The organism is Kitasatospora sp. NPDC088779, assembly GCF_040685395.1.
Lineage (GTDB): Bacteria > Actinomycetota > Actinomycetes > Streptomycetales > Streptomycetaceae > Kitasatospora.
In genome coordinates, this window is sequence record NZ_JBFBHW010000028.1 from 57,672 (window position 1) to 110,535 (window position 52,864).

Genomic DNA, 52,864 nt, shown 5'->3' on the forward strand with positions numbered 1-52,864 from the left:
AGAGAAGTCCCGCACCTCCCGGCCCGTGCTCAGCACCCGGCCGACGATCTCGTGCCCCGGTGTGCAGGCGGGCCGGTGCGGCGGAAGGTCGCCCTCGGCCAGGTGCAGATCGGTGCGGCACACTCCACAGGCCCCGACCTCGATCAACAACTCCTGGGGTCCGGGCGGTTCCAGCATCCGCTCCACCCGGCGCAGCGGGGACGAGCACATCGGGCCGGGGCGCTCCACCACCCAGGCCGTGGTGCGCTGCCCTGCACTTTCGGCTGCTGTCATGGCCATTCCTCCGACAGGGGTCTTCCGCGGTCGGCGCCGCCTGCTCACACCTCGGTCGAGGCCGACCGCGTTGAGCGCGGTGCGAACGCGTGCCGCCCCGAGCGGTCCGGAGCGGGAGCCGATCGCGGGACGTCACAGGAGGGGTCGGCCGGTCGGGAGCGGAGCGCCGTCCGCCACTGACCGTGGTCACCCGCCTGTCCGTGCGCCTTCCGTCGGGGCGCCCGCGGCGGCCAGGAGCTCGGTGGCGGTGCGGGTGTTGGCCGGTTCGCATGCCGCCGTCATCAGCCACTCGGCGGTCGGGGCCTCGGTCTCGGGGGGAATCACCAGGAGGTCCAGTCGCCGGGGCACGAAGGAACACACCACCACCTCCTCCGCGTCCTGTTCCTGTTCGAACCAGCCGACGTGGATGACATGGCCGGTGACCGGGACGCGCCGGGGGATGACCGGCCAGTGCGCCGGGTTCACGGTGACGCGGAGGATCTCTCCCCACGACGGGGCCAGCGTCGCCGCCAGCGGGGGGAGTTCACGAAGGAGGTCGCGGGAACGGGGCCACCAGGCCCCGCCCAGCCGCCCCGGGGCGACGCCCTCGGGGACCAGCGAGAGCCGCGCGGGCGGCTCCGGGTGGGACGCCCGGGCGCCGCCGGGCTCGGAGGTTGCGGTCATGTCGGAACACCTGCCCTTGGCTCGCCTGGGTCGGCCTGACACTGTCGCCGGGGCACCACGGACCGAACCCGCAGGCCGCGGACAGTGGCTCTTCCACCGTACTCCGGACGCCGGCGGCGCCCCGGGGGAAGAGGAGCGGCGGGCGGATGGGCCGACCGGGCGCGGGGAGGCACCCCGCCCGATCAGGTGCGCTCGGTTTCGGTGACGGCGGGCGGCTGCTGCTCGCGAACCGCAGGCCTCGACCGTCCGCGGTTCGGTGTCATGACGCCCCCGCCCGGTGCCCTTCCACCGCCCGGCGGACCTCGGCGACGACGCGCGGCACCGCGTCGACGACAGCCGGGCTCAGGCCCTCGCCGATCGAGAAGTCCACGCCCTCCACCGCGACGATTCACCTGGCCCGGCCGCGGGTGGGAGGTTCCCGCACCCTCTCCCCCGTTCCCGCCCACAGGCCCCGCCCTACCCGGACGGATGGTTCTGCCTGGGCGCGGGCGACGAATGGAAGCCCGGCACGGTACGCACCCGCAGGCTCAAGGACGAGGACGTGGCGCGCAGCTCAGCCCTCCCACGGCCCAGGGGCCCGTCGCCACCGTCCACCTCCAGTTCCGCGACAGTCCGCTGCCGCTCCTGGGGAACCTGGTCACGGAGTTGGAGGCGACCCCCTACGGACTCGGCGCGGACCGGGAGTAGGCCGTAGTGGAGAACGCCATCTCACTGGTCGGTACCGTCGCCTCGCCAATGGACTGCCCACCAGACCCGGCAGGCGCAGACGTTGCACACCGCCGCCCGGCCGCCACCGGTTCGCACGGCGGGTAAGCCATCGCCGGAAGGTGTCCGGGCGGTCTGCCGCGGCGCTCTTCGGGTGATCCGGATCTGCCGGGCGTGCCGACGCCGTCGCCTGTGCGTTGGACGGGCGTATCCGCGTGTCGGCCGCCGTGGCCGGCCCCTGACTCTGGAGTGCGCTGTGAAGAAGTCCCCCGTGCGCCTTGCCGCCGTCGCCGTCCTGGCGTTCGCGGCGCTGGCCCCCTCCTCGGCCTCGGCCCAGGCGCCCGGTGCGCTGCTCCCGCCGCTCCAACTGCGCGGCGGGACGCCCTTCGACTACTGTCTGACCGATACCGCCGCCAAGGCCCTCTCCGACGCCGGCGTCACCTTCGACGCGGTCGCACCCGCGACACTGGTCACCCTGAACGGCCACCAGTGCATGCACTCGATGCTCGACAGCGGCGAGATCAACACCGACCTGTCCGGCCTCACCGGCCGGGCCCGAGGCGGCTTCGCCTTCCAACGCGACGGGCAGCGCTCCGAGTTCGCAAACCTGGAGCTGGCGATGAAGCTCGACCGCACCAGCGTCATCACCACCGAGCACCTCGGCCGGCGCATCGACACGCTCACCGTCACCGACGAGGGCATCAGGCTCTCCCTGACCAAGGTCAGCGCCGAGAACACCCCCGTCAACCTGGCCGCGCCGGCCGCGAACGCCCTCTCCCAGGAGTTCGGCACCAGTCCGCTCGCCACCGGGGAACAGCTCTTCTCCGCCACCCTCAGCTTCGACGTCCTCCAGGGACTCACCGGACTCAGCACCGGCCTGTAGGGCGGACGCGGTCTGGGCGGCCCGCGGAGGCCGCGCCCCTTGAAGCACCCGCCCCGGGTCAGCCGAGCGAGGATCCGGCTGCGCCGAGGGTGTCCCGCAGCCACTGCTCGACGCCTGCCACGTGCACCGTCGCCCAGGCGTGCGCGACGTCGGGGCGGCGGTGGGCGATGGCGTCGAGGATGGCGCGGTGCTGCTGGCGGGTCCGGTCGACCGCGCCTTCCTCGGTCAGCCCGCGCCAGATCCTCGCCCGGGCGGTCGGGCCGGACAGACCGTCGACGAGCGAGCACAGGACGGTGTTGCCCGAACCGGCCGCGATCCTGTGGTGGAACTCCAGGTCGTTGTCGATCAGCTCTTGCAGGGGGGCGTCGTCACGCAGGCTCTCCAGGACCTCTCCGAGCGCGGCGATGTCCTCGTCCGGCATCACTCGGGCGGCCATGGCCGCGGCGGCGGGCTCCAGGATGCGGCGGACCTCCAGGAACTCCAGCACCGAGTCGTCCTGGTGGAAGTCGACGACGAAGCCCAGCGCGTCCAGCAGCAGGTTGGGCTCCAGACTCGTCACGTACGTGCCGTCTCCCTGGCGTACGTCGAGCACCCGGATGAGCGAGAGAGCTTTCACCGCCTCACGCAGGGAGTTGCGCGACAGACCGAGCCGCTCGGCCAGGTCGGCCTCCTTGGGGAGTCGCGAACCGGGGCGCAGCTCACCACTGACGATCATGGCTTTGATCTTCTCGATCGCCGAGTCGGTGACTGGCACGCCGATGCCTCCCTGGTCCTGATCCCTGCAGCATAGTCTCCCCGACACCCACCCGGAGCTGGCCTTGATCGCGACCGGTCAAGACCATCCGGCACGTCCCTCCGCGGGCTGGCACGGGGCGCCGAGCCCGTACACGCGGACCGCGTTGTGCCGGAACACCGCGTCCTCCTCCCCCGCGCTGAGCCCGTCCGCGAGGTGCCGGGTGATCCGGGCGACCTCGGCGTAGCCGGCCTCCAGGGTGCACACCGGCCAGTCGGAACCGAAGAGGAGCCGTTCCGGGCCGAAGGCCTCCAGGGCGGTGTCGGCGTAGGGCCTGAGGTCCGCCGTCCGCCACCGGCCGGGGGCGGCCTCGGTCACCAGGCCGGAAAGCTTTCCCACGGTGTTGGGCAGCGCGGCCAGGCGGCGCAGGTCCGCTGCCCAGGGGTCGAGCGCGCCGTCGGCGATCGGGGGCTTGCCGAGGTGGTCGAGGACGAACGTCAGGCCGGTGTGCCGGGCGGCCGCGAGGGCGGCGGCGGGCAGCTGGTGCGGCTTGACGACGAGGTCGTAGGCGAGACCGGCCTCGGCGACGGCGAGCAGGCCGCGCTGGACGTCGGGACGCAGCAGCCACTCGGGGTCGGGCTCCTCCTGGACCTGGTGCCTGATGCCCACCAGCCGTTCCCCGCCGGGGAGTTCACGCAGGGCGGCGATCGCGTCGGCAACGCCGGGGGCGGTGAGGTCGGTCCAGCCGACGACGCCGGCGATCAGGTCGCTGCCGTCGGCCAGCGCCAGCAGTTCGGGGGTCTCCTCGGGGACGCAGACGGTCTGCACGACGACCGTGGCGACCACTCCGGCCGCCGCGGCTTCGGGGGCGAGGTCGGCGGCGGTGAAGGAGCGGGCCAGGGGAGCGAGGGCCTCGCCGCTGATCCAGGGCTGCGGCCGCGCGCCGAGGTCCCAGACGTGGTGGTGCGCGTCGACGATCTGACGTCCGGTCACAGTTCCCACACGGCCGGGAGCCCGGCCCCGGCGCCGGCGTTCGAGTAGTCGTGGCTGATGTCGAGCAGTTCGCCCATCCTCTCCTGCCAGGCGGTGTTGACCGGGAGGTGCTCCAGTTCGGCGAGGAGCCGGGCGTAGTCCTCGCACTCCAGCAGGTGGAACAGCTCGCAACCGCTGCGCCAGATCGTCCACGAGGTGGCGCCGGCAGCCCGGATGGCTGCGACGAGTTCGGCGGGCACGTCCCGGTGGGCGGCCTCGTACTCGGCGATCCGGTCCGGGCGGAGGCGGGTGTGCAGGGCGACTCTCATGGCTGCTCCGGGTGGGTGGGGTGGTCGACGATGACGACGTGCAGGGTGCGGGGGCCGTGCACGCCCTCGACGCGGTCGAGTTCGATGTCGCTGGTGGCAGAAGGGCCCGAGATGAAGGTCAGCGGCAGCGCGGGGTCGAGGCGGGCGAGGGCGTCGGGGACGTCGGCGGCGATCTGTCCGGCGCGGATGACGCACAGATGGTAGTCGGGGACGAGGGTGAGGGCGCGGCGGCCCTGGCCCGGGCCGGTGTCGAGGACGATGGTCCCGGTGACGGCGATGCCGGCGGCGGCGAGGGTGCAGGCGCCGTCCAGGGCGTTCAGGGCCTGGACGTCCAGCGGTTCCGGGTGCCACTGCCAGTCGCCGGGCGGCAGCAGCTCGACGGGAAAGCCGCTGGGCAGTGCCAGGTTGCTCGCCCCGGCTGCGGTGAGCGCGGCGGCGATGGCGGCCGACAGGCCCGCCTGGTCGGTGCGGGTGACGTCCGCGCGGTAGTCGGCGACCCGCTCGGCGAACAGGGCGACGGTGTCCTCGCCCGGCTCGGTGTGGCTGCGGCGGTAGGTCCGGGGTACGGGGACGTCGTCGGACCGTTCGTCGGCGGGGACGTCGGCGAGCGCCGCCCGGATGCGGCCGAGAACCGCCTCACGGCTGCTCATCGTTCACCTTCCCTGTTCTTGCGCCACCAGGTGCGGAAGGACTCTGCCGGAGGTGCGGGGGTGTCGCGGGTGTCGGACCAGCCGTGCAGCGGGCCCGGCAGCCGGCCGATCCGCCCCTCCCTGGCGAGGGCCCTGCCGCCGAGCGCGACGGCCTTCTGGGCCGCGGAGAGCAGGCGCGGGGAGTCGAGGACGGTGGCAGCGGCCTTCATGGCCAGCGCCTCGGCTCCCCGAGGCTTGCTCTCGACGGTCTTGGCCCGCAGGTGGGCCAGCACCTCCGGGATGTTGATCTTCACCGGGCAGGCGTCGTAGCAGGCGCCGCACAGGGTGGAGGCGAACGGCAGGGACGCCGCGTTCTCCACGCCGACCAGTTGCGGGGTGAGGACGGCGCCGATCGGTCCTGGGTAGACCGAGCCGTAGGCGTGGCCGCCGGTGCGCTCGAAGACGGGGCAGACGTTGAGGCAGGCCGAGCAGCGGATGCAGCCGAGTACCTGCCGTCCGACCTCGTCGGCGAGGGTGTCGGTGCGGCCGTTGTCGAGCAGCACCAGGTGGAACTCCCTGGGGCCGTCGCCGTCGGTGGTGCCGGTCCAGGTGGAGGTGTAGGGGTTCATCCGCTCACCGGTGGAGGAGCGGGGCAGCAACTGGAGGAAGACCTCCAGGTCCTGCCAGGTCGGGACGGTCTTCTCGATGCCCATGACGGTGATGAGGGTTTCGGGCAGGGTGAGGCACATCCGGCCGTTGCCCTCGGACTCCACGACGACGACCGTGCCGGTGTCGGCGACGGCGAAGTTGGCGCCCGAGACGGCCACCTTGGCGGTGAGGAACTTCTCCCTCAGGTGCAGGCGGGCGGCTTCGGCGAGTTCACGCGGGTCGTCGCCGAGGTTCTCCGGTGCGGGCTTCCCCCAGTGGGCCATTTCGGCGAGGAAGAGGTCGCGGATCTCGGTCCGGTTGCGGTGGATCGCGGGGACGAGGATGTGGGAGGGGCGGTCGTCGCCGAGTTGGACGATGAGTTCGGCGAGGTCCGTCTCGTAGGCGGTGATGCCGGCTTCGGCGAGGGCCTCGTTGAGGCCGATCTCCTGGGTCGCCATGGACTTGATCTTCACGACCTCGCGTTCGCCGGTGGCCCGCACGAGTTCGGTGACGATGCGGTTGGCCTCGGCGGCGTCCGAGGCCCAGTGCACGGTGCCGCCCGCGGCGGTGACGGCGGCCTCCAACTGGACGAGGTAGCGGTCGAGGTGGCGTGAGGTGCGGTTCTTGATCGCGGCGGCAGCGTCCCGCAGGTGCTCCCAGTCGTCCAACTCGGAGGCGACGGCCAGCCGCTTGTCGCGGATGGTGGTGGTGGCGCGTTTCAGATTGGCGCGCAGCCGGGTGTTGCCGAGCGCCTCGCGGGCGGCGTCGGGAAAGGACGGGGAACCGAGCCAGACGACGCCACGGCCGCCGGGCTTGCTCATCGTGCGGTTCCTTCGGTGGCGGCGAGGATCTCGGCCAGGTGCAGGGTCCGCACGGTCGCGCCCCGGCGGGACAGTCCGCCGCCGATGTGCATCAGGCAGGAGTTGTCGGCGGCGCACAGGACCTCGGCTCCGCTGTCCAGGACGGCGGCGTTCTTGTCGGCGAGCATCGCGGCGGAGGTGTCGGCGTTCTTCACGGCGAAGGTGCCGCCGAAGCCGCAGCAGGAGTCGGCCGCGGGCAGGTCGACCAGGTCGATGTCCTCGACGGCGCGCAGCAGCCGGTCCGGGCGGTCGCCGAGACGCAGGCCGCGCAGGGAGTGGCAGGTGGGGTGGTAGGCGACCCGGTGCGGGAAGCGGGCACCGACGTCCGTGACGCCGAGCACGCCGGTCAGGAACTCGGTGAACTCGTGCACCCGGGGCACCAGTTCGGTGACCTGTCGGAGGAGCGAGGCGGTGCCGTGCCGTTCAGCGAGCAGGGGGTGGTTGTCACGGACCATCCCGGCGCAGGAGGCGGACGGCGTGACCACGGCGTCGTAGTCGGCGAAGGCCCGGACGAAGCGGGTCACCAGCGGGACGGCGTCGGGGCGGTAGCCGGTATTGAAGTGCATCTGGCCGCAGCAGGTCTGTTCCTGGGGGAACTCGACACGGTGGCCGAGCCGCTCCAGCACCGTCACCACCGCGCGGCCGGTGTCGGGGAAGAGGGTGTCGTTGAAGCAGGTGATGAACAGGGCGATGCGCATCAGCTCACCTCCCCGGGGGTCGGGACGTCCGCGGGAAGCAGTCCGCGGTGCTTGAGCTCGGCCCAGAGCGCCGCCGGAACGGGGTGGTCGAGCATGGCGGCGGCGTCCCGGGCCTCGCCGGCGCTGCGGGTGCCGACCAGCACGCTCGCCACCGCCGGATGCCCGAACGGGAACTTCAGGGCGGCGGCGCGCAGCGGGACGCTGTGCCGCTCGCAGACGGCCCTGAGGTCGGTGGCCCTGGTGAGCAGGTCTGTGGGGGCCGCGGTGTAGTCGAAGGTGGCGCCGGGCCGCGGGTCGGCGAGCAGGCCGGAGTTGAAGACGCCGCCGATCACGACGCCGACGCCGCGCCGGTGGGCCAGGGGCAGCAGTTCCGCAAGGCCCTGCTGGTCGAGGAGGCTGTAGCGGCCGGCGAGCAGGACGGCGTCGAGGTCGGTCTCGCGGATGAACCGGGCGGGCAGCCCGGCCTGGTTCATGCCGACGCCGATCGCTCCCAGGACGCCTTCGGCGCGCAGGCGTTCGAGTTCCGGGTAGGCCTCGGTGAGTGCCTGTTCGGCGTGGTCGTCGGGGTCGTGCAGGTACGCGATGTCGATCCGGTCGAGGCCGAGCCGGTCCAGGCTGTCCTCGATGGAGCGGCGCACGCCCCGGGCGCTGAAGTCCCAGACGCGGTGGTGGGTGGCGGGCACGGCGAAGCCGTTGGCCAGGTCGTCGCCGTCGCCGGAGGGGGCCGGCTCCAGCAGGCGTCCGACCTTTGTGGAGATCGTGTACTGGTCCCGGGGGAACGCGCGCAGGGCGGCGCCGAGTCGCCGCTCGGACAGGCCCAGGCCGTAGTGCGGGGCGGTGTCGAAGTACCGTACGCCGCACTCCCAGGCGGCGGTGACGGCCTGTTCGGCCTGCTCGTCGGTGACCGGGGTGAACAGGTTGCCGATGCCGGCGGCGCCGAAGGCGAGTTCGGTCACCTGGGCCCTGCTGCGGCCGAGGGGGTGGTGGCGCGGCTTCACGGGCGTGGCTCCGGTCGCAGGCGCAGGCCGGCCATGCCGCCGTCGACGGCGAGCGCGGTGCCCGTGACGCTGGCGGCGGCCGGGGAGGCGAGGTAGGCGATGGCGGCGGCGACCTCCTCGGCGGTGACCAGCCGGCCGGTGGGCTGGCGGGCGTTCAGTGCGGAGCGCTCGGCGGCCGGGTCGTCGGCCGCGTCGAGCAGCCGTCCGACCCACGGGGTGTCGACGGTGCCCGGGTTGACGCAGTTGACCCGGATGCCTTCGCGGACGTGGTCGGCTGCCATGGCCAGGGTGAGCGAGTGGACGGCGCCCTTGCTCGCCGAGTACAGCGCGCGCTGGGGCAGTCCGGCCGTGGCGGCGATGGAGCAGGTGTTGACCACCGAGGCGGAGTCGGAGCGGCGCAGGTGGGGCAGGGCGGCGCGGGTGGTGCGGACGATGCCGAGCACGTTGACGTCCAGGACGTGGTGCCACTGCTCGTCCGAGTTGTCCTCCACGGTTCCGGCGGCGCCGATGCCGGCGTTGTTGACCAGGATGTCGATCCCGCCGAGCGCCTCGGCCGCCGCCTGGACGGCCTCGCGTACGGAGCGGTCATCGGCGACGTCGGCGGTGAAGCCGCGCAGCGGGGCGCGGACGCCGCTCGGGTCGAGGTCGAGGACGGCGACGTCCGCTCCGCGTGCGCCGAGCAACCGGGCGGTGGCCAGTCCGATGCCGGAGGCACCGCCGGTGACCAGGGCGGTGAGCCCGTCGAGGTCGGTCGTCATGAGCGCTCCTCCTTGTCGCCGCCGGCCAGGTCGGCTGCCCAGAACGTGCCGTCGGGGTAGGTGTAGGTGTCGATGGCGGCCTGGTGCATGGTGGCGGAGAACCCGGGCACGGTGGGTGCCCGGTAGCGGCCGCCGTCGATGACCACGGGGTCGAGGAAGTGCTGGTGGAGGTGGTCGACGTACTCGATGACGCGGTCCTCGGTGGTGCCGGAGAGCGCGACGTAGTCGAACATCGACAGGTGCTGGACGAGTTCGCACAGGCCCACGCCGCCGGCGTGCGGGCACACGGGGACGCCGAACCTGGCGGCGAGCAGCAGGATGGCGAGGTTCTCGTTCACGCCGGCCACCCGGGCCGAGTCCAGTTGGAGGACGTCGATGGCGCCGGCCTGGAGCAGCTGTTTGAAGACGATGCGGTTCTGCACGTGCTCGCCGGTGGCGACCTTGACGGGGTGGACACCGCGCCGGACGGTGGCGTGGCCGAGCACGTCGTCCGGGCTGGTCGGCTCCTCGATCCAGTAGGGGTCGAACTCGGCGAGCTGGTTCGTCCACTCGATCGCCTCGGCGACGTTCCAGCGCTGGTTGGCGTCGATCGCCATCCGGATGTCCGGACCGACGGCCTCGCGGGCGGCGCGGCAGCGGCGGATGTCGTCCTCCAGGTCCGCGCCGACCTTCAGCTTGATCTGGGTGAAGCCGTCGGCCACCGCCTCCTTGGCGAGGCGGGTGAGCTTCTCGTCGCTGTAGCCGAGCCAGCCGGGCGAGGTGGTGTAGGCGGGGTAGCCGCGGCGCAGGAGTTCGGCGGCCCGCCCGGGTGCGCCCTGTCTGCCCTTGCGCAGCAGTTCGAGGGCCTCATCAGGCGTCAGCGCGTCGGCGATGTAGCGGAAGTCGACCTGGGACACCAGCCATGCGGGGTCGGCGTCGGCCAGCAGCTGCCACAGCGGCTTGCCCTCACGCTTGGCGGCGAGGTCCCAGACGGCGTTGACGACGGCTCCGATCGCCATGTGCATCACGCCCTTCTCGGGTCCGAGCCAGCGCAGCTGGCTGTCACCGATCAGGTCGCGGTACAGGGAGCCGGGGTCGGCGCACAGCTGGGCGACGGACCGTCCGACGACGTGCGGGCGCAGCGCGTCGATGGCGGCGACCTGGACGTCGTTGCCGCGACCGATGGTGAAGGTGAACCCGTGGCCCTCGTGGCCGCCCGCGGAGGCGCGCAGGACGACGTAGGCGGCGGAGTAGTCGGGGTCGGGATTCATGGCGTCGGACCCGTCCAGCTCCCGCGAGGTGGGGAAGCGGATGTCGTAGGTGTCGACGGCGGTGATCCGCGCTGTGGTTGCGGACAACGTGGTGCCTTTCAGGCGTTGGAGAAGGTCTGGCGCTGGGTGCCGAGGCCGTCGATGGCCAGTTCGACGGTGTCGCCCGCGCGCAGGTAGGGGGTGCCGGGCAGCCCCAGGGCCACGCCGGCCGGGGTGCCGGTGTTGATGACGTCTCCGGGCCGCAGCACCATGTACTGGCTGAGGTACCAGACCAGGTACGGGACGTCGAAGATCATGTTCTTGGTGCTGCCGCTCTGCCGCTGCTCGCCGTTGACGGCCAGACGAAGGCCGAGGGCCTGCACGTCGCCGGCCTCGTCCGGGGTGACCAGCCAGGGGCCGAGCGGGTTGAAGGTCTCACAGGACTTGCCGAGGTCCCACTGCCCGGAGTACTCGAGCTGGAACTCCCGCTCGGACACGTCGTTGCTGATCGCGTAGCCCGCGACATGGGCGAGGGCCTGTCGGGGCGAGTCCAGGTAGCGGGCCTCGCGGCCGATCACGACCGCGAGTTCGACCTCCCAGTCGGTCTTGGCCGAGCCGCGCGGGATCAGCACCTGGTCACAGGGACCGACCACGGCGGACGGGTCCTTCATGAAGACCACCGGCCGGGCGGGGACGGCAGCGCCGGTCTCCTCGGCGTGGTCGCGGTAGTTGAGGCCGATGCAGACGACCTTGCCCGGCCGGGCGACGGGGGCGCCGATCCGCAGGCCGACCGGGTCGATCGCAGGGAGCTCTCCGGCGGCCAGGGCGGCGCGAACGCGGTCGATCCCGTCCGAGGCGAGGAACGCCCCGTCGATGTCACCGGTCAGGCCCGAGAGCGCGAAGACCCGGCCGTCGTCGCCGAGGGCTGCCGGAGCCTCTTCTCCCGCCGGTCCGATCCGCATGAGCTTCATGCCATGGCTCCTGTCATAGGTCTGCGGGCCGGGGTTCTTCACCGGGCCGACACATCGGATGAATCCTCGACGCCCTGACCATACGAGTGTCGGCCACGCACCGCAAGAAGTCCTCCGATGTCTGTCGGCGCCCGTCGGGGTCAGGAGCCGAACATCTCCTAACTGTTCATCAAATCTCCAGCTCAGAGAGGAGATGACAGCTCGTTATCATCCAACATGGAGGCCCGGACGTTACGGTTGAGATTCGCCCGAGGTTTCCCTATTGTCAGTCACGTGCCAAGCTCGTATGGTCCTCGTGATCGCAAGCCATCCGATGACTGCGGGGAGCACGATCCAGCGCGCCTGCCACGACCCGCCGCATCCATGGCCTCCCTCCTGGATGACGGCCGGGAGGGGAGGTCCGGCTCAACCACCCCCGCTTCACCTCCCGGGGGGACAGGCCTCTCCGCCTCCCGCCACACCGGCTCCCCACCCTCGCAGGGGAGCCCGGACATCCCAGCCAAGGAGATCAGCACCATGAAGCCTCGCTCCTCCAGAATCGCGGCCACGGCCGCCGCCGTAGTCGTCCTGGCGGGGGCCGCCACGGCCTGCAACCGCGGCAGCACGACGGACTCCGCCGCCGGCGGCAAGCCGGCGCTCGGGATCGACCTGCCGCGTGCGGACTCCGACTTCTGGAACTCCTACGCGCAGTACATCAAGCAGGACGCCTCCGCCCAGGGCCTCAACACCCTGCCGGTGAGCAACTCGCAGAACGACGTCACCAAGCTGGTCGCCAACGTCCAGGTCTTCCAGAACACCGGCGCCAAGGCCGTCGTCATGGCCCCGCAGGACACCGGCGCGATCGCCTCCACCCTCGACCAGCTGACCGCCAAGAAGATCCCCGTGGTCAGCATCGACACCCGCCCCGACAAGGGGAACGTCTACATGGTGGTGCGCGCCGACAACAAGGCGTACGGCACCAAGGCCTGTGAGTTCCTCGGCCAGCAGCTCGGCGGCAAGGGCAAGGTCGCCGAACTCCAGGGCGCGCTGAGCTCCGTCAACGGCCGCGACCGCTCCGAGGCCTTCGCCGCCTGCATGAAGGAGAAGTTCCCCGACATCCTGGTGATCGAGCTGGCCACCGACTGGAAGGGCGACGTCGCCTCCGCCAAGCTCCAGTCCACCCTCGCCGCCAACCCGGACCTGGGCGGCGTCTACCTGCAGGCCGGCGGTGTCTTCCTGCAGCCCACCATCGCCCTGCTCCAGCAGAAGGGCCTGCTCAAGCCCGCCGGCGAGCCCGGTCACATCGCCATCGTCTCCAACGACGGCATCCCGCAGGAGTTCGACGCGATCCGCAAGGGCGACATCGACGCGACCGTCTCCCAGCCCGCCGATCTCTACGCCAAGTACGCGCTGTTCTACGCGCAGGCCGCGGCCGAGGGCAAGACCTTCCAACCCGGTGCCACCGACCACCAGTCGACCATCATCTCCCTGCCCAACGGCCTGGAGGACCAGCTCCCCGCTCCCCTGGTCACCAAGGAGAACGTCGACGACAAGTCCCTCTGGGGCAACGGCGTAGGCAAGTAGCCCACCGACCCCTCGTGCGTGGCGGCCCGGACCCCCCTTCCCGGGCCGCCACGCACGGATCCTGCGGAAAGGACGTCCCCGCCATGGCGGACCCCAGCCCCGTCCGGGGCCCCGTCGTCGAGGCTGACGGGATCAGCAAGCGCTTCGGCGCCACCGTCGCCCTCAGCGACGCCCGCATCTCGGTCGCGCCCGGCGAGTCGCACGCCCTGGTAGGGCGCAACGGCGCGGGCAAGTCCACGCTCGTGTCGATCCTCACCGGCCTGCAGAACCCCGACACCGGCACCCTGCGCTTCGACGGCGAGCAGGCCCCGGCCCCCGGTGACACCGACGCCTGGCGGTCCAGGGTCGCCTGCGTCTACCAGCGCTCCACCATCATCCCCGCGCTGACCGTCGCCGAGAACCTCTTCCTGGACAGGCAGAGCAAAGGCGCCCTGCGCCCGATCAGCTGGAAACAGCTGCGCGGCCGCGCTACCGAGTTGCTCGCCGAGTACGGCGTGGACGTCGCCCCGACCGCGCGCGCCGAGGACCTGAGTGTCGAGCAGCGCCAGTTCGTCGAGATCGCCCGGGCGCTGTCCTTCGGGGCCCGCTTCATCATCCTGGACGAGCCCACCGCCAAGCTCGACGCGCGCGGCATCGAGCGGCTCTTCGACAAGCTGCGCTCACTGCAGGAACAGGGCGTCGCCTTCCTGTTCATCTCCCATCACCTGCAGGAGGTCTACGACCTCTGCACCACCGTCACGGTCTACCGCGACGCCCGGCACATCATCACCGCGCCAGTCGCCGAACTCGACCAGCAGGCCTTGGTGGAGGCGATGACCGGCGAGAGCTCCCGGGACAGCGGGCCCGCCTGGTCGGTGACCGGCCGGACGCGCCCCGACGGTGCCCCGCTGCTGGACGTCTCGGGCCTGAGCCTGGCCGGCGCCTACCAGGACTTCTCCCTGACCGCGCACGCCGGCGAGGTCGTGGGCCTGGCCGGCGCGGCCGCCAGCGGCAACGTCCGGCTCGGCGAGACCATCGCCGGTCTGCACCGCCCGCAGGCCGGCACGATCACCGTCGCGGGCCGCCCGGTGCGCACCGGGCGCGTTCCCGCCGCTCTCGCGGCCGGCATCGGGTTCGTGCCCGAGGACCGGCACATCCAGGGCCTCATCCCGCAGCGCAGTGTCGCCGAGAACGCCACCCTGACCGTCACCGACCAGCTCGGGCCCTTCGGCACGGTGCTGCCCTCCCGTACCCGGGCCTTCGCCGAACGGATGATCGGCGACCTCGACATCAAGACACCCGGCCCCTCGGCCCCGGTGTCCGCGCTGTCCGGCGGCAACCAGCAGAAGGTGGTCATCGCGCGGGCCCTGGCCACCGAGCCGCACGTCCTGGTGGCCATCCGGCCCACCAACGGCGTCGACGTCAAATCCAAGGAGTCCCTGCTCGGCACCGTCCGCGAGGTCGCCGACGCCGGGAGGAGCGCTCTGATCGTGTCCGACGAACTCGACGACCTGCGGGTCTGCGACCGCGTCCTGGCCATGTTCCACGGCCGCGTCGTCGCCGAGTTCGAGCACGGCTGGAGCGACGAACAGCTGGTCGCAGCCATGGAGGGCATGTCCGGCCCGACCGACACGAAGGAACGCAATGTCTCCCACCACTGAGGTCAGCCCGCGCGCGGCCACCGCCGGCACCGCACCGGCCGGCCGGCGCTTCGACCTCGCCCGCTACCGCGACCTGTCGCTCGTACCGGTCCTGCTCGTCCTCGGCGTCATCGGCTTCGTCGTCTCACCCGCCTTCCTCACCTCCGACAACCTCCTGGGCGTCGGCCAGCAGGCCACCGAACTGAGCCTGCTGGTGCTGGCCGAGGCGCTGATCCTGATCGTCGGCCGGATGGACCTGTCCCTGGAATCCACGATCGGCGTGGCCCCCGTCATCGCCGTCTGGCTGGTCCTCCCCGACCACGGCGCGCGCTTCAACGGCCTCGGGCTCCTGCCCTCCTGGACGGCCATCCCGCTGTGCCTGGCCGTCGGCGCGCTGATCGGGGCGATCAACGGGTTCCTGATCCTCAAGCTGCGCCTCAACGGCTTCATCGTCACCCTCGGCGCGCTCACCCTGCTCCGCGGCCTCCAGGTCGCGATCTCCCAGGGCCAGTCGATCGTCAACCTGCCCGGCTCCTTCACCTACCTCGGCAGCACCAGCTGGCTCGGCGTCCCCGCGGCGATCTGGATCTGCGCCCTGCTCTTCCTGGCCGGCGGCTGTGCCCTCGCCTGGCTCCGCCACGGCCGCGCCCTGTACGCGATCGGCGGCAACTCCGAGGCCGCCCGCGCCGCCGGCATCCGGGTCGACCGGATCACCTGGACCGTGCTGATCCTCGGCGGCCTGCTGGCCGCCTTCGCCGGCGTCCTCTACACCGGCCACTACGGCTCCATCTCCGCCGACCAGGGCAACGGGTGGATCTTCCAGGTCTTCGCCGCCACCGTCATCGGCGGCGTCAGCCTCAACGGCGGCCGCGGCACCCTCTTCGGCGCCCTGACCGGTGTGCTGACCCTCCAGCTCGTGGTCAACGTCATGACCCTCGCGGGCGTGCCGCCGCTGTGGAACCAGTTCCTCAACGGCGCGATCATCATCGTCGCGCTGATCATCTCCCGCTTCGCCTCGGGCGAGAAACAGGAGTGACGGGGTCCCCCGGCCCGAGAGCCACCGAAGCGACGCGACCAGCTCCGCGGGAACCGGTCGCGCCGCTTCGGCCTCCCCTGCCCCGCCCCCTCGACCGACCAGCACTCCCATGCCCGCACGCAGGAGGCGAACACCATGGCGGTGACCGACCAGGCCATCGAGAAGATCAAGGAAATGATCGTCTCCGGCGCCCTGCTGCCCGGCGCGCGACTCCCCAACGAGGCCGACCTCGCCGACCAGCTCGGGCTGTCCCGCAACTCGCTGCGCGAGGCCGTCCGGGCGCTCACCGCGATGCGGATCCTCGTCCCCCGGCAGGGCGACGGCACCTACGTCTCCGGCCTGGAGCCACACCTCCTGCTGGAAGCCATGGCCTTCGCCTCCGACGTCTCCCACGGGCACACGGCCCGGCAACTCCTCCAGGTGCGGCGCCTGCTGGAGCCGCAGGTCACCGCCCTCGCCGCCGGCCTGCTCACCGACGACCACCTGCGAACGCTGCGGGCCGTCCTCGACCAGAGCGCCGCGGCTGCCGGCATCGAGGAGTTCATCGAGCTCGACATCGAGTTCCACCGCACCATCGCCGATGCCGTCGGCAACCCCGTGCTGTCCACCCTGCTCGGCATCCTCTCCACCCACACCCAGCGGCTGCGCATCGTGCGCGGTACGCACAACGCCTCTGCCCGCGAGCAGGCCCACCGCGAACACGAGGCCATCTGGCGGGCCCTGGTCGACCACGACGCCGTCCTGGCCGCCAGTGCCAGCACCGTGCACGTCGCCGCCGTCGAGGACTGGCTGGCCGCCGGCACCGGCCCCCCGGACCTCGACCCCCCGGACCTCGACGCCATCGCCTGACGGCGACGTGCCGAATCCCGCACATCCGTTCCCCTCCCCCTCAGCGCGCAAGACCCCCACGACCCAGGACGGTCTGACACATGAAGAGCCGAACCATCCGGACCACCTGCACGGGCTGCATCGCCGTGTTGCTCGCCGGCTGCCTCACCGCCTGCGGTGGCACTGATGACCCCGGCAACTCCCGCCCCCAGATCGGCATCGACATCCCCCGCGCCGACTCCGACTTCTGGAAGGCGTACGCGAAGTACCTCCAGCAGGAGATCAACGACCAGCAGCTGAGTGTCCTGCCCCCGACCCGTTCGAACGGCGACGACGCGACGTTCACCGCCAACGTCCAGTCGCTGGCCGCCCGACACCCCAAGTCCATCGTCATGGCGCCGCAGAACACCATGACCACCGATTCGACACTCTCCGAGTTGTTCCGTGCCAACATCCACACGATCAGCGTGGACACCGAACCGGAGCACGGCAGCGTCTACATGGTGGTCCGCACCGACAACAAGACGTACGGCACCAAGGCCTGCGAGTTCCTCGGCAAGCAGCTCGGTGGCAAGGGCAAGGTGGCCGAGCTCCAGGGCGCACTGACCTCCATCAACGGATACGAACGCTCCGAGGGATTCGCCGCCTGCATGAAACGCAACTACCCCGGTATCCAGGTGATCGCGCTGCCCACCGACTGGAAGGGCGACATCGCCTCCGCCAAGCTCCAGTCCACCCTCGCCGCCAACCGGGACCTGAACGGCATCTACCTGCAGGCCGGCGGCGTCTTCCTCCAGCCCACCCTCGACCTCCTACGCCAGAAAGGCCTGCTCAAGCCCGCCGGCCAGCCCGGCCACATCACCATCGTCTCCAACGACGGCATCCCGCAGGAGTTCGACGCGATCCGCAAGGGCGACATCGACGCGACCGTCTCCCAGCCCGCCGACCTCTACGCCAAGTACGCCCTGTACTACGCCAAGGCCGCTGCCGAAGGCAGGAAATTCCAACCCGGGCCCACCGACCACCAGTCGACCATCATCACCCTGCCCAACGGCCTGGAGGACCAGCTCCCCGCTCCCCTGGTCACCAAGGAGAACGTCGACGACCCGTCGCTCTGGGCCAACCACGCCGCGGGCTGACCGAGGCGGGCCCCGGAACCAGGCCGGCATCCACCGCAACAACGGGACGACGGGACTCCGGTCTGTGCACCACCACTGATCGCTCCCCCACCAACCCCCGCTGAAGGGCCGCACCGTACGAAGTGCACCGGTGGTCAGGGCGATAGTCGCCCTGACCCCGGTCCGGGCACACCCCGGCCGCGGCGACCTCCCACAGCGTCGCGGCACTCGCCGAGACCTCGGTCGGCAGCAACGCCACCACCGGTGACAAGGCCTTCCTGACGGCGAACCAGCCGCTCGTACAACAGTCCGCCGCCCGGTCAACCAGCCGACTCCCCCCGTCCAGGTTCCCGCCGACCACCTCCTACAGCGGGACGGCCCCGTGGGAGAGACCGCCACGAAGCCGGCCGGCGGCCGACGGCAGCGTCCGGCTTCCGTCACCGTGCCAGCAGTGGCGCACCAGTCAGCTCGGGAGTCCCTCGGCGCCCTGGGCCGGGCAGGACGGCGGGTGCGGCGAGAAGTTGGGCAGCACCCGAGTGGCGTCGTAGCGGCGCTGCCAGACCGGAGTGGTCGACCCGCTGGTGGCCGGCACGATCGCGGACCAGTCGGCCGGGCAGTCGCGCCCGCTCTTCTGCTCGCGCTCCTCGTGTCGCACGAACTGTTTGGTGGCGAAGTGGTGGTCGATGATGGAGATCCCGGCCCGGTCGTACGAGTGCAGCACCCCCGCCGTGAGCTCAAGCAACGCGCGGTCCCGCCACAGGGTGCGATCCCGGGCCGTGTCCAGGCCCATCCGCCGGGCGACCTCAGGCAGCTTGTCGTATCGGCTGGTGTCGGACAGGTTGCGGGCACCGATCTCGGTGCACGTGTACCAGGCGCTGAAGGGTGCCAACGGGTACCGCAGCCCGCCGAGTTCGAGGACCTGGTTGGAGATCGTGGGAAAGGCGTGCCAGCGCAGGCCGAGTTCTTCGAACCACCGGTACTCGGGATGGCTGATCCGCACCTCCGGGACCGCGTCCGCGGGCAGGTCGAACCACCGAGGTTCACGCCCGGGCCACTGGATGACCAGCGGCAGCACGTCGAACTCGCCGCCCTGACCACGCCACCCCAGGCACTGGACCGCCTCGGTGAGCGCCGCCGTCTCGGGGTCGCCGATCACGGACCCGTCGTACTGCCGGTAGCCGGCGTAGCGAATCAACTGGCCGTTCCACAGCCGGGGTCCGGGCCGATCGGGTGTGCTCGGCGCGAAGACGCTCAGCAGCAGGCGCACCTTGCCCCCGTTCCACGCCTGCCGCAAATGCTCGACGAGTGCCTCGAACACCGCTCCCTCGTCACCGCCATCGGCGCCGGTGCCGATCGCACGGCAGTCCCGGATCTCCAGTGCTTTCCAGTAGAACTTGCCTATGCACTGCGGATTGTTCCGCCACGCGATCCGGGAGCCGACCAACAACTCCTGCTGGGTCTGGGAGTAACTTCCCGTCGTCGCCAGCTCCTCCGTGATCTCCGCTACCCGCCGCTGCGCGCCGCCGGCCGGAAGATGTCCCTCCACGGTGAGTTGACGTATCAACGCTACTGCCTCCGCGAGCGGAGCGGCAGGCGTGGACGGGGTTACGCACACCCGAGAGCTCATCATGCTGATCCCCTGTCAACAGCGAGGGAAAGGAGCCGATTCAACTTGCACGAAACACACGGACGCAGCCGGAGACTACGCCGGGGAAGCGAACGCGCGGACCCAGCCGAGGTCGTTTTGACGAAACCCTTGCGTGCACTCGGTGATGAAAAGCCCTGCGGGACCCGGGTCGCGCGGGGCGGGCCGGGGTGGGGGTCGGAGTGGCCCTCGCGGGGCTCCCGCGAGGGCTGCCCGCGCTCAGGAGGTGAGGCGGCCGAAGGTGAGGGCGGCGGCGATGAGCAGGACGGCGGCGGGCGCCCCGGCGACCAGACTGAGCACCGTCCGCCGCCTGTCGAGCAGCCCGGCGCGCAGCAGTGCCGCGTAGGTCAGTGCGCCGTAGAGCACCACTGCGGGCAGGGCGGTGATCACCCCGAGCGGGTAGCCGCTGCCGCTGAGCCCGAGGTAGACGTGGTGGAGCCCGTGCAGGGTCCAGCCGCCCAGCAGGGCGGCGTAGGCGTCGAGCGCCCAACCGCCGGGACCGGTACGCCCGGTGTGTCCGGCCCGCAGGGCGCGGTCGGCGAACAGGGTGAGGGCCCAGACCACGGCGAACTCCGCCAGGATCGCGGTGAGGGACTGCGCGACGGTGAAACGTGTGCCGCCTTGGTCCAGGCCGCCGTCGAGCACGATCGCGACGGCCTCCTCCCCGTCGTGCACCGCGAAGGAGAGCGGCAGCCCCCAGATCCACCACCGGGCGTCGACTCGTGCCCGTACCAGGTCCATCGTCATGTTCCCCTGCTCACAGATCGGTTGAAGATTGGGTCATCGGCGTTGACTCAAGCTAGCCCTCAACCCCACTTCGGTCAACAGCGTTGATCAAATCGGGTAGGATCCAGCCATGTCGACATCAGCCGAACCGGCCGGCACACCACTCGCCGCCTCCAGAGCAGAGCGCCGCAGGCGCGGAGAGCAGGCGGTGCTGTCCGCCGCCCGGGAACTCTTCCGCCGGGACGGCTACGACGCGACCACCGTGCGCGCCATCGCCACACGGGCGGGCGTCGACGCGTCACTGGTGATGCGCTGGTTCACGTCCAAGGAGTCGCTGTTCACCCGCGCGGTCATCGAGCAGTTCCAACTGCGCGGCGCCCAGTGGCAGGACGAGGGCGGCACGGGCGGCGACACGGGCGAGGGACTCGGGGAGCGGATGCTGCTCGACTTCCTTCACGCCCTGGAGGACACCGGCGGCAGCGCGCTCCACGTCGTCCGCGCGATGCTCACCCACGAACAGGCGTGGTCCACGCTGCGGGCCGCCTTCCTCGCCGACCCGGACCGCGACCCCATGGTGGTCGCGATCCCGGGCGAGGAAGCCCAGTTGAAGGCGGCCCTGCTCGGCTCGATCGTCCTCGGCATCGGCATCGGCCGCCACGTCCTTCGCTTCCCACCCCTGGAGGAAGCCTCCCCCGAACACATCGCGACCGTCATCGCCCCCGCCCTCCACGAACTCCTCGCCCCGCCACGGCGGCCGGAGGGCGACACGGAAGGCTGAGCATCACCTGCCACGGACCAGCCGATTCGAGTGACGCCCGCGTCGGCGCCGCGGCGGTGGAGGCCGGCGACTCACGCGCCGCTGATCCAGCGCTCCCCGATGGCTGGGAGACAACTGGCCGGCGTGGCCGTCGAGTAGCGGTCTGAGAGGGCACCGTTCGGGCCACCGACGCACGTCACGTCGTCACCGAGTGCTCTGACCGGTTACGGCGGCCGGGTTGTGTCGTACCCGCGTTCTATGGTGTCGGAGTGTCTCGTTGTCGTGATCGGACCGGCGTTCGGGTGGTGCATCGCACCGCCCGGATCGGTCCGTGTCCGACCCGAGCGCAGGTCCAGCGAGGTCCGGGGCGCAGCGAGCGCTCCGCAGCAGGCAACTCAGGGAGGTAGGCACATGAGAGCACTCCTCACGTCGTCCGGGATCAAGAACAGCAGCATCCACGACGCGCTGGTCGACCTGCTGGGCAAATCGATCGCCGAGTCCAACGCCCTGTTCGTCCCCACCGCCATCTACCCCTTCCCTGGCGGGCCCGGCATGGCGTGGCGGGCGATCTCTGGTGAGGGTCCATCGCCGTTGTGTGGATTGGGTTGGAAATCGTTGGGGATCCTGGAGCTGACGGCGCTGTCGAGCATCGAAGAGGCTGCTTGGGTGCCAACGGTCCAGGCCGCCGACGCACTGCTGGTATGGGGCGGCGACCCCCTGTTCCTCGCCAACTGGATGCGGCGCTCCGGTTTGACCGGCCTACTGCCGACGCTGCGCTCCGAGGCGGTCTACGTGGGGGTGAGCGCCGGGAGCATGGCTGTTGCCTCCACCTTTGTCGAGACCTACCGCGAACCGCCCCGCGGGAACGATGGACCGTTGAGGTCGGAAGACATCGTCTTCGCCACGCCTCAGGGCGACGTCGACAGAATCCTGGTCACGGGACAGGGAGCAGGACTCGTCGACTTCGCGGTGATCCCGCACCTGGAGCACCCGGACCACCCCGACGCCTCCTTGGCCAACGCGGAGAGGTGGGCGGCACGGATTCCCGCGCCGACGTATGCGATCGACGACGAGACCGCCATCAAGGTGGTCGACGGCACCGCCCAGGTCGTCTCCGAGGGGCAGTGGAAACTGTTCCAGCCCTGACGGCACCGGGTAGTTCCTGAAGGGAACGTCGGTCGGGTCGTTCCCCGGCCGGGGACGGGCCCAGCCGGCCTGGTCACTGGCCGCCGCGCTGGTGAACGGGCTGCGACGGACCGAGTGCGGGAACCCCATCGGGGTGAGGTCCAGGTCTGCCGCCCTGGCTGTACTGACCCGCGTGCTTCTTGCTGCATGCCGACGCCAGCTGACTCTTGGACACGGGGCCGAGGTGGTGCGCGGTCGGCTGGTGTGCCACTGGGCGGGTTGAGAGGCGAAGTGGTGAGAGCACAACCGGGAGTCAGCGACCGGGTCCGTCGTGGTCCTGCGGGGTGTCGGGTGGTGGTGTGCGGGTGTCGCGGGGTTCGGGGTGGGGCTTGTCCTCGGGCGGGTGGCCGGCTTCGATGGCTCGTCCGCGTTCCAGTTCGACGTTGAACTCCAGGCCCAGCAGGATCGCGACGTTGGAGACCCAGAGCCAGAGGAGGAAGAGGATCACGGCGCCGATGCTGCCGTAGGTGCTGTTGAGGCTGTTGAAGTTGGCGACGTAGAGGGCGAACGCGCCGGACGCGATGACCCAGAGCGCGACGGCGACCAGGCTTCCGGGGAGGATCCAGCGCAGCTTGGGCGCTTCGGCGCTGGGAGCGGCCCAGTAGAGCAGGGTGACCATCGCGATGACGATGATGACGAGGACGGGCCATTTGGCGATGTCCCACACCTGTACGGCGTTCTCGCTGACTCCGAGGATCTTCCCCGTCCGGGTGGCCAGTGCGCCGGTGAAGACGACACCGGTGGCGGTCAGCGCGAGGAGCGCGATGATGACGACGGTCAGGGCGAGGCGCGTGGGCAGGGTCTTCCAGAGTGGCCGGCCCTCAGCGGTGTCGTGGACCCGGTTGGCGGCGCGCATGAACGCCGCGACGTAGCCGGAGGCGGACCACAGGGCCAGGACGATCCCGATGGCCAGTGCGAAGCCCGCCCTGCCCTGGTCGGTCTGGAGTTGCTGCACCACGGTGGTGAGGAGCTGGCGGACGGATCCGGGGCCGAGGTCACGGAGGCGGTCGAGCAGCGGCTTGGTGGCGGAGCTGCCGGCCAGTCCCAGGATCGACACCAGCGCGAGCAGGGCGGGGAAGATCGCCAGCAGCCCGTAGTAGGTGAGCGCGGCCGCCGCGTCGCTGAGGCTGTCGGCCTTGAACTGCTTGGTGGTGCGTTTCAGGACGCCCCACCACGACTTCTTGGACAGGTCGGTCGGGCTCTCGGTGGGCCCGGCTCCGTTGGTGGCGGGCCCGGCCCCGTCGGCCGTGCTGGTGTGCCGGTGTTCGTTCTCGTGTCGTGACATGGGTGCCAACCCGGCGTGTCGGGTGTCTGTTTCGGGGTCTCAGTCCTTGACCACCTGGTAGAGGCCGTAGATGACTCCGGGCACATGGCCGCAGAGCTGGAGGAGGAAGGCCCAGAGCACCTTCATGCTCGGCCCGTCCTTGATCAGTACCGCCAGGAACGGCAGGACCAGGCACAACAGCACCAGAAGGACCTTGCCCATGATCACCCCTCGTTCCGAAGGTGCGGTGGCCGACGGCACGGTGACCCGCCTCCTCATCGTCTCACCGTCGGCCGCCCGGCGGGCAGTCGGCCGGACCGCATCGGAGGCATCGTCTCCGTCCGCGCTGCATGTCCGCCCGCGTGTCACCGTCGAGAGCGCCGGTTCCGTGCCGGGCATACGGCCAGGTACACGGCGGCGGCGATGAGCAGGAGGACGGCGATGGCGGTCAGGTGGAGCAGTCCATGGACGACGATGCCGATGATGCGAGCACGATCGCCACGATGACGACCAGCAGGAAGAGAACCATCACGAACCTCCGTCTCGCCCCGTTCCACACAGCGTGCCCGGCATGCTCTCGATCATGACTTCGCCTCGGTTTCTCGGGCGGGCACGGACCGTTCCGTGCCCGCCCGCGCCGCGTTACTTCCGCAGGACGACAGGTCCTCCGTTGGCCTGCACCTCGCCGTCCGGCACCTGTTCGACCAGCAGCCCGCGGGCCGGCTGCTGGACGAGCAGTGGTGTGGTGGCCGCCGGAGGCTTTTCCAGCGACACCGGGACGGGCGGTCCGGCGGCAGCCGCGGCTTTCTCGCGGGCCAGGAAGGAGCCGAGTTCGCCGATGGTGCTCATCAGCGGGGCGGGGAAGACGACGGTGGTGTTCTTGTCCACACCGATCTCCACCAGGCTCTGCAGATTCCTCAGTTGCAGGGCCAGCGGGTGGGCCATCATGGTGTCCGAGGCCTCGCCCAGTGCCGCCGCGGCCAGCGACTCGCCCTGCGCATTGATGATCTTGGCTCTCTTCTCCCGCTCCGCCTCGGCCTGGCGGGCCATCGCCCGCTTCATGCTCTCGGGCAGCTGGATGTCCTTCAGCTCCACCAGCGTCACCTGGACGCCCCACTCGACTGTGGTCACGTCCAGGATCTCGCGGATGTCGAGGTTGATGGTGTCGGTCTCGGACAGCGTCTCGTCCAGCGTGTGCTGCCCGACCACCTTGCGCAGCGTGGTCTGGGCGATCTGGTCGATGGCGGAGTAGACGTTCTCGATCGCGACGACCGACTTGACCGCGTCGACCACCCGGAAGTAGGCGACCGCCGAGACGTCGACGCTGACGTTGTCGCGGGTGATGATGCCCTGGGACTGGATGGGCATTGTCACGATCCGCAGCGACACCCGGTGCAGGACGTCGACGATCGGGACGATCAGGGTGAAGCCGGGTTTCTTCGGGCCGCGCACCCGGCCCAGCCGGAACAGCACGCCCTGCTCGTACTGCTTGACGATCCTCACGGAGAGCAGGAGGCCCACCAGGACCAGCAGGACGACGATGACGACGGCGACGATCAGGATCTTCATGGCGTGCCTCTGTTCAGTTGTCGGGAGAGTGCGTCCGGCCCCGGCGACAGGGACCACTCGGCCCGGGACGCGGGGCCGCCTGTTCGGCCGGGATCGGCCCGCCGGCCGCTGCGAGGCGGCACGCAGCACGTGGGAGGCTCCGTCTCGGCAGGGTATCTGCGTGGCCCCCGGCGAGGAGGGCGACCGGCCGACGCAGCGGACCGCCCCGCCGGAGCGGGCCGGGCCTCGGTCGCCGACGCCGCTGCGGGGGGCTCTTCGCCGGCCCTGCCGAGGGGGGAGGGCGGGCGCGCCACAGGGGCCGGGCCGTCGGCGCGGGTGGGCGACTGCATGGGCATGGTGAGCCTCGCATGATGAGGTCACCGGATGGGCCCGGTTGTGAGCTGGTCGCTCCCGAGGCCGACGCGAGGTGGGCCTTCGTCTCCGGACTGGCTGCTGACTCAACCACCTCCGACGGTACTCTCCGATCTCCGGCCACGCGGCGCGCACGGAGCACGCCGCTCGTTCGAGTACGGCCGGGCGGACAATGGGCGGCAGGGGGCGCGGTTCGGTCTGTCCGACCCTCAGTGCGGTCGGTCGGTTGTCGGTGAGGCTGAGGAGATCCACCATGGCGGAGTCGGCCCCGGGAGCGTCGGAGTCCAGCGACACCCCGGTGTCGGGTGCCGCTCCTGGCCGGAGCCCGGCCGACGACGCGGACCTGCGGGAGAGCCTGGCCGGCCTGTCGAGGTTGGCCAGCGGGCGCTTGGACCTGCCGGCCCTGCTGGTCCACGTCGCCGACTTCGCGGCGCACGCGATCCCCGGCGCGGACGGAGTGGGCCTGACCCTCGTGGAGGACGGCCGGGCCGACACGATCGTGTCCAGCGCGGCCTTCGTTCGAACCGTCGATGCGATCCAGTACCGGATCGGTGAGGGGCCGTGCATCACCGCTGCGGCCGAACGACGCACCGTCCGCTCGGCCTCGCTGGGCAAGGACCCGTCGTGGCCGCGCTTCGGACCGCGGGTCGGCCGGCTGGGCGTGCACAGCGTGCTCTCGCTGCCGCTGCTGACCGACGACCGGGTCCTGGGCGCGATGAACGTCTACGCCCACGCCGAGGACGTCTTCGACGCCTGGGCCGTGGAACTCGGCGAGCTGTTCGCCGTGCCGGCCGCGATCTCCGTACAGAACGCCCAGGCCCTCGCCCGGACAACACGATTGGCCGCACAGCTGCAGTCCGCGCTGACCCACCGCTCGGCGATCGACCAGGCCCTGGGCGTCCTGATGAGCCGCAGCGGCTGCACCCCCGCCGAGGCCTTCGACAAGCTCCGTGCGATGAGCCAGGCACAGAACCGGAAGGCGTCCGCAGTGGCCCAGCAACTGCTCGACGAGGCGGTGGCCCGCGCCCGGGCACGCCGCAGTCCCGGCTGAGGACATCGAGAGGCACCGTGGAGGCGTCGAAGGGTGGTGACCCGAGTCAGCCGTCCTCTGCCGGGCGGGGAACGCTGCTGGTGGTGCCGACCCAGGTCCAGTCCCGGATTTCCGGCAGGTCCGTTCCGTGCCGGTCGATGTACAGCTTGTGCTCGACCAGCCTGTCGCGCATCCGCTGCTTCACGTAGTCGCCCCGTGCACCGAGTCGGGGCAGCCGGTCGATGACGTCCTGGACGAGGTGGAAGCGGTCCAGGCGGTTCTGCACCCGCATGTCGAAGGCGGTGGTGATGGTGCCCTCCTCGTTGTATCCGCGCACGTGCAGGTTTCGGTTGGTGCGGCGGTAGGTGAGCCGGTGGATCAGCGAGGGGTAGCCGTGGAAGGCGAAGACGATGTGCCTGTCCCTGGTGAAGAGCGAGTCGTAGTCCCGGTCACTGAGCCCGTGCGGGTGCACCGTGTCGGGCTCCAGCTTCATCAGGTCGACGACGTTGACCACCCGCACCCTCACCTCGGGCAGGTGCTCGCGCAGGATGGACACCGCGGCCAGGACCTCCAGGGTGGGGGTGTCGCCGCAGCAGGCCAGCACGACGTCCGGCTCCCCGCCCTCGTCGTTGCTCGCCCACGGCCAGATGCCCACACCCTGGGTGCAGTGCACGACGGCGTCCTCCATGGACAGCCACTGCGGCATCGCGCGCTTGCCCGCCACCACAACGTTCACGTAGTGCCGGCTGCGCAGGCAGTGGTCCATCACGGACAGCAGGCAGTTGGCGTCCGGCGGGAGGTAGATCCGCACCACGTCGGCCTTCTTGTTGGCGACGTGGTCCAGGAAGCCGGGGTCCTGGTGGGTGAAGCCGTTGTGGTCCTGCTGCCATACGTGGGACGCGAGGAGGTAGTTGAGGGAGGCGATGTCGCGGCGCCAGGGCAGCTGCTTGGTGACCTTCAACCACTTGGCGTGCTGGTTGAACATCGAGTCGACGATGTGGATGAACGCCTCGTAGCAGTTGAACAGCCCGTGCCGTCCGGTGAGCAGGTAGCCCTCCAGCCAGCCCTCGCACTGGTGCTCGCTGAGCATCGAGTCCAGCACCCGGCCCGAAGGGGCGAGGAACTCGTCGCCTTCCATGGTGCGGGCGTCCCACTGACGGTCGGTCTCCTCGAAGACCGCGCCCAGCATGTTGGAGAGCGTCTCGTCGGGGCCGAAGATCCGGAAGTTGCGGCGCTCCCCGTTGGCGGCGACCACGTCTCTCAGGAACCGTCCCAGAACGAGGGTGTCCTTGCCGCTGACCTCTCCGGGCGCGCGGACGTCCACGGCGTGGACTCGGAAGTCCGGCATCCGCAGGTCCCGCAGCAGCATCCCGCCGTTGGCATGCGGGTTCGCGCCCATCCGCCGCTCGCCCACCGGAGCGAGGCCGGCCAGCTCCGGCAGGAAGCGGCCGTTGTCGTCGAACAGCTCCTGCGCCCGGTAGCTCCGCATCCAGTGCTCCAACTGCCCGACGTGCTCGGGGTGGTCGGCGTCCACCAGCAGCGGTACCTGGTGCGAGCGGAACGTGCCCTCGACCTGCAGGCCGTCGACGGTCTTCGGCCCGGTCCAGCCCTTGGGCGAGCGCAGGACGATCACCGGCCAGCGCGGGCGGCCGGCGTCCGTGCGGGCGCGCGCGGTGTCCTGGATCTCCCGGATCTCCTCGACGGCCGTATCCATGGTCCGGGCCATGAGCTGGTGCATCGCCTCGGGTTCGTCGCCCGCCACGATGTGGGGCTCCCAGCCGCAGCCGCGCAGGAACTGCGTCAGCTCCTCCTCCTCGATGCGCGCCAGCACGGTGGGGTTGCTGATCTTGTAGCCGTTGAGGTGCAGGATCGGCAGCACCGCCCCGTCACCGACCGGGTCGAGGAACCTGGTGGACTGCCACGCTGTCGCCAGCGGCCCGGTCTCGGCCTCGCCGTCACCGATGACGCAGGCCGCGATCAGGCCGGGGTTGTCGAACACGGCGCCGAAGGAGTGGCTGAGCGAGTAGCCGAGTTCGCCGCCCTCGTGGATGGACCCGGGCGTGGTCGGCGCGACGTGGCTGGAGATCCCGCCGGGGAAGGAGAACTGGGTGAACAGCTTCCTCATCCCCGGCTCGTCCTGGCTGACGTCCGGATAGACCTCGCTGTACGTGCCCTCCAGGTAGGTGTGGCTCACCAGTGCCGGCCCGCCGTGGCCGGGCCCCGCGACGTAGACCATGTCCAGGTCGTACTTCTTGATGACCCGGTTCAGGTGCGTGTAGATGAAGTTCTGCCCCGGCGTGGTGCCCCAGTGGCCGACGACCAGCGGCTTCACATGCGACAGTTCCAGCGGTGTCTTCAGCAGCGGGTTGTCGTAGAGGTAGATCTGACCCACCGACAGGTAGTTGGCGGCCCGCCAGTAGGCGTCCATCCGGTGGAGCAGCTCCGGTGACAGCGCTGGTCCGGTCATGGCTCGGGGCTCCCGTCGGTCGGACGCGGCCGTGTCCCGCCGGTGCTGAGGTCGTGCGTACGGCTGGGGCCGGTGTTCGGCCGACCATCCGGCGACGAGCCACCCTCGCCCGGCTGCTGCCGGCGCGGACGGCTGCCCGGCTCGTGTGCGTGGGCGGTGGTGATGGTGGTGCCGGCGGCACCGGCGAGGATCGCGCTCGCATCGGGCAGCTGCCCGATGGCCGCCGGGTGGCCCGTGGCCGCCACGAAGTGCCGACAGGCCGCGATCTTGGGGCCCATCGACCCGGCGGGAAACTCCATGCCCGCCAGGTCGTCCAGGTCGAGGTGGCGCAGCGCGGTGGCCTGCGGGGTGCCGAAGTGTGCCATCACGGCGGGTACGTCGGTGAGGACGAGGAGCCGGTCGGCGTGGAGGGTGGTGGCGAGCAGGGCCGCGGTGGAGTCCTTGTCGACGACGGCTTCCACGCCGTGGAGCCGGCCGGAGCCGTCATCGGCGACCGGGGCTCCGCCGCCTCCGCCGCAGATGACGACCGAACCGGTATCCAGCAGGTGGGTGATCGAGTCCTGCTCGATGATCCGCTGCGGCTCGGGCGAGGGCACGACCCTGCGCCACCGGTCACCGTCCGCGGCGATGGTCCAGCCGTGCAGGTCGGCCAACTGTCGGGCGCGCCGGTGGTCGTAGACGGGGCCGACGAACTTCGTCGGCTCGGCGAACGCCGGGTCGCCCGGGTCGACGAGCGTCTGGGTGACGAGGCTGAGGACAGGCTTGGCCAGGCCGTCGTTGCCCAGGCACTGCGTGAGCCAGTAACCGATCATGCCCTGGGTCTGGGCGACGAGCGCATCCAACGGGTAGGGACGGGACAGCGCCGGGTCGCTCTCGCTTTCGAGGGAGAGCATGCCGATCTGCGGGCCGTTGCCGTGGCAGATCACCAGCTCGTGCCGGGCGGCCAGCGGACCGAGAGCCCGAGCGGCGGTGCGCACGTGCCCCAACTGGATCCCGGCATCAGGCCTCTCACCACGGCGAAGCAGCGCATTGCCACCGAGTGCGGCCACGATACGCATGTCAGGGCACCGTCACATACGCGCCCGCGGCCTCGGGCGCACACCGGGCGCCCGTCGCGACGCGGCACCGGCGGCCCAGCGCGGGAGCGGTGTCGGTGACCAGCTGTCGGGCTTGGCTACTCACGAGGCTCCTCCGCACGGCGTCCAGATTCCCGATGCCGCTGATGTCCGGTGCCGATCCCGGATGAGTGGGGCTGCCCGGTGGACCTGATCACAGCGCAGCCCGGGCGGCGAGCCGGCCGAGTCAACGCGACGGCCGCCTCCTGAGAAGTGACCGGCCAGCCGACTGGTCCGATGTACCCGGCTGTCCGACGTGACCACGGTGTCCGCCACTCACCGAGCCCTGCCCGGCTGCGAGCGGGGCCACTGCGAGTCGGCGTGATGGCGGAGGGCCCGGGGGGGCGACGACCGACCCGCTGCTTCGACGCTACCCGCGGCTTGTGGGTGCTGTCCACGCCAGCGGTTGCGCCCACGCCCCCGGTGCGAAGGACGCCGCCGACAGGAACAGGGCCTTCGCCCGGGCCGGGAGCGCCGGATGCGGGAACGTTTCAGACACCGGTAACGCCGAGGGCCACCCCCACCCCGTAGGTGACGGCCATCGCCAGCCCTCCGCCGAGAACGTTGCGCAGGATGGCCCGCCCGGGGGGCGCCCCTCCGAGGCGGGCGCTGACAGCCCCGGTGGCCCAGAGGGCCGCGAGGACGGCAGCAGCCGTGACCGGGACCCGGGACGACACCGGCAGCAGCAGGATGACCAGCAGAGGCAGCAGCGAGCCGGCGGTGAAGGACACGAAGCTCGCTCCTGCCGCCTGCCAGGCGCTCGTCAAGGCGTCCGGATCGAGCTTCAGCTCCGCGTCCGCGTGCGCGGCCAGCGGGTCTCTCTCGGTCAGCTGCTCGGCCACATCCCGCGCCAGTGCCGGAGGCAGCCCCTTGGCTTCGTAGAGACCGGTCAACTCGTCCAGTTCCGCCTCCGGCGCCTCCGCCAGTTCACCCTGCTCCACCAGCAGCGCGGCCCGTTCGGAGTCCCGCTGGCTGCTGACCGAAACGTACTCGCCCACCGCCATCGACATCGATCCCGCCAGCAGCCCGGCCAGCCCGGCCGTCAGCAGCGCGATGTGGGAGGTGGTCGCACCGGCCACACCGATCACGAGGCCCGCCGTGGAGACGACCCCGTCGTTGGCTCCGAGCACCCCGGCCCGCAGCCAGTTCAGACGGCGTCCCAGGGCACGACCGTGCGGCTCGTCCTGCTTGCCGGCCTGTCCTGCCACCGTCGGTACCTCCTCCCGCGCCGGCGGCACCGGCCGACCCGGGCGCGGCCTCGACGCGAGCCGGCACCGCGCCGTCGGCGGAACGGTCCCACCGGGCTCCGGGATCGCCCGCCCCGTGTGCGGAGAACCCTCGCGAACCCCGTCTGCTCCACTCTGGTCCCGCAGCGACGCGTCGGCCACCAGAGGCCGCGCCGAGGAGGCGTCCCGGTGAGCGCCGAGCCAGGCACCGGAGGGAAGAAGCGATCGACCCATGCGACCCTGGAGAAACGTAGCGCGCCCGGGTCTGTTCGGACTCCGTGCCCTCGCCGGGCGTGGCACGTGCCCAGAGGCGGCGATCCGTATGACACAGCACCACTCCCCCGCATCCCGTCGGCGTGCCGTCGCATGCCGAGAACGGTGACGGGCGGGACCGGGGACCACCCGCGATGAGCGCCGCGGCTCCCGTGCGGTCGGCCGGGCCCGCGGACGGGGTGGCAGCCTCGGCGGCACTGCTTGGGGAACAGGTTCTGCGCGGGCTCGACGTCAATGCCGAGGCGGGGTTGAGCTCCGGTGAAGCGGCCAGGCGCCGGGCCCGGTTCGGGCCCAATGCGGTCTCCTCGCACCGGGCCCGGTTCTTCCCTGTGCTGTGGCACCAGTTGCGCTCGCCACTGCTCGGGTTGCTGTTGGGCGCCGCCGTGGCATCGTTCCTGGTCGGCGAGCGCAGTGACGCCGTGATCATCGGGGTGATCGTGGCGGTGTCCGTGGGGCTGGGCTTCGTCAACGAGTACCGGGCCGAGAAGGCCGCCGAGGCGCTGCACTCGCAGATCCGCCACACGACGGTGGCGGTGCGCGACGGACGGGCGGTGTCGGTGGATGTCACCGCGCTGGTTCCCGGCGATCTGGTCGAGCTGCACCTGGGCGACATCGTCCCGGCCGACCTGCGGCTGCTGGAGGTCACGGGACTGGAGTGCGACGAGTCGCTCCTGACCGGCGAGTCGCTGCCCGTGGACAAGGGCACCGCCGCCGTCCCGGCCGGGACACCGCTGGCCGAGCTGTCCGGCTGCGCCCTGATGGGCACGGTGGTGCGCACCGGCGGCGCCCGGGGGGTCGTGGTGTCCACCGGGGCCCGCACCGAGTTCGGCAAGATCGCCGCCGGGCTCGGCACCCACCAGCTCGACACCGAGTTCCAGGTCGGCCTGCGCCGCTTCTCCCTGCTGCTGGTCTACGTCGCGGGCGCGCTGACCACCTCGATCTTCGTGATCAACGTGGCGCTGCACAAACCGATCATCGATGCCCTGCTGTTCTCGCTGGCCATCGCAGTCGGCATCACCCCGCAGCTGCTGCCCGCCGTCGTCTCCACCAGCCTGGCCGCGGGCTCGCGGCGGATGAGCCGCCGCAAGGTCCTGGTCAAACGGCTTGTCTGCATCGAGGACCTCGGCGACGTCGACGTCCTGTTCACCGACAAGACCGGCACCCTCACCCTCGGCCGGATCGACTACATGCGCGCCGTGCCCGTCGGCGCCGACGGTCCCGACACGGTGCTGCGATGGGGGCTGCTGTGCACCGAGAACGCGGCGCGGGACGAGCGGGACGTGGGCGGGAACCCGCTCGACCAGGCCCTGTGGCGCTCGCCCGCCGCCGCGGGCGAGCGGGCCGCGCTGGCGGGCTACACCTCGCTCGCGGTGCTCCCCTTCGACCACGAGCGCCGCATGGTCTCCGTCCTCGTGCGGGACACGGCCGGCGTATCGACCCTGGTCACCAAGGGTGCTCCGGAAAGCATCCTGGAACGCTGCGCCGACGTGCCCGCCGCAGCCCGTGACGCGCTGGCGGCGGAGTTCGCCGCCGGCAACCGGGTGATCGCGGTCGCCACCCGGCCCGGCGTCGCCGGATCGGGGCAGATCCGGCCGGCGGACGAGAACGGTCTTCAGCTGGCCGGGCTGCTCGTCTTCCTCGACCCGCCCAAACCGGACGCGGCCGCCGCACTCAGCAGGCTGGCCGCGCTAGGCATCTCCGTGAAGGTCGTCACCGGCGACAACGCCGCAGTCGCCGCCAAGGTCTGCCACGACCTCGGACTGGGTGGGGGCGAGGCCATGACCGGCGCCGAGGTGGACGCCCTGGACGACACCCGGCTGGCCGAGGCGATCACGAGCACCACCGTCTTCGCCCGGGTCAGCCCCGAAGCCAAGGCCCGCATCGTGCACGCCCAGCGGCGCAGCGGCGGTGGGGTCTCGTTCCTCGGCGACGGCGTCAACGACGCCCTGGCCCTGCACGCGGCCGACGTGGGCATCTCCGTCGAATCGGCCACCGACGTCGCCAAGGACGCCGCGGACGTGATCCTGCTGGAGAAGGACCTGGACGTGTTGGCCGACGGCGTGGCCGAAGGCCGGCGGATCTTCGCCAACACCATCAAGTACGTGCTGATGGGCACCTCCAGCAACTTCGGCAACATGTTCAGCGCGGCCAGCGCCTCGCTGTTCCTGTCGTTTCTGCCGATGCTGCCCTCGCAGATCCTGCTGAACAACCTGCTCTACGACACCAGCCAACTGGCCATCCCCACCGACAACGTGGACGAGGAACAGCTGCACAAGCCCTCGCACTGGGACATCGCCTTCATCCGGCGCTTCATGATCTGCTTCGGCCCGCTCAGCTCGGTCTTCGACTTCATCACCTTCGGCGTCATGCTCTGGGTCTTCCATTCCGGCCCGGCGCAGTTCCGCTCGGGCTGGTTCGTGGAGTCGCTGGCCACCCAGACCCTGGTGATCTTCGCGATCCGCACCCGGCGCATCCCGTTCTTCCGCAGTCACCCCAGCCTGCCACTGACGCTGTCGGCCCTCGGCGTCGTCACCGTCGGCACCCTGCTGCCCGCCACGCCACTGGCCCACACCCTCGGCTTCCAGCCGCTACCAGGGGCGTTCTTCGCCACCCTGGTCGGCATGATCATCGCCTACCTCGTCCTGATCGAGGTCGGCAAACGCCTCTTCTACGGCGCAGCCGCCAGCACCGTCCCGGCCCCGCCGCGCTACGGCGCCCTGCGCCACCTGCGGCGGCGCGCCGCATACTTCAGCACCGCGGCCCGCCAGCGCGCGGCCGCGTCCGGCACGCCACGACCCGCTTCCCCGCGCAACGTCGCGCAGCGCTTCGCGCCGTCCTCGCCGCCGGCGGGCAGTCGGCCGCCGGGACGGCCGCAGTAGGACTGCCGGCCCTCGGAGTCGAGGATCGACGAGCACGCGTGGAGCCGCTCGATGACGACCTTCTTCGTCACAGGCAAGTTGCCACCCGGCCGGGTCCGCGGAACGCTCCAGCACCCTGCCCGACCAGCAGGGTCGTTCACCTGGCGAGCCGCGACTCGATGCCCTCGGGCGCGCATGGGGGCAGCCGCCGCTCCCCGGTGAGGGGAGGGCCCGTCTCCGCCCCTCACCCGCCGCACCCGCCCCTGCGGCCGCCTCGCCCCACTCCCACTCCCACGCCCCAGCTCTTATGACAACAGCATTGACGTGTAACGGCGCCACCGGTTTCATGTCTCGCACCCCTCCCCCACACGAGCAAGGCGGTGATCCGTTGACACCGACGGTGAAGGCCACGGGCAACGCTCCGAGACCGGACGCGAGCAGCCCCCACGTCACCATGCACAAGTCCATCGGCCTGCTGGACGGGGCGACGATCGCCGCCTCCAGTACGGCGGCCACCAGCAGCATCGGCATCGGCCTGGGCCTGATGGCCGGAGTCGTCGGCCTGCACCTGCCCGCGATCATGCTGCTGGCCTTCCTGCCCGTGCTCGCCATCGCGGGCGGGTACGGGCGACTGAACGCCGTCGAGCCGGACGCCGGCAGCAGCTATCGCTGGGTGGGCCGAATACTCAACCCCTGGCTGGGCTTCCTCACCGGCTGGGTGAACACCGTCGGCACCGTGGTCTTCATGGCCTACACCACCACGGTCACCGGGTCCTCCATCATCCAGCTCCTCGACCTGGCCCACGTGCGCAGCGTCGCGGGCCTCCGCCTCGACGCCGACTCGACCGTCCAGTGCACCCTGCTCGGCCTGGTGGTCCTGGTCGGCGCGGCGCTGGTGGCGGTGCGCGGCCTGGACCTGGCCGCCCGGCTGCAGAAGGCGCTGCTGGTGTTCGAGTACGCGGTGCTGCTCGGCTTCTGCGGCTACGGGCTGTTCGCCGGCGACCAGCCGTTCTCGCTGCAGTGGTTCAACCCGTTCGACATCCCGTCCTTCGACGCGCTCGCCCAGGGCATGGTGCTGGCGGTGTTCTGCTACTGGGGCTTCGAGTCGGTGTTCAGCGTCGGCGAGGAGGTGCGCAGCCCCCGGGACGCCTCGCGGGGCGGCATGCTCGCCCTGGTGGTGATGCTGCTGCTCTTCCTGCTCGCCGGCACGGCCTTCCAACGGGTGCTGCCGATCGACGAGTTGGCCGACAACGGCGCGCACGGGCTCGCCTACTTCGGCACGACGCTCGCCCACCAGCCGCTGGCCGCCCTGCCGTTGATCGCGCTCATGTTCTCCGCGGTGGCCTCCCTGCAGTCGTCCGTGATCCCGACGGCGCGCGGAATGTACGCGATGGGGCGCGACGGCGTGCTCGGCCCGGTCTGGACCCGGCTGCACCCGAAGCACACGACGCCCGCCGTCGGCACGCTCCTGATCACCGGCATCGCGATGGCCCTCGCGCTGGCCTCGATCGCCATCCCCACCGTCAACGACCTGATCTCCGCCTCCGTCAACGCGATCGGCATCATCGTCGCGCTGTACTACGCGCTGACGGCCGTCGCGGCGGCCGTCCGGTTCCGGCACCTGCTGCGCAGCGACCCGTTGGAGGGACTGCGCGCGGTGGTCGGCCCGCTGCTGGGCGCGGCCGCGCTGCTCGCCGTCGGCGGCTATCTCGCCTGGTCGTTCTACGACTCCGCCGACCACTTCGAACTGGCCGCCGACAACGGGTGGTTCGAGCTGACCGTGACGGTGATGATGATCGTCACCGGACTGCCTGCGGCCGCCTGGGCCCGCTGGCGGCGGCGTTCGCCCTACTTCCTGCCCGACACCGACTGACAGCCCGTGGAAGCCACGAGAGAACGGAGCACCCCCATGCCCGAGGCCGATCTGGTCTTCACCCGCGGCCCGGTCCACACCGGTGACGCCGCCCGCACCCGGGCGACCAGCCTGGCCGTGACCGGCGAGCGGATCACCGCCGTCGGCCACGACGAGGTCCGGGAGCTGATCGGGCCGGGGACGGAGGTCGTGGACCTCACCGGCAAGCTGCTGCTGCCCGGATTCCAGGACGCTCACGTCCACGCGGTCTTCGGCGGCACCGAGTTGGCGGTCTGCGACCTCACCGGCACGGTCGGCGTCGCCGACTACTTGGAACGGATCCGCGCGTACGCCGACGCCAACCCCGGCCAGGCGTGGATCACCGGCAGCGGCTGGTCGATGGAGAGCTTCGAGGGCGGGCTGCCGACCCGGCAGCTGCTGGACTCCGTCGTCCCGGACCGCCCGGTGTACCTGACCAACCGCGACCACCACGGCGCCTGGGCCAACACCCGGGCCCTGGAGCTCGCCGGCCTCACCCGGGACACCCCCGATCCGGCGGACGGCCGGATCGAGCGCGAGCCGGACGGCACCCCGGGCGGCACGCTCCAGGAGGGCGCCACCGGCCTGGTCGCCCGGCTGATCCCGCCCTCCACCGCCGCCGACCGGCTGGACGGGCTGCTGCGCGCCCAGCGGCTGCTGCACTCGCTCGGCATCACCGGCTGGCAGGACGCGCTGCTCGGCGAGTTCAACGGCCAGCCGGATCCGTCCGACGCCTACCTGGCCGCCGCGCGCTCCGGCGCGCTGACCGCCCGGGTGACCGGCGCGCTCTGGTGGGACCGCGACCGAGGGGCCGAGCAGATCCCCGAACTGGTCGGGCGGCGTGCAGGGTTGAGCCACGGGCGGTTCCGGGCCGGCTCGGTGAAGATCATGCAGGACGGCATCGCCGAGAACTTCACCGCCGCTATGACCAGCCCGTACCTGGACGGCTGCGGCTGCGCCACCGCCAACTCCGGCCTCAGCTTCGTCGACCCGGCCGCGCTGCGCGGGTACGTCACCGAGCTGGACGCGCTCGGCTTCCAGGTGCACTTCCACGCCCTCGGCGACCGGGCCGTCCGCGAGGCGCTGGACGCGGTCGAGGCGGCCCGCGCCGCCAACGGGCGACGCGACACCCGCCACCACCTCGCCCACCTCCAGGTGGTTCACCCGGATGACCTCGACCGCTTCGCCCGGCTCGGCGCGATCGCCAACATCCAGCCGCTCTGGGCCGCGCACGAGCCTCAGATGGACGAGCTGACGATCCCGTTCCTCGGCCCGGAGCGCGCCGCCTGGCAGTACCCCTTCGGCGCCCTCCAGCGCGCGGGCGCCACCCTGGCGGCCGGCAGCGACTGGCCGGTGAGCAGCCCGGACCCGCTCGCCGGCATCCACGTGGCCGTCAACCGGAGCGAGCCGGGGGCCACCGACGGCCGGGTCTTCCTCCCCGAGCAGCGCCTCGACCTGGCCTCCGCCCTCGCCGCGTACACGGCCGGAACCGCCCACGTCAACGGCCATGACGACGCCGGCACCCTCACGACGGGCCACCTCGCCGACCTCGTCGTCCTGGACCGCGACCTCTTCACCGCCCCCGCCGAGGAGATCGCCGACGCCCGTGTCCTGCGCACCTACGTCGGCGGCCGGCTCGTCCACGCGGCGGACTGAGCCGCCCGGGGGTGAGTCGGTGCCCCGGCGGTCTCAGGGCACTGCCAGGATCCCCCGCACGAAGTGATGAAACGTACCCAGGAACGCGTAGGCCCCAGGGCTGCGTCGGCACCGTGACGGTCGCCGACGCGGCCGGGAGCGATCGGCCCGGCTGCGTCGGCCGCTTCGGATCCGGCAGCGCTCAGTCCGTCGCCCGCACTCAGCCCGTCGCCCGCGCTCAGCCCGTGGCCGGGAGGCGGGCCTCGGCGGCGTCGAGGAGGAGGTCGAGGGCGTAGGGATATCCGCTGCGGCGCATGTCGCTGGTGAGGAGGCGGGCGGTGGCGGCGATGTGCGGGTACGTGGTGGCGTCGAGCCGGGCGTAGGAGGCCTGCCAGACCTCCAGGTCGGCGGCCTGGGCAGCGGCGGGCAGGGCGAGGGCGGCGGCGTCGAGCGCGGCGAAGCCGAGGCTCTGGTCGACGAAGGCGTGGTAGATCCGGACGGCCTCGCGGTCGGGGAAGCCCGCCCCGCGCAGGACGCCGAGGATGGCCTCGACGGCGGCGATCTCGTAGGTTCGGCCGGTGGTGCGGTGGGCGGCGAGCAGCGCGGCCTGGGGGTGGGCCTGGTAGGCGGCGTGGATTCGCAGGCCGATGGCACGCAGGTCGGCGCGCCAGTCACCAGTGGCCTGCCAACCGTGCTGGGCGCGGCCGATGAGCTCGTCGGCGACGGCGAGCAGCAGGTCGTCGGTGCTGCGGAAGTAGCGGTAGACAGCGCTCGGATCGGCGCCGAGCGCGGTACCGAGCCGCCGTACGGTGAGCGCGTCGGCGCCGTGCTGCTCGATGAGCCGCAACGCGGTGTCGACGATCAGTTCCCTCGACAGGATGACGCCTTGCTTGGTGGGCCGCCGACGCTGCCGCCGGGGCTCGGGGACTACCCGTTCGCTCATGCCTGGCAGCTTAGGTCAACAGACTTGACTTAGGCCAGGGAAGGCCCGCATTTCCGCCCGGTCCGGCGCGAGCACGCCGACTGCGTCCTGGCCGCCGCCCTCCGGTTGCCCCGGCACCCCCGACTGAGCTGCTCCGGCCTTCTTGGAGTCCCTGATGTCTGGGTTTGTTACGATCCAGGCGCAAGGAGAACCACGAGCAGTGCCAGCACCACGCAAGTACCCCGATGAACTCCGTGAACGCGCCGTGCGCGAGGTCCGCTCGACCGGCCGCCCCGTCGCCCATGTGGCTCGCGATCTCGGCATCCACAAGGAGGCCTTGCGGTCCTGGGTCCCGCCGGTGATGGCGGAGCGACGGGGGTCGCGGGCGGCCACGGGTACGTCATCGTCACCTGGTAGTCCCCGACGAGCTGAGTGTCCGAGTCCTCCCAGACTCTGATGCTCGGCTCTGTCACAACCGGACCACTGGCGGTCCGCTGTACCCGGAGCAAATGCGCGCTCCTGGGATCGGAGCCTCGGATGCCGAGTACTTCCTTGGACCAAGCCGTTGCTGATGTCCAGTGAGGCTGCGCGCTGGACTCGGTGAATCAGACCCCGACCACGGACCCGGCCCTTCGCATGCCACGGGCGAGGTAGGCGCTGTCGACGGGGGCGGGATCGGGCAGATCGCCCACTGTCGCCAGCAGGTTGGCTCGGCCGTAGGTCCGGCTCTGCGTCATGAAGGAGGAAACCTGGGCGAGTTGGGTGGCTGCCAGGACCTCCACCGGGATTGGCGCGTGCAGGGCTGGAACTGTCTCCACGGCCAGGCCCGGATAGGCGAGTTCGAACGCACGCAGGAAGACACTCATGGAAGTGTTCTGCGGGTGGGTGACGTGCACGGTGCGCAGGCCCGTCGGCCGGTGGGCCGCGACGCGCACCATGGCGTGTGCGGCGTAGTCGACTTGGAGCATGTTGAGGGAGTCCTCGGGGTTGCTCCGGATTCGGACACGCAGTGCGCCGTCGCCGCCCGGCCGTGCCTGGGCGTCGGCGCCCAGGCTCACGTCGATCAGGCGAGCGAGGATCCCCAGGGTCTGGTTCGGCAGCCCATCGGGGATCACCTGGTCCAGTACGAGAAGGCTCGGACGCATGATGGTGACCGAGCGGCCGGTGTGTGCGGCCCACCTGCGGACCAGGCGCTCACCGTTGAATTTGCTTTCCTCGTAGTAGGTCTGGAAGCCTGCCTCCTCGCTCAGGTCGTCCTCCAGGATGTGGCCACCGCTCCGCCGCCCGGCCACGTAGGCAGTGCTGGTGTGGAACAAGTGCGCCTGGGGGGCCTGGTCTGCCAGCTCCAGCAGGCCACGGGTCCCGAGGATGTTGGTCCTGAACAGCGGAGCCGGATCACCCACGAGGGCGAGCAGGCCCGCGCAGTGCCAGATCGAGGTGAGCCCGTCGGCTGCCGCAGCGATCTCGCGGCGGCCGAGCCCCAAACTGGGCTTGGTGAGGTCGCCCTCGACGTAGCGCAGGCGGCCCAGGGAGCCGGCGGGCGGTGGATCGGGTTCCGCCGCAAGAACCGCCGCCTCGACGCGTTGACGCAGTGTCAGGGTATCCGCGCGTCCCAGGATCGTGATCACTGCCCCGTTCCCCTCGTCGAGCAACCGCCGCAGGACGCGGCATCCCAGGAATCCGGTGGCACCGGTGAACAGGATGGACAAGGATGGCTCCCAGGGTTCAGAACCGCCGCTGTCGGGACGGGCTGAGCGTGTTGCGGCGACGCCACCCTACGGCCCAGTGGTCTCCGCGAGTACGATCCGCTGCCTCCGCTACCTCCGTTTCGGCCGAGACCAGACGGGGCCGCTGCCCGAACCCGCAGTCAGGTCATGGTCGTTCGCCCACATCCTGACCTTGCGAGATCGACATGGTCTTCACTCGAACGAGCTTGCTCCGGCAACGCGGGCGCGGTGCGCACTCCGATGTGGTCGCGCGTCACACCCACGCCCCATCCGTGACTTTGTGCTGTCGATCAAATACCGTGAGTGCTTCGCCCGCATGAGGGCGACCGACTGGAGAACTCGCCACCCCAGGCATGGATGAGAAGGGCTCACATGCATCGGGACCGGGAACGCGCAGACCGGCAGGCCGTCGCCATCGTCGGGGCGGCCTGCCGCCTGCCGGGGGGCATCAACGGCCTGGACGAACTGTGGAATGCGCTGGAACAGGGCCGGGACCTGATCGGGTCGGTGCCTGAGGACCGCTTCGAGACCAGCCGCTTCGTCGACCCCTCGATGCCGCGCGTCGGCAAGAGCTACACGGCGGTCGGCGGTTTCCTCGACGATGTCGCCGGCTTCGACGCCGCCTACTTCGGCGTCTCACCCAAGGAGGCGGCACAGGTCGATCCGCAGCACCGGCTGCTGATGGAACTGGCGGCCGAGGCCCTGGACGACGCCGCCGTGGCCCCCGAGACGCTGGCCGGATCGGACACCGCCGTCTACGTCGGCATCTCCGACATGTCGTACGGCACTTTGCAGTTGTTGTCGCCGCGCACGGTCAACGCCTACACGATGTCGGGCAGTGCCAGCTCCATCGCTGCCAACCGCCTCTCCTACACTTTCGATCTGCGTGGTCCGAGCATGGCGGTGGACACCGCTTGCTCGTCCTCGCTGGTCGCCCTCGACCAGGCATGCCGGAGTCTGTGGTCGGGCACCAGCCGGGTCGCGGTGTGCGGAGGGGTGAATGTGCTGCTCTCCCCTTTCCACTACGTCGGGTTCTCACAGGCGTCCATGCTGTCGGCCCGTGGCAGGTGCGCTTCGTTCTCGGCCCAGGCCGACGGTTTTGTGCGCGCTGAGGGCGGCGTGGTGGTGCTTCTCAAGCGGCTGGACGATGCGCTGGCCGACGGGGACCGCCTGCACGGCGTCATCCTTGGCAGTGCCACCAACTGCGACGGCAGGACGATGGGTCTGGCCCTGCCCAATCCCCAGGCCCAGGAGGAGTTGCTGCGTCGGATCTACGCCGAGGCGGGCGTCGACCCCGACGAGTTGGTGTACTTCGAGGCGCACGGCACCGGCACCCCGGTCGGGGACCCGCTGGAGGCCCGGGCCATCGGCCGCGCCCTGGGGATCCGGCGCATCACCGGCGACCTCGGCATCGGCTCGGTCAAGAGCAACCTGGGACACCTGGAGCCCGCATCCGGACTGGCGGGCCTGTGCAAGGCGCTGCTGGTGCTCAAACACCGGGCTGTGCCCGCCACGCTGCACTGCGAGCAGCCGCATCCCGACGTGGACTTCGCGGGGCTAGGCCTGCGGATCGAGGTCCGCAACCGGGCGCTGCCCACCGATGGGCGTCTGGTGGTGGGGGTGAACTCCTTCGGGTTCGGCGGTGCGAACGCGCACACCGTGCTCGCCTCCGCTCCCCCCGTCCTGCCGCCCGGCGCGTCCACGGCACCGCCCGAGGGCCTGCCGGTGCTGGTCTCGGCGCGCACGGAACCGGCTCTGGCCGAGGCGGTGCGCCGGATGACGGCCCGGCTGGCCAGCGCCGCGCCACGGGAGTTCTACGACATCGCCTACACCTCGTGCAGGCGCCGCGGCAAGCACGAGCACCGCGCGGTGGTGCTCGCCCGCTCCACGGGGGACGCGGAACGCGGGTTCACCGCTCTTGCCACTACTGACGAAGCATCAACATCCCTTCAGCAAAAGGCTGATGGTGTGACGCACTCGGGTGGCGCCGCAGCCGTCGGCGGGTGGGAGCGCGGGGCGGGAGCACCTGCGGCCGGCGCGAGTGCCAAGGCGGTGGAGCGTGGCCGGGTGGTGTTCGTCTTCTGCGGCAACGGGTCGCAGTGGGCCGGGATGGGTACCGACCTCCTGGCGGGCGACTCGATCTTTCGCGAGACGGTGAACCGGGTGGACGCAGCACTGGCCCCCCTTCTGGGCTGGTCGGCGGCCGAGGCATTGGCCGCGCCGCCCGAGCAGTGGTGCCTGGACCTGACCGAGCGCGCACAACCACTGCTCTTCACGCTCCAGGTCGCCTTGGCGGCTGTGTTGCGCGAGCGAGGCATCGAGCCGGCGATGGTGCTGGGGCACAGCGTCGGTGAGGTAGCCGCGGCGCACTGCGCCGGGGCGCTCACCCTGGCCCAGGCCGCGCTGGTGATCGCCGAACGCAGCCGGTTGCAGGGCGCCACCCGTGGCGGCGGCAGGATGGCGGCGGTCGGGCTGTCGGCGGAGCGCGCGGCCGAGCGACTCTCCTCGTTCGGCGGCAGGCTGGAGATCGCGGGTGTCAACAGTCCGCAGGACGTCACCATCGCAGGCGACCCGCAGGCGCTGGCCGACCTCGGAAGGCAGCTGACCGGGCAGGCGGTGTTCTTCCGTGAACTCGACCTGGACTACGCCTTCCACAGCAGCTCCATGGACAGTCTGGCCGAGCCCCTGGGCGCCGCGCTGGCCGCGCTGGCGCCCTCCCCCGCCGCCGTCGCACTGCACTCCACCGTCACCGGCGCCAGGGCCGGGGGTACTGACCTGGACGCGGCGTACTGGTGGCAAAACGTGCGTCGGCCGGTCAGGTTCAGCGCGGCAGTGGAGCAGGCACTCGACGACGGGGGCGACATCCTGCTGGAGATCGGCCCCCACCCGGTGTTGCAGACCTACCTGCGGCGTATCGCCGCCACGCGCCCCCGAACCGCCGTCACGGTGCTGGGAACACTGCGCCGTGACGGGGACGGAGCCACGCAGCTCGCCACCACCCACGCAGCGCTGCTCGCCGCCGGAGCGGACATCGACTGGGGTCGGTACTTCCCCCGCCCGGGCCAGGTCACCGGCCTTCCCGCGTACCCCTGGCAGCGCGAACGCCACTGGGAGGGCACCCGGGAGTCCTGGATCAGCAGCAGCGGCGACGGCGTGCTGCGCCATCCGCTGCTGGGCGAGCGACTGCCTGCCCCGCTGCCGGTGTGGCAGGGCCCCATCGAACCGGTACTGCTGCCCTGGCTGGGCGACCACAGAGTGGCCGGATCGGTGGTGATGCCGGCCACCGGCTTCGTGGAGATGGCGCTGGCGGCCGGGCGGGCGGTCTGCGCCGGCCCGGTGGAGGTCGAGCATCTCGACCTCAGCCGCGCTTTGGTGATCCCCTGGGCAGACCCGTCCAGTGTCCGCGTGCAGCTGAGCCTCTCCCCGGACGACGGGACGGTGAGCATCACGAGCACCAACCACGGCCCCGGCCGCGCGGCCGACGCAGCGCGCCCGCACGCCCGCGCGAGGGTTCGCGCCTTGCTGCGGGACCGCCCCGAATCCCTTGATCTCAACACGGTACGGGAACGCTGCCCACGGTTGACGTCGGCCGACGAACACTACACGGCGTGCGCGGCGGCGGGATTGGCCTACGGTCCCGGCTTCCAGGTACTGCGCGAACTGCGCGTGGGTGAAGGCGAAGTCCTCGCCACCTACCACCACAGCACACCGGGCGATCCCTACACCGCACATCCCGCTCTGCTGGACGGCGCGCTGCAGGCAGGCGCCCCGCTGCTGGCGGGGCTGGTGACCGACGGGCACGCATGTCTTCCGGTCTCGATCGGGGCGGTGCGTCTCTGGGGCACTCTGCCCGAAACCGGTGTCGTCCGGGTACGCGAACGCACCCGGACCACCGAGGAGGTCTGCTGGGACATCACGCTCACCGACCAGGACGGCGTCGTCACCGCCGAACTCGACGGCTGTCGGCTGCGCCGTCTGGCAGTCACCGCGCGCGCAGGCATTGCCGTCTACCACACGGTGCTGCGCGCCGCCCCGCACAGCGACCTTCCCTGCGAACCGTCCCCCCTGCCACCCCCGCGGACCGTGCAACAGGCGGCGGCCGACCGGATCGCCGAGCTGCGATCCGACTGGCGGCGGTTTGGGCATGAGAGGTTCGTCCCACTGTTCAAGGAATGCAGCGCGCGCAGCATCGGCACCACGCTGGCCGCCGTACTGCCCGAGCCGTCCGCGCCCTTCGAACTGGACGATCTCGTGGCAGCCGGAATGCAACCGCGCTTCCGTCGCCTGGTCTCCCTGCTGATCCCCCTGTTCGTCCGGCACGGGGTGCTGGTTTGCGAACCGGACGGCCGGTGGCGGTTGACGGCAGCTGAGTTCCCCGTCGATCAGCTGGTCCGACAGATCGCCACCGAGCTACCCGCGTTCGTCACCGAGACCGCGCTCGGAACCCACCGATGGGCCCACCTCGAGCAAGTGCTGCGCGGCCGCACGGATCCCGTGGAGCTGCTGGGCTCCGAGCCCGTGGCCAAAGCCCTGGAGCAACTCCACGACACCGCCCCGGTCTCCCGCTTCCACAATCGCCTCACCCAGGCACTGCTGCGCGAGATGCTGCGCGACTGGCCGGTCGACCGTCCGCTGCGGGTCCTGGAGATCGGGGCCGGTACCGGGGGCACCACGGCGGCGCTGCTTCCGCTGCTGCCCGCGCAACGGACCCGCTACTGCTTCACCGATGTCTCCCCGCTCCTCTTCCCGCGTGCCCAGAAGCGCTTCGCTGCTTACGACTTCGTCGACTACCGGGTGCTGGACCTGGATGCGGACCCGCTCGGGCAGGGCTATCCGCAGCAGGGATTCGACGTGGTGGTGGCGGTCGACTCCCTGTACATGGCCAAAGACCTGACCGCGGCACTGCACAGGGTGGCCACCCTGCTCGCCCCGGGCGGCCAGCTGCTGATCGGCGAGTCGCACGACCCGGAGATGCTCGCCCTTTCCCTCGGTACCCCGGACAGCTTTCACACCGGTACCGACACCGAGCTGCGGCCCGACTTCCCGCTGCTGTCGCGCGAGCAGTGGCCCGCCCTGCTGGAGCGGTGCGGCTACCGCGACATCGTGCAGACCGGCCATGACCGCAAGCCCACCCGCGACCACCGGAGCGTCCTGCTCGCCGGTGCCCCTACGCCCGAGTCGGCGGCACCGCCCGCACTGCCCACCGCGCCGGCGGGAGCGGTGTTCGTCATCGCGTCCGAGACCGTGGGCCAGGACCCCTTGGTCCACGCCCTGGCCGACACGCTGACCGCTGCGGACGCAGCAACCGTGCGCGTCATCCGGGCCGAAGCCGAACCATCCGCCTGGGACCGGGCCCTGTCCGCCGCGACCGCCCCGCCCGAGACCGGCCTCAGCACTCCAGTGATCGACTCCGTCGACATCGCACTCCTCCTCGGCGGCTCGCCGCACAACGAACCCTCGTCGCAGAACGACCCTGCGGACCAGGTCGTCCAGGCAACCAGGCACACGGAGTTGCTGCGTGTGGTCACGGCCGCCTGCGCACGTCTGCCGCGCGAGGTCGGTGCCCGGCTGTGGCTGGTGACCCGCACGAGCGGCGCCGTGCCCGCCCTGGCGCGGATCACGGATCCCGTCCACGCCGCCGCGTGGGGCGTGGCGCGCTGCCTGGCCAACGAGCACCCGGACCTGGACGGACGCCGCATCTGCCTGGAGCCCGGCGCCGACCCGGTCTCCGACGCGCGACGGCTGGCCCGCGAACTACTCGGTCCCGGCACCGAGGACGAGGTCGTGCTGACCGCGGGCGGCCGGTTCGTCCCGCGCGAGCAGCACCGACCAGTGGCCGGGCCGACGCGGGAAGCGGTCCCGTTCGCGCTGAGGTCGCGCAACCCCGGCCTCTCCTACAACCTGTCCTGGGAGGAGGTCCGACGCCCGCAACCGGGGCCCGGCGAGGTCGTCATCGAGGTGCGGGCCGCCACGCTGAACTACCGCGACCTGATGCAGGTCACCGGCCTGCTTCCGGCGGCGGTCATCGAGGGAACGCCGTCCGAGAGCGGTCTCGGCCTCGAATGCGCCGGCGTCGTGACAGCCTGCGGCTCCGGAGTGACCGGCCTGCGGCCGGGTGACCGGGTCGCCGGCATGGCGGCTGCCTCGCTGTCCTCGCACACCGTGGCCCGCGCTTCGCACCTGTGGCCCATCCCGGCGGGCCTCAGCTATGACGAGGCCGCCACCACGCCCGTGGCCCTCGCGACCGTCGTCTACAGCCTGTTCCGCCTGGCCCGGATCCAACCGGGCGAAACGGTCCTGGTGCACGGGGCCGCCGGCGGAGTCGGGCTGGCGGCCGTCCAGTACGCCAGGGCACACGGCGCCACGGTGATCGCCACCGCCGGCAGCGACCTCAAACGCGCCTATCTCCACGCGCTGGGCATCGACCACGTGCTGGACTCGCGCAGCCTCGACTTCACCGACCAGGTCCTCCAGATCACCGCGCACCGGGGCGTGGACATCGTTCTCAACTCACTCGCGGGCGAGGCGATCACCCGCAGCCTGGAACTGCTGCGCCCGGGCGGCCGGTTCCTCGAACTGGGCAAACGCGACATCCACGAGAACAAACCGCTGCTGCTGCGCCCTTTCGGCAACAACATCGCCTTCTTCGGGGTGGACCTCAACGCGATCCTCGATGTTCCCCGGGAGATCGACCTGGTCGTCGCCGAGGTCGGCCGGCTGCTGCGCGAGGGGCGGTGCCACCCGCTACCACATGCCGCATTCCCCGCCGCCCGGGTCGCCGACGCCTTCCGGCTCATCCAGCACTCCCGGCACATCGGCAAGGTCGTCGTCACCTTCAGCCCCCTGGACGAACCCCCGGCGGTCGAGCGGATCACGCGCACGCCCACGCTCGACCCCCAGGCCACCTACCTGGTGTCCGGTGGGCTGGGCGGCTTCGGTGCAGCCACCGTCGGCTGGCTGGCCGGCCTCGGCGCCCGGCACCTGGCCCTGGTCGGACGCCGGGGTACGGACAGCCCGGAGGCCGGCGCCATCCTGTCCGCCCTTGCCGATCGCGGGGTCACCGCAACCGCCTTCGCCGCCGACACGACTGACCCGGAGACCATGCGGGCCGTGGTGGCCGCGATCGATGCCGACGGTCACCCGCTGCGCGGCGTGGTCCACTGCGCGATGCACCTGGACGACGACGCGCTCGTGGACCTCGACGAGCAGCGCATCGCCGCCGTGCTGAAGCCCAAGATCGGCGGGGCCGCCGTCCTGGACGCACTGACCCGGGACCGCGACTGCGACCTGTTCCTGCTCTACTCCTCCGGCAGCGCCATGGTCGGCAACCTCAGGCAGAGCACGTACGCCGCGGCCAACCTCTACCTCGAAGCCCTGGTCCGCCGACGACGACAGGAAGGACGCAGCGGGCTCGCGATCGCCTGGGGAGCCATCAGCGAGACCGGCTACGTCACCCGCAACAACCTGACCGAGGCCCTCAGCAGTCTCGGCATCGAACAGGTCCGCCCGACCGAGGCGTTCACCGCCGCAGAACGACTTCTCGACGCCCGCGCCGTCGTCGCGGGCGTGGGCCGCTACAACTGGGCCAAGGCCGGCGCGATCCTGAAGCTGGCGACCAGCCCGCGAATGACGGGGCTGGCCCCCGCCTGCGACGATCAGGACGGCGTCAGCCGTACGGAGCTCATCCGCGGACTGGCCGGCGAGCAGCCGCTGGTCTTCCTGACCAAGAACCTGACCGAGCTACTGGGCGCAGTACTTCAGATGGATCCCGAACAGTTCGACCCCCATCGTCGGCTCGACGCGTACGGCCTGGACTCGCTGATGGCGGCCGAGCTACTGATCTCGCTCCAGCAGCGCTACGGCGTGGACATCCCGCCCATGGAACTTCTGCGTGGCAACGCGACGATCGCGGACATCGCCCAGCTCGTGCAGCTGCGGCTGGGTCTTGGCCCCGCCCCGGACGGTTCGGCCGCCGACTTCACCGCTGTGACCGCGCCGGTGCCCCGAGAGGCACAGCCCAGTACCAACGCGCCCGTACTCGCAGCCCTGCCCTTCCCGCAGCAGCCGCCCGCCGCAGCTCCCAACGGCGCGGTCACCAACACCTGATGACCCGCCTGCTATCCGGGAAGCCGATCCAGTCGTACCGGGAGCCCGTCCGCGAAGCAGTGCAGGACGGAGAAGTCGAAGGCCCGTTCGCGGTCTTCCCGGATGCTCCAACGGAACGTCGTCAACAGGTGATACATGATGGTCCTCATCTGCCCCTCGGCGAGGTGAAGGCCGATGCACTTGTGCACGCCGTTGCCGTAAGGCATCAGAAGGTCGCGTTGCCGACCGGTGGTGCGGCCTGCCGGATCGAAACGGTCAGGGGCGAAACGGTCGGGGTCCGGCCAGATCTCGGGCAGCCGCTGGGTGAGCATGATCTGCGCCGCCACGAACGTGCCGGCTGGAATGCGGTGCCCGAGGATCTCGGTGTCCCGCGTCGCTGCCCGCGGGATGATGAAGACCGGTGGCAGCAGACGGAGTGTCTCCTTGAGCACCCGGTCGAGGTCCTTGAGCCGGTCCGTCGGCGCGAGGCCGAGTTCCGGGGTCCCGGCCGACAGGCACTCGGCGCGGACCCGGTCCTGCCACTCGGGGTGCCTGGCCAGGAAGTAGCAGGCGGAGGCAAGCGTGTTGGCCGTCGTGCCGTAGGAGGCGATCAAGAAAGCGACGAGGAAGTTGGCGAGGCTCCGGCCGCCGTGGGCGGCTTCGGGCAGCGTGGCGAGGCGGGCGAGCAGATCGCCGCTGGTGCCCTGCTTGGCCGTGATCATCTCCCCGAAGTACGTCTCCAGTGTCGCCCGCTGTTTGGCGGCACGGGCCCACAGACTCCCCGGCAGAGGGATGCGCAGGGGTGACACAGCGGCCTTGCTGATGGCCTTGAACCCTTCGTTGAGTTCTTCCAGCCTCCCGATCTCGCACGTGCTGGTGAACTCCTGGAGCGAGAGGCCCACCATGAGCCGTTCCAGGGCGGACTGCAGTCGGAACCCGTCGCCGGTCTGCCAGGTGTCGGTCTGAGCTCTGGTGAATGCGGCCGAGTTCTCCACGTGGCCGCGCACGCTGTCGCGGCTGAAGGCGCTCTGAATGATCCGCCGCCAGTACAGGTGTTCAGCCGCGTCCATCGAGGACAGTGCGTCCGGGAGCAGCGAGCCGACCACCGGGTTCCAGCCAGGGCCGCTGGCGAACACCCGGTCGTGGTTGGCCAGTACCGGCGCCACGGCTTCGGGACCGGCCAGGAAGACGGCCCGGTTGCCGACGATGGTGGCACGGGACACCGGCCCATAGCGCCGGTAACGCTTCATCCCCCAGCCGACCGGGTCGCTTCTGAAGGCGAGGGACTGCCCGAGGAACGGGAAGCCGGAGTTCCCCGGGATGCCCCGCCATGAACCCGCGCGCCCGTGGCGGCCGGGTACGGGCCGGAGGGCTGTGTCCGGCGTCGGACTGGACACAGGACAGCGAAGCGGACTCATCACTCAGATCACTCGCCCCTGGAACGGCACCGCGCGGTCGGGCTCGCGTCGGGCGGCATACCAGCCGACCGCGCGTAGCATGACCTTGTGCTGGGTGTGCGGCCAGTGCCGTGCGTTCGCGTTCCAGGCCAGTTCGACCAGCTGTTCGGCTTCGTTCTCGCAGGCCGCTACCGCCCCGCAGTCCCGCAGGGCGCGGCTGGCCGCTTCGATCGACCGGGAGTCTGTGGCGCCGCCACGGACTCCCGCCCACAGCGCGCGCAGGGCGCTCGGCGGCATCAGGCCCACGGCGTGGGCAAGCGGCATGGTGACCTTCCCCTGATGGAGGTCGTCGCAGGCTCGTTTGGCTGCGCGGCCGTGGGCCCGGTCGGCTGCCGTGGTGACGCCGTACAGGTCGGCCACGTCGTCGCTGATCTGGTAGGCGAGCCCCATCGCTTCGAAGTAGTCGCCGGTGGCGCGGATCTGGTCCCGGTCGGCTCCGGCCAGCAGGGCCGCGATCTCGCACGTGCCTCGGGCGGGGATGCCGGACTTGAGGCGATGAGTGGTGCGCAGGCGTTCGAGCAGGAGGGTCGGGTCACCGGAGTCGACCGCGTGGTCCATCGCCGCGGTATGCCCGGCGATGTCCAGCGCCTGCCCGGCGTGGCCGGCTCGAAGCCCCCGCAGATAGACCTCGTAGATCCGCAGACGCAGCTCGGGGTCGTCCGCAACAGTGTCGCGCAGCACCCGGTCGAAGGCGAAGTAGGCGGCGGTACCGGCGTTGATCGCGAGAGCCTGGCCGTACACCGTGTGGGCTGCGGGCCGCCCCCGTCGCAGTGGCGAGCTGTCCTGGACGTCGTCGATGATCAGGGAGCCGATGTGCAACAGCTCGATGGCGGCGAGCAACGGCCGGTAGCGGTCGGCGCCGGTGCCGAACATCTCCAGGACGGCGGCGGCGCTGTACGGCCGCCAGGTCTTCCCTCCGACGTCGGAGAGGTGACGCACCGGCGCCGAGAGGGCCGCCGCCAGATCCCGTCGACAGCTGTCGTCCAGGGATTCGCCGCCGCGCAGGCCCGCCATGGAGTGCACGGACGCGCGGTCGCAGGCATCGGGGTACAGGGCCCGGATCTCCTCCCGGACCACCCGGCCGATGCTGCTCATGTGACGCTCCAGGTTGACCAGGCCGCCGTCCGGCTCGGTCACCGCGAAGGCGTCCCCGCCGACCGGCCGGTGACCCAGTGAGCCGTGCACTGTCGCATGACCGCGCCAGCCCACGCCCGTGAGCAGCGACCGCGACTCCTGCTCGGGTACACGCGCCTGCACCGTCAGGTCCAGCGCCAGATCCGGAACCCTCAACCGCCACCGGACGGGGTAGACGTTGAGGGTCGCCAACGATGTCCAGGTCTCCTCCGTGCTGACCGTGCAGGTGTGTACACCGAGCCGCCCGTCCGGCGCGGTCGCGCGCAGGAACCGCTGATGGGGCCCCGGCCCGTCCGCGACCGAGCAGCTGTCCAGGTCCAGGTGCCAGCCGTTGTCCAGGTAGAGGGACAGCTCGTTCCCCGCCGTGTCAGCAGCCGCCCCTGGCCCGAGGGATTCATCACTGGGCTCCTCGTACCAGGCGGTGCCGGTGGCGGTGGTCGGGCTACCGTCGCGCCCGGTGAACGTCGCGACCACGCCCGAACCGCGCCACCTCTGCCCGTCGAAACAGGGGAGGAACTCCAGAAGCACGTCGAGCCCTTGTGCTTCGTCCGCGAGTCGGAGACGCCAGGATCCCTCCGCCGGGGATTCGAACGCGCCGACGGGGCCGAAGTCGAGCTTCCCGTCCGGTGCCGTGGTGACCGGATGGCTGAACAGCCGGTCCGGCAGGGTCGGCACACCCGTCGCCAGTGCGTCGTCGAACGCGGCCCGCACCCGCCGGTCCACCGAGGTGTCGTGAGCGAGCGCCGTCCGGCAGGCCCGCAGGGCAGGGCCGTCCAGCCACGAACTGCGGGCGAAGGCACGGCCGGTGATGTCGGTCGTGCCGCACGAAAGCGTGGTGCGGACGGGTCCGGGCACCTGCGGTTCGCCGCTGCGGACGAACGTGACCTCGAAGGCGTACTGGTCCCCCTGCGGTGTCCGTACCAGGGCACGCACGCGCCACCGGTCCGCCCACCGTGGCGCCGGCTCCGCGTCCGCCCGCCTGTTCCCGCCGGTGGCGGTCGTGGTAACGGGAACCTCCACAAGCCTGCCCATGTTCAGCTCGACTCCGCACACGTATCAAGGTTCTGCCACGCCGCACCCTAGGTCGCCCTGGGCTTCCCGGGGACAGGTTCGGCAAGCGGGCCCGCAGACATCACCCCGATGGCCGACCTCCCCCGGGTGACAGCCACCGCGACGACCACCCACAGGACTTGGGTCGACCCGCCCGAGCGCCGAATCAAAACAGAAAGTAATGGAATGGATACTCTCTGAGAGCGGTGGGCCAGCGGGCCTGCCGAGCCTCGGAAGGAAGAGCCATGGTTTTCGAGAAGCGGCCGGCCCCGGAGGGCCCGAAAGCCGAGCCCCCCGTCGGCGGCCAGCGCTCACGCCTGCTCAGGATCGGGTCCGTCGCCCTCCTGCTGACGGTCGGGGTCGGCGCTGCCTGGCAGGCCCGGGCCCAGTCGCATACGCCTGCGCACCGGGTGCTGATCGGAGCGGAGGACGAGACCTGCAAGGCGACTTACACCCTCCATTTCTCGCCGGGCATCACCCCTACCCCCACCACCCAGACGGTCACCGGCGCGGGCACCTTCCAGAACTGCGCCTCGCCCGACGGGTCCGCCGGAACCGCCCACCCCGTGTCCTTCACCGTCGGAACCGGCACCAGCGTCCTGGGTTGCAGCGGCACGTTCCCGCTGACCCGCACCAACAAAGTCACCTGGAGCGACGGGACGACCAGCACGGTGGACGTGCACGACACAGTCGCCATCGACTCCACCAAACCGATGGGCACCCAGATCACCGACGACTCCGACGGGACCCAGGTCACCGCCGGCAGGGACGTGGGCGACTCGGTCTCCCTCTCGCAGACGGTGCAGTCCCTCACCGGAGCCTGCACCAATGCCTCACCGGTCACCGCCATGACCGGCGTGATCGGCGGCGAGGCCCACGCCTTGCTCTGAGAGGGTGTTCGATAGGGGATTCCCCCCAACTGTCCGGCTTTGGTTCTTGCGGCACGGACTCGTTTTCAGGATCTCGTGGCGGCCGGGTCCGTGT

At 71.1% G+C, this 52,864-nt stretch carries 39 protein-coding genes (1 of these 39 running past the window's edge); 15 read left to right on the plus strand and 24 right to left on the minus strand.

The features are described 5' to 3' along the window. Window positions 1-273 carry the 5' portion of a zinc-dependent alcohol dehydrogenase family protein gene (locus AB0P03_RS24765; protein WP_363581237.1) on the minus strand. Its footprint begins 759 nt before the window's first position, so the window shows 273 of its 1,032 coding nt (coding positions 1-273); its start codon is at window positions 271-273; its stop codon lies beyond the left edge, outside the window. A gap of 186 nt (window positions 274-459) precedes the next feature. Next, complete coding sequence (locus AB0P03_RS24770) at window positions 460-936, minus strand: DUF5994 family protein (protein ID WP_363630787.1); 477 nt, start codon at window positions 934-936, stop codon at window positions 460-462. A 961-nt stretch (window positions 937-1,897) separates the two neighbouring features. On the opposite strand from AB0P03_RS24770, the gene AB0P03_RS24775 reads away from it, so the two are divergent. Beyond that, window positions 1,898-2,524 carry a hypothetical protein gene (locus tag AB0P03_RS24775; RefSeq protein ID WP_363581233.1) on the plus strand — a complete coding sequence of 209 codons (627 nt, stop codon included), beginning with the start codon at window positions 1,898-1,900 and terminating at the stop codon, window positions 2,522-2,524. Between the two features lie 58 nt (window positions 2,525-2,582). Here the strand turns inward: AB0P03_RS24775 and AB0P03_RS24780 are convergent, their stop codons facing one another. The 10 genes from AB0P03_RS24780 to AB0P03_RS24825 form a co-directional block, all read right to left on the minus strand. Continuing rightward, window positions 2,583-3,278 carry a FadR/GntR family transcriptional regulator gene (locus tag AB0P03_RS24780; RefSeq protein ID WP_363630788.1) on the minus strand — a complete coding sequence of 232 codons (696 nt, stop codon included), beginning with the start codon at window positions 3,276-3,278 and terminating at the stop codon, window positions 2,583-2,585. A 78-nt stretch (window positions 3,279-3,356) separates the two neighbouring features. Further along, entirely contained in the window at window positions 3,357-4,250 is an 894-nt protein-coding gene (locus AB0P03_RS24785; RefSeq protein ID WP_363630790.1) for an amidohydrolase family protein, read from the minus strand. Beyond that, window positions 4,247-4,558, minus strand: coding sequence for an L-rhamnose mutarotase (locus AB0P03_RS24790; protein WP_363630792.1), 312 nt, complete (start codon window positions 4,556-4,558; stop codon window positions 4,247-4,249). Before AB0P03_RS24790 ends, AB0P03_RS24785 begins: the two co-directional genes overlap by 4 nt. Next, window positions 4,555-5,208 carry an LUD domain-containing protein gene (locus AB0P03_RS24795; RefSeq protein ID WP_363630793.1) on the minus strand — a complete coding sequence of 218 codons (654 nt, stop codon included), beginning with the start codon at window positions 5,206-5,208 and terminating at the stop codon, window positions 4,555-4,557. The genes AB0P03_RS24790 and AB0P03_RS24795 overlap by 4 nt, the downstream gene beginning before the upstream one ends. Then, window positions 5,205-6,656, minus strand: a complete 1,452-nt coding sequence (locus AB0P03_RS24800) for a LutB/LldF family L-lactate oxidation iron-sulfur protein (RefSeq protein ID WP_363630795.1) — start codon at window positions 6,654-6,656, stop codon at window positions 5,205-5,207. Before AB0P03_RS24800 ends, AB0P03_RS24795 begins: the two co-directional genes overlap by 4 nt. Beyond that, window positions 6,653-7,393 (minus strand): (Fe-S)-binding protein, encoded by a 741-nt coding sequence (locus AB0P03_RS24805; RefSeq protein ID WP_363630796.1) that lies wholly within the window; start codon window positions 7,391-7,393, stop codon window positions 6,653-6,655. The genes AB0P03_RS24800 and AB0P03_RS24805 overlap by 4 nt, the downstream gene beginning before the upstream one ends. Next, window positions 7,393-8,391 (minus strand): aldo/keto reductase, encoded by a 999-nt coding sequence (locus tag AB0P03_RS24810; RefSeq protein ID WP_363630798.1) that lies wholly within the window; start codon window positions 8,389-8,391, stop codon window positions 7,393-7,395. The genes AB0P03_RS24805 and AB0P03_RS24810 overlap by 1 nt, the downstream gene beginning before the upstream one ends. Then, entirely contained in the window at window positions 8,388-9,149 is a 762-nt protein-coding gene (locus AB0P03_RS24815; RefSeq protein WP_363581217.1) for an SDR family oxidoreductase, read from the minus strand. Before AB0P03_RS24815 ends, AB0P03_RS24810 begins: the two co-directional genes overlap by 4 nt. Further along, complete coding sequence (locus tag AB0P03_RS24820; protein WP_363581215.1) at window positions 9,146-10,486, minus strand: L-fuconate dehydratase; 1,341 nt, start codon at window positions 10,484-10,486, stop codon at window positions 9,146-9,148. The genes AB0P03_RS24815 and AB0P03_RS24820 overlap by 4 nt, the downstream gene beginning before the upstream one ends. An 11-nt stretch (window positions 10,487-10,497) precedes the next feature. Beyond that, a complete protein-coding gene (locus AB0P03_RS24825; RefSeq protein ID WP_363581213.1) occupies window positions 10,498-11,349 on the minus strand; it encodes a fumarylacetoacetate hydrolase family protein in 852 nt (283 codons plus the stop codon). A gap of 516 nt (window positions 11,350-11,865) precedes the next feature. Between AB0P03_RS24825 and AB0P03_RS24830 the strand changes: the two genes are divergently transcribed. The 5 genes from AB0P03_RS24830 to AB0P03_RS24850 all read left to right on the plus strand — a co-directional run bounded on the left by AB0P03_RS24830 (window position 11,866) and on the right by AB0P03_RS24850 (window position 17,534). Beyond that, window positions 11,866-12,912, plus strand: a complete 1,047-nt coding sequence (locus AB0P03_RS24830; RefSeq protein WP_363630800.1) for a sugar ABC transporter substrate-binding protein — start codon at window positions 11,866-11,868, stop codon at window positions 12,910-12,912. A gap of 83 nt (window positions 12,913-12,995) precedes the next feature. Further along, window positions 12,996-14,552 (plus strand): sugar ABC transporter ATP-binding protein, encoded by a 1,557-nt coding sequence (locus AB0P03_RS24835; RefSeq protein WP_363581209.1) that lies wholly within the window; start codon window positions 12,996-12,998, stop codon window positions 14,550-14,552. Further along, on the plus strand, window positions 14,536-15,567 hold the full coding sequence (locus AB0P03_RS24840; RefSeq protein WP_363581207.1) for an ABC transporter permease: 1,032 nt from the start codon (window positions 14,536-14,538) through the stop codon (window positions 15,565-15,567). Before AB0P03_RS24835 ends, AB0P03_RS24840 begins: the two co-directional genes overlap by 17 nt. Before the next feature lie 135 nt (window positions 15,568-15,702). Beyond that, window positions 15,703-16,416 (plus strand): FadR/GntR family transcriptional regulator, encoded by a 714-nt coding sequence (locus tag AB0P03_RS24845; protein ID WP_363581205.1) that lies wholly within the window; start codon window positions 15,703-15,705, stop codon window positions 16,414-16,416. A gap of 80 nt (window positions 16,417-16,496) precedes the next feature. After that, a complete protein-coding gene (locus AB0P03_RS24850) occupies window positions 16,497-17,534 on the plus strand; it encodes a sugar ABC transporter substrate-binding protein (protein WP_363581203.1) in 1,038 nt (345 codons plus the stop codon). 442 nt (window positions 17,535-17,976) lie between these two features. Here AB0P03_RS24850 and AB0P03_RS24855 read toward each other — a convergent pair whose 3' ends face one another. Both AB0P03_RS24855 and AB0P03_RS24860 read right to left on the minus strand, forming a co-directional pair. After that, entirely contained in the window at window positions 17,977-19,143 is a 1,167-nt protein-coding gene (locus AB0P03_RS24855; protein ID WP_363630802.1) for a nitric oxide synthase oxygenase, read from the minus strand. 234 nt (window positions 19,144-19,377) lie between these two features. Beyond that, window positions 19,378-19,905: an HXXEE domain-containing protein gene (locus tag AB0P03_RS24860; RefSeq protein ID WP_363630804.1), complete on the minus strand. Its 528-nt coding sequence runs from the start codon at window positions 19,903-19,905 to the stop codon at window positions 19,378-19,380. 109 nt (window positions 19,906-20,014) lie between these two features. On the opposite strand from AB0P03_RS24860, the gene AB0P03_RS24865 reads away from it, so the two are divergent. Then, a complete protein-coding gene (locus AB0P03_RS24865; protein ID WP_363581197.1) occupies window positions 20,015-20,662 on the plus strand; it encodes a TetR family transcriptional regulator in 648 nt (215 codons plus the stop codon). 390 nt (window positions 20,663-21,052) lie between these two features. Beyond that, entirely contained in the window at window positions 21,053-21,787 is a 735-nt protein-coding gene (locus AB0P03_RS24870; protein ID WP_363581195.1) for a Type 1 glutamine amidotransferase-like domain-containing protein, read from the plus strand. A gap of 292 nt (window positions 21,788-22,079) precedes the next feature. On the opposite strand, the gene AB0P03_RS24875 is transcribed toward AB0P03_RS24870, so the two are convergent. The 3 genes from AB0P03_RS24875 to AB0P03_RS24885 form a co-directional block, all read right to left on the minus strand. Beyond that, window positions 22,080-23,111, minus strand: a complete 1,032-nt coding sequence (locus AB0P03_RS24875) for a YihY/virulence factor BrkB family protein (RefSeq protein WP_363630806.1) — start codon at window positions 23,109-23,111, stop codon at window positions 22,080-22,082. 39 nt (window positions 23,112-23,150) lie between these two features. Next, window positions 23,151-23,312: a YqaE/Pmp3 family membrane protein gene (locus AB0P03_RS24880; RefSeq protein WP_363630808.1), complete on the minus strand. Its 162-nt coding sequence runs from the start codon at window positions 23,310-23,312 to the stop codon at window positions 23,151-23,153. A 420-nt stretch (window positions 23,313-23,732) separates the two neighbouring features. Then, the gene (locus AB0P03_RS24885; RefSeq protein WP_363630810.1) at window positions 23,733-24,659 is read right to left on the minus strand and encodes a slipin family protein; all 927 of its coding nucleotides are present in this window, start codon (window positions 24,657-24,659) and stop codon (window positions 23,733-23,735) included. A gap of 604 nt (window positions 24,660-25,263) precedes the next feature. On the opposite strand from AB0P03_RS24885, the gene AB0P03_RS24890 reads away from it, so the two are divergent. Then, window positions 25,264-26,061, plus strand: coding sequence for a GAF and ANTAR domain-containing protein (locus AB0P03_RS24890; RefSeq protein WP_363581187.1), 798 nt, complete (start codon window positions 25,264-25,266; stop codon window positions 26,059-26,061). Between the two features lie 46 nt (window positions 26,062-26,107). On the opposite strand, the gene AB0P03_RS24895 is transcribed toward AB0P03_RS24890, so the two are convergent. The 3 genes from AB0P03_RS24895 to AB0P03_RS24905 all read right to left on the minus strand — a co-directional run bounded on the left by AB0P03_RS24895 (window position 26,108) and on the right by AB0P03_RS24905 (window position 30,830). Then, window positions 26,108-28,507 carry a phosphoketolase family protein gene (locus AB0P03_RS24895; RefSeq protein ID WP_363581185.1) on the minus strand — a complete coding sequence of 800 codons (2,400 nt, stop codon included), beginning with the start codon at window positions 28,505-28,507 and terminating at the stop codon, window positions 26,108-26,110. Next, window positions 28,504-29,565: a carbamate kinase gene (locus AB0P03_RS24900; protein WP_363630811.1), complete on the minus strand. Its 1,062-nt coding sequence runs from the start codon at window positions 29,563-29,565 to the stop codon at window positions 28,504-28,506. The genes AB0P03_RS24895 and AB0P03_RS24900 overlap by 4 nt, the downstream gene beginning before the upstream one ends. Window positions 29,566-30,113: 548 nt before the next feature. After that, window positions 30,114-30,830, minus strand: a complete 717-nt coding sequence (locus AB0P03_RS24905; protein ID WP_363581181.1) for a VIT family protein — start codon at window positions 30,828-30,830, stop codon at window positions 30,114-30,116. A gap of 425 nt (window positions 30,831-31,255) precedes the next feature. Between AB0P03_RS24905 and mgtA the strand changes: the two genes are divergently transcribed. The 3 genes from mgtA (at window position 31,256) to AB0P03_RS24920 (ending at window position 37,526) form a co-directional block, all read left to right on the plus strand. After that, complete coding sequence (mgtA, locus tag AB0P03_RS24910) at window positions 31,256-34,000, plus strand: magnesium-translocating P-type ATPase (protein WP_363630813.1); 2,745 nt, start codon at window positions 31,256-31,258, stop codon at window positions 33,998-34,000. 433 nt (window positions 34,001-34,433) lie between these two features. Next, window positions 34,434-35,852, plus strand: a complete 1,419-nt coding sequence (locus AB0P03_RS24915; protein ID WP_363581308.1) for an APC family permease — start codon at window positions 34,434-34,436, stop codon at window positions 35,850-35,852. 36 nt (window positions 35,853-35,888) lie between these two features. Beyond that, complete coding sequence (locus tag AB0P03_RS24920; protein ID WP_363630815.1) at window positions 35,889-37,526, plus strand: amidohydrolase; 1,638 nt, start codon at window positions 35,889-35,891, stop codon at window positions 37,524-37,526. Between the two features lie 217 nt (window positions 37,527-37,743). On the opposite strand, the gene AB0P03_RS24925 is transcribed toward AB0P03_RS24920, so the two are convergent. After that, window positions 37,744-38,448, minus strand: a complete 705-nt coding sequence (locus AB0P03_RS24925) for a TetR/AcrR family transcriptional regulator (RefSeq protein WP_363581175.1) — start codon at window positions 38,446-38,448, stop codon at window positions 37,744-37,746. A gap of 154 nt (window positions 38,449-38,602) precedes the next feature. Here AB0P03_RS24925 and AB0P03_RS24930 point away from each other — a divergent pair, with 154 nt between their 5' ends. Then, window positions 38,603-38,884, plus strand: coding sequence for a transposase (locus AB0P03_RS24930; protein WP_363581173.1), 282 nt, complete (start codon window positions 38,603-38,605; stop codon window positions 38,882-38,884). 148 nt (window positions 38,885-39,032) lie between these two features. Here AB0P03_RS24930 and AB0P03_RS24935 read toward each other — a convergent pair whose 3' ends face one another. Further along, window positions 39,033-40,136, minus strand: a complete 1,104-nt coding sequence (locus AB0P03_RS24935) for an SDR family oxidoreductase (protein WP_363630817.1) — start codon at window positions 40,134-40,136, stop codon at window positions 39,033-39,035. Between the two features lie 390 nt (window positions 40,137-40,526). On the opposite strand from AB0P03_RS24935, the gene AB0P03_RS24940 reads away from it, so the two are divergent. Continuing rightward, window positions 40,527-48,260, plus strand: a complete 7,734-nt coding sequence (locus AB0P03_RS24940; protein WP_363630819.1) for an SDR family NAD(P)-dependent oxidoreductase — start codon at window positions 40,527-40,529, stop codon at window positions 48,258-48,260. A gap of 11 nt (window positions 48,261-48,271) precedes the next feature. Here the strand turns inward: AB0P03_RS24940 and AB0P03_RS24945 are convergent, their stop codons facing one another. Beyond that, on the minus strand, window positions 48,272-49,462 hold the full coding sequence (locus AB0P03_RS24945; protein WP_363630821.1) for a cytochrome P450: 1,191 nt from the start codon (window positions 49,460-49,462) through the stop codon (window positions 48,272-48,274). A gap of 198 nt (window positions 49,463-49,660) precedes the next feature. Next, window positions 49,661-51,763, minus strand: coding sequence for a polyprenyl synthetase family protein (locus tag AB0P03_RS24950; protein ID WP_363630823.1), 2,103 nt, complete (start codon window positions 51,761-51,763; stop codon window positions 49,661-49,663). A gap of 362 nt (window positions 51,764-52,125) precedes the next feature. On the opposite strand from AB0P03_RS24950, the gene AB0P03_RS24955 reads away from it, so the two are divergent. After that, window positions 52,126-52,770, plus strand: a complete 645-nt coding sequence (locus tag AB0P03_RS24955) for a hypothetical protein (protein WP_363581161.1) — start codon at window positions 52,126-52,128, stop codon at window positions 52,768-52,770. The last annotated feature ends 94 nt before the right edge of the window (window positions 52,771-52,864 follow it).

Bases quoted from the DNA above. Each gene is read 5' to 3' on its own strand.
- AB0P03_RS24790 (WP_363630792.1), bottom strand. From the start codon at position 4,558: ATGAGAGTCGCCCTGCACACCCGCCTCCGCCCGGACCGGATCGCCGAG.
- mgtA (WP_363630813.1), top strand. From the start codon at position 31,256: ATGAGCGCCGCGGCTCCCGTGCGGTCGGCCGGGCCCGCGGACGGGGTG.
- AB0P03_RS24890 (WP_363581187.1), top strand. From the start codon at position 25,264: ATGGCGGAGTCGGCCCCGGGAGCGTCGGAGTCCAGCGACACCCCGGTG.
- AB0P03_RS24870 (WP_363581195.1), top strand. From the start codon at position 21,053: ATGAGAGCACTCCTCACGTCGTCCGGGATCAAGAACAGCAGCATCCAC.
- AB0P03_RS24930 (WP_363581173.1), top strand. From the start codon at position 38,603: ATGTCTGGGTTTGTTACGATCCAGGCGCAAGGAGAACCACGAGCAGTG.
- AB0P03_RS24800 (WP_363630795.1), bottom strand. From the start codon at position 6,656: ATGAGCAAGCCCGGCGGCCGTGGCGTCGTCTGGCTCGGTTCCCCGTCC.
- AB0P03_RS24860 (WP_363630804.1), bottom strand. From the start codon at position 19,905: ATGACGATGGACCTGGTACGGGCACGAGTCGACGCCCGGTGGTGGATC.
- AB0P03_RS24855 (WP_363630802.1), bottom strand. From the start codon at position 19,143: ATGATGAGCTCTCGGGTGTGCGTAACCCCGTCCACGCCTGCCGCTCCG.
- AB0P03_RS24840 (WP_363581207.1), top strand. From the start codon at position 14,536: ATGTCTCCCACCACTGAGGTCAGCCCGCGCGCGGCCACCGCCGGCACC.
- AB0P03_RS24770 (WP_363630787.1), bottom strand. From the start codon at position 936: ATGACCGCAACCTCCGAGCCCGGCGGCGCCCGGGCGTCCCACCCGGAG.
- AB0P03_RS24955 (WP_363581161.1), top strand. From the start codon at position 52,126: ATGGTTTTCGAGAAGCGGCCGGCCCCGGAGGGCCCGAAAGCCGAGCCC.
- AB0P03_RS24900 (WP_363630811.1), bottom strand. From the start codon at position 29,565: ATGCGTATCGTGGCCGCACTCGGTGGCAATGCGCTGCTTCGCCGTGGT.
- AB0P03_RS24845 (WP_363581205.1), top strand. From the start codon at position 15,703: ATGGCGGTGACCGACCAGGCCATCGAGAAGATCAAGGAAATGATCGTC.
- AB0P03_RS24795 (WP_363630793.1), bottom strand. From the start codon at position 5,208: ATGAGCAGCCGTGAGGCGGTTCTCGGCCGCATCCGGGCGGCGCTCGCC.
- AB0P03_RS24875 (WP_363630806.1), bottom strand. From the start codon at position 23,111: ATGTCACGACACGAGAACGAACACCGGCACACCAGCACGGCCGACGGG.
- AB0P03_RS24850 (WP_363581203.1), top strand. From the start codon at position 16,497: ATGAAGAGCCGAACCATCCGGACCACCTGCACGGGCTGCATCGCCGTG.
- AB0P03_RS24805 (WP_363630796.1), bottom strand. From the start codon at position 7,393: ATGCGCATCGCCCTGTTCATCACCTGCTTCAACGACACCCTCTTCCCC.
- AB0P03_RS24880 (WP_363630808.1), bottom strand. From the start codon at position 23,312: ATGGGCAAGGTCCTTCTGGTGCTGTTGTGCCTGGTCCTGCCGTTCCTG.
- AB0P03_RS24895 (WP_363581185.1), bottom strand. From the start codon at position 28,507: ATGACCGGACCAGCGCTGTCACCGGAGCTGCTCCACCGGATGGACGCC.
- AB0P03_RS24915 (WP_363581308.1), top strand. From the start codon at position 34,434: ATGCACAAGTCCATCGGCCTGCTGGACGGGGCGACGATCGCCGCCTCC.
- AB0P03_RS24815 (WP_363581217.1), bottom strand. From the start codon at position 9,149: ATGACGACCGACCTCGACGGGCTCACCGCCCTGGTCACCGGCGGTGCC.
- AB0P03_RS24885 (WP_363630810.1), bottom strand. From the start codon at position 24,659: ATGAAGATCCTGATCGTCGCCGTCGTCATCGTCGTCCTGCTGGTCCTG.
- AB0P03_RS24830 (WP_363630800.1), top strand. From the start codon at position 11,866: ATGAAGCCTCGCTCCTCCAGAATCGCGGCCACGGCCGCCGCCGTAGTC.
- AB0P03_RS24940 (WP_363630819.1), top strand. From the start codon at position 40,527: ATGCATCGGGACCGGGAACGCGCAGACCGGCAGGCCGTCGCCATCGTC.
- AB0P03_RS24825 (WP_363581213.1), bottom strand. From the start codon at position 11,349: ATGAAGCTCATGCGGATCGGACCGGCGGGAGAAGAGGCTCCGGCAGCC.
- AB0P03_RS24835 (WP_363581209.1), top strand. From the start codon at position 12,996: ATGGCGGACCCCAGCCCCGTCCGGGGCCCCGTCGTCGAGGCTGACGGG.
- AB0P03_RS24920 (WP_363630815.1), top strand. From the start codon at position 35,889: ATGCCCGAGGCCGATCTGGTCTTCACCCGCGGCCCGGTCCACACCGGT.
- AB0P03_RS24865 (WP_363581197.1), top strand. From the start codon at position 20,015: ATGTCGACATCAGCCGAACCGGCCGGCACACCACTCGCCGCCTCCAGA.
- AB0P03_RS24925 (WP_363581175.1), bottom strand. From the start codon at position 38,448: ATGAGCGAACGGGTAGTCCCCGAGCCCCGGCGGCAGCGTCGGCGGCCC.